The organism is Paenibacillus solani (assembly GCF_050475945.1).
GTDB lineage: Bacteria > Bacillota > Bacilli > Paenibacillales > Paenibacillaceae > Paenibacillus_AQ > Paenibacillus_AQ solani_A.
The window spans coordinates 109,750-155,316 of sequence record NZ_JBCMXJ010000001.1 but is presented as its reverse complement, the minus strand read 5'-3'; the positions used below and the strand labels follow the sequence as shown (position 1 = coordinate 155,316).

45 protein-coding genes and 9 tRNA genes (1 of these 54 only partly in view) are annotated in these 45,567 nt (G+C 47.7%); 45 read left to right on the top strand and 9 right to left on the bottom strand.

Annotated elements, in window-relative coordinates; genetic code table 11:
• The first annotated feature begins 39 nt into the window (after positions 1-39).
• From ABEQ74_RS00975 to yajC, 17 genes are all read left to right on the top strand, one after another.
• Positions 40-114 (top strand) — tRNA-Glu (locus tag ABEQ74_RS00975).
• Positions 115-252: 138 nt separating this feature from the next.
• A tRNA-Val gene (locus tag ABEQ74_RS00970) sits at positions 253-328 on the top strand.
• 87 nt (positions 329-415) lie between these two features.
• Positions 416-492 (top strand) — tRNA-Met (locus ABEQ74_RS00965).
• Between the two features lie 30 nt (positions 493-522).
• A tRNA-Asp gene (locus ABEQ74_RS00960) sits at positions 523-599 on the top strand.
• An 18-nt stretch (positions 600-617) separates the two neighbouring features.
• A tRNA-Lys gene (locus tag ABEQ74_RS00955) sits at positions 618-693 on the top strand.
• A 41-nt stretch (positions 694-734) separates the two neighbouring features.
• Positions 735-809: transfer RNA gene (locus tag ABEQ74_RS00950), tRNA-Gly, on the top strand.
• A 4-nt stretch (positions 810-813) separates the two neighbouring features.
• A tRNA-Arg gene (locus ABEQ74_RS00945) sits at positions 814-890 on the top strand.
• A 44-nt stretch (positions 891-934) separates the two neighbouring features.
• Positions 935-1,014: transfer RNA gene (locus ABEQ74_RS00940), tRNA-Leu, on the top strand.
• An 8-nt stretch (positions 1,015-1,022) separates the two neighbouring features.
• A tRNA-Pro gene (locus ABEQ74_RS00935) sits at positions 1,023-1,096 on the top strand.
• Positions 1,097-1,245: 149 nt separating this feature from the next.
• Positions 1,246-1,959: a BofC C-terminal domain-containing protein gene (locus ABEQ74_RS00930; protein WP_430118513.1), complete on the top strand. Its 714-nt coding sequence runs from the start codon at positions 1,246-1,248 to the stop codon at positions 1,957-1,959.
• 198 nt (positions 1,960-2,157) lie between these two features.
• Positions 2,158-2,661, top strand: a complete 504-nt coding sequence (gene ruvC, locus ABEQ74_RS00925) for a crossover junction endodeoxyribonuclease RuvC (protein WP_430118511.1) — start codon at positions 2,158-2,160, stop codon at positions 2,659-2,661.
• Positions 2,658-3,275 (top strand): Holliday junction branch migration protein RuvA, encoded by a 618-nt coding sequence (ruvA, locus tag ABEQ74_RS00920; RefSeq protein ID WP_053489363.1) that lies wholly within the window; start codon positions 2,658-2,660, stop codon positions 3,273-3,275. The genes ruvC and ruvA overlap by 4 nt, the downstream gene beginning before the upstream one ends.
• Before the next feature lie 27 nt (positions 3,276-3,302).
• Complete coding sequence (gene ruvB / locus ABEQ74_RS00915; protein WP_430118508.1) at positions 3,303-4,310, top strand: Holliday junction branch migration DNA helicase RuvB; 1,008 nt, start codon at positions 3,303-3,305, stop codon at positions 4,308-4,310.
• A gap of 53 nt (positions 4,311-4,363) precedes the next feature.
• The gene (locus ABEQ74_RS00910; protein WP_430118506.1) at positions 4,364-6,454 is read left to right on the top strand and encodes a SpoIID/LytB domain-containing protein; all 2,091 of its coding nucleotides are present in this window, start codon (positions 4,364-4,366) and stop codon (positions 6,452-6,454) included.
• Positions 6,455-6,459: 5 nt separating this feature from the next.
• Positions 6,460-7,491, top strand: coding sequence for a tRNA preQ1(34) S-adenosylmethionine ribosyltransferase-isomerase QueA (gene queA, locus ABEQ74_RS00905; protein ID WP_430118504.1), 1,032 nt, complete (start codon positions 6,460-6,462; stop codon positions 7,489-7,491).
• Positions 7,492-7,513: 22 nt separating this feature from the next.
• Entirely contained in the window at positions 7,514-8,653 is a 1,140-nt protein-coding gene (tgt, locus tag ABEQ74_RS00900; RefSeq protein WP_430118502.1) for a tRNA guanosine(34) transglycosylase Tgt, read from the top strand.
• A 47-nt stretch (positions 8,654-8,700) separates the two neighbouring features.
• Complete coding sequence (gene yajC, locus ABEQ74_RS00895; RefSeq protein WP_430118500.1) at positions 8,701-9,015, top strand: preprotein translocase subunit YajC; 315 nt, start codon at positions 8,701-8,703, stop codon at positions 9,013-9,015.
• A gap of 103 nt (positions 9,016-9,118) precedes the next feature.
• Here the strand turns inward: yajC and ABEQ74_RS00890 are convergent, their stop codons facing one another.
• Positions 9,119-9,508 (bottom strand): TIGR04086 family membrane protein, encoded by a 390-nt coding sequence (locus tag ABEQ74_RS00890; protein ID WP_430118498.1) that lies wholly within the window; start codon positions 9,506-9,508, stop codon positions 9,119-9,121.
• Positions 9,509-9,701: 193 nt separating this feature from the next.
• Here ABEQ74_RS00890 and ABEQ74_RS00885 point away from each other — a divergent pair, with 193 nt between their 5' ends.
• Positions 9,702-10,487: a YetF domain-containing protein gene (locus tag ABEQ74_RS00885; RefSeq protein ID WP_430118496.1), complete on the top strand. Its 786-nt coding sequence runs from the start codon at positions 9,702-9,704 to the stop codon at positions 10,485-10,487.
• On the opposite strand, the gene spoVB is transcribed toward ABEQ74_RS00885, so the two are convergent.
• Positions 10,484-12,085, bottom strand: a complete 1,602-nt coding sequence (gene spoVB / locus ABEQ74_RS00880; protein WP_430118494.1) for a stage V sporulation protein B — start codon at positions 12,083-12,085, stop codon at positions 10,484-10,486. The genes ABEQ74_RS00885 and spoVB overlap by 4 nt on opposite strands.
• A 193-nt stretch (positions 12,086-12,278) precedes the next feature.
• Between spoVB and ABEQ74_RS00875 the strand changes: the two genes are divergently transcribed.
• The 6 genes from ABEQ74_RS00875 to ABEQ74_RS00850 all read left to right on the top strand — a co-directional run bounded on the left by ABEQ74_RS00875 (position 12,279) and on the right by ABEQ74_RS00850 (position 18,938).
• Complete coding sequence (locus tag ABEQ74_RS00875) at positions 12,279-12,536, top strand: post-transcriptional regulator (protein WP_430118492.1); 258 nt, start codon at positions 12,279-12,281, stop codon at positions 12,534-12,536.
• 131 nt (positions 12,537-12,667) lie between these two features.
• Positions 12,668-13,918 (top strand): protein translocase subunit SecD, encoded by a 1,251-nt coding sequence (gene secD, locus ABEQ74_RS00870; protein ID WP_430118490.1) that lies wholly within the window; start codon positions 12,668-12,670, stop codon positions 13,916-13,918.
• Positions 13,908-14,825 carry a protein translocase subunit SecF gene (gene secF / locus ABEQ74_RS00865; protein ID WP_430118488.1) on the top strand — a complete coding sequence of 306 codons (918 nt, stop codon included), beginning with the start codon at positions 13,908-13,910 and terminating at the stop codon, positions 14,823-14,825. The genes secD and secF overlap by 11 nt, the downstream gene beginning before the upstream one ends.
• A gap of 140 nt (positions 14,826-14,965) precedes the next feature.
• Positions 14,966-15,934 carry a cation diffusion facilitator family transporter gene (locus ABEQ74_RS00860; RefSeq protein ID WP_430118486.1) on the top strand — a complete coding sequence of 323 codons (969 nt, stop codon included), beginning with the start codon at positions 14,966-14,968 and terminating at the stop codon, positions 15,932-15,934.
• A 62-nt stretch (positions 15,935-15,996) separates the two neighbouring features.
• A complete protein-coding gene (gene recJ / locus ABEQ74_RS00855) occupies positions 15,997-18,396 on the top strand; it encodes a single-stranded-DNA-specific exonuclease RecJ (protein WP_430118484.1) in 2,400 nt (799 codons plus the stop codon).
• A gap of 26 nt (positions 18,397-18,422) precedes the next feature.
• Complete coding sequence (locus ABEQ74_RS00850) at positions 18,423-18,938, top strand: adenine phosphoribosyltransferase (protein WP_053489349.1); 516 nt, start codon at positions 18,423-18,425, stop codon at positions 18,936-18,938.
• Between the two features lie 92 nt (positions 18,939-19,030).
• Here ABEQ74_RS00850 and uraA read toward each other — a convergent pair whose 3' ends face one another.
• On the bottom strand, positions 19,031-20,329 hold the full coding sequence (gene uraA, locus ABEQ74_RS00845; protein ID WP_430118481.1) for a uracil permease: 1,299 nt from the start codon (positions 20,327-20,329) through the stop codon (positions 19,031-19,033).
• Between the two features lie 299 nt (positions 20,330-20,628).
• On the opposite strand from uraA, the gene ABEQ74_RS00840 reads away from it, so the two are divergent.
• The 8 genes from ABEQ74_RS00840 to ABEQ74_RS00805 all read left to right on the top strand — a co-directional run bounded on the left by ABEQ74_RS00840 (position 20,629) and on the right by ABEQ74_RS00805 (position 31,990).
• Entirely contained in the window at positions 20,629-22,806 is a 2,178-nt protein-coding gene (locus tag ABEQ74_RS00840) for a RelA/SpoT family protein (RefSeq protein ID WP_430118479.1), read from the top strand.
• Between the two features lie 135 nt (positions 22,807-22,941).
• Positions 22,942-23,385 carry a D-aminoacyl-tRNA deacylase gene (dtd, locus tag ABEQ74_RS00835; RefSeq protein WP_430118477.1) on the top strand — a complete coding sequence of 148 codons (444 nt, stop codon included), beginning with the start codon at positions 22,942-22,944 and terminating at the stop codon, positions 23,383-23,385.
• A 468-nt stretch (positions 23,386-23,853) separates the two neighbouring features.
• On the top strand, positions 23,854-24,360 hold the full coding sequence (locus ABEQ74_RS00830; RefSeq protein ID WP_430118475.1) for a type 1 glutamine amidotransferase domain-containing protein: 507 nt from the start codon (positions 23,854-23,856) through the stop codon (positions 24,358-24,360).
• A 78-nt stretch (positions 24,361-24,438) separates the two neighbouring features.
• Positions 24,439-24,888 carry a hypothetical protein gene (locus tag ABEQ74_RS00825; protein ID WP_430118473.1) on the top strand — a complete coding sequence of 150 codons (450 nt, stop codon included), beginning with the start codon at positions 24,439-24,441 and terminating at the stop codon, positions 24,886-24,888.
• Between the two features lie 757 nt (positions 24,889-25,645).
• Positions 25,646-26,911, top strand: a complete 1,266-nt coding sequence (gene hisS / locus ABEQ74_RS00820; RefSeq protein WP_430118471.1) for a histidine--tRNA ligase — start codon at positions 25,646-25,648, stop codon at positions 26,909-26,911.
• Between the two features lie 34 nt (positions 26,912-26,945).
• A complete protein-coding gene (aspS, locus tag ABEQ74_RS00815) occupies positions 26,946-28,721 on the top strand; it encodes an aspartate--tRNA ligase (protein WP_430118469.1) in 1,776 nt (591 codons plus the stop codon).
• Positions 28,722-28,756: 35 nt separating this feature from the next.
• Complete coding sequence (locus ABEQ74_RS00810) at positions 28,757-29,512, top strand: tRNA threonylcarbamoyladenosine dehydratase (protein WP_430118467.1); 756 nt, start codon at positions 28,757-28,759, stop codon at positions 29,510-29,512.
• 300 nt (positions 29,513-29,812) lie between these two features.
• Positions 29,813-31,990: a HelD family protein gene (locus ABEQ74_RS00805; protein ID WP_430118465.1), complete on the top strand. Its 2,178-nt coding sequence runs from the start codon at positions 29,813-29,815 to the stop codon at positions 31,988-31,990.
• Positions 31,991-32,107: 117 nt separating this feature from the next.
• On the opposite strand, the gene ABEQ74_RS00800 is transcribed toward ABEQ74_RS00805, so the two are convergent.
• Positions 32,108-32,236, bottom strand: a complete 129-nt coding sequence (locus tag ABEQ74_RS00800; protein WP_430118463.1) for a hypothetical protein — start codon at positions 32,234-32,236, stop codon at positions 32,108-32,110.
• Positions 32,237-32,279: 43 nt separating this feature from the next.
• A complete protein-coding gene (locus ABEQ74_RS00795; RefSeq protein WP_430118461.1) occupies positions 32,280-32,564 on the bottom strand; it encodes a hypothetical protein in 285 nt (94 codons plus the stop codon).
• A gap of 197 nt (positions 32,565-32,761) precedes the next feature.
• On the opposite strand from ABEQ74_RS00795, the gene ABEQ74_RS00790 reads away from it, so the two are divergent.
• The 4 genes from ABEQ74_RS00790 to nrdG all read left to right on the top strand — a co-directional run bounded on the left by ABEQ74_RS00790 (position 32,762) and on the right by nrdG (position 37,656).
• Positions 32,762-34,069, top strand: a complete 1,308-nt coding sequence (locus ABEQ74_RS00790) for a replication-associated recombination protein A (RefSeq protein ID WP_430118459.1) — start codon at positions 32,762-32,764, stop codon at positions 34,067-34,069.
• Between the two features lie 59 nt (positions 34,070-34,128).
• Positions 34,129-34,665, top strand: coding sequence for a PCYCGC motif-containing (lipo)protein (locus ABEQ74_RS00785; RefSeq protein WP_430118457.1), 537 nt, complete (start codon positions 34,129-34,131; stop codon positions 34,663-34,665).
• Between the two features lie 265 nt (positions 34,666-34,930).
• Positions 34,931-37,156 carry an anaerobic ribonucleoside triphosphate reductase gene (locus tag ABEQ74_RS00780; protein WP_430118455.1) on the top strand — a complete coding sequence of 742 codons (2,226 nt, stop codon included), beginning with the start codon at positions 34,931-34,933 and terminating at the stop codon, positions 37,154-37,156.
• Positions 37,153-37,656 carry an anaerobic ribonucleoside-triphosphate reductase activating protein gene (gene nrdG, locus ABEQ74_RS00775; protein ID WP_430118453.1) on the top strand — a complete coding sequence of 168 codons (504 nt, stop codon included), beginning with the start codon at positions 37,153-37,155 and terminating at the stop codon, positions 37,654-37,656. The genes ABEQ74_RS00780 and nrdG overlap by 4 nt, the downstream gene beginning before the upstream one ends.
• Positions 37,657-37,729: 73 nt before the next feature.
• Here nrdG and mnmA read toward each other — a convergent pair whose 3' ends face one another.
• Positions 37,730-38,839 (bottom strand): tRNA 2-thiouridine(34) synthase MnmA, encoded by a 1,110-nt coding sequence (gene mnmA, locus ABEQ74_RS00770; protein ID WP_430118450.1) that lies wholly within the window; start codon positions 38,837-38,839, stop codon positions 37,730-37,732.
• A 301-nt stretch (positions 38,840-39,140) separates the two neighbouring features.
• Here mnmA and cymR point away from each other — a divergent pair, with 301 nt between their 5' ends.
• A complete protein-coding gene (gene cymR, locus ABEQ74_RS00765; RefSeq protein ID WP_053489334.1) occupies positions 39,141-39,560 on the top strand; it encodes a cysteine metabolism transcriptional regulator CymR in 420 nt (139 codons plus the stop codon).
• Positions 39,561-39,649: 89 nt separating this feature from the next.
• Here cymR and ABEQ74_RS00760 read toward each other — a convergent pair whose 3' ends face one another.
• From ABEQ74_RS00760 to ABEQ74_RS00750, 3 genes are all read right to left on the bottom strand, one after another.
• Positions 39,650-40,867, bottom strand: coding sequence for a tyrosine-type recombinase/integrase (locus tag ABEQ74_RS00760; RefSeq protein ID WP_430118447.1), 1,218 nt, complete (start codon positions 40,865-40,867; stop codon positions 39,650-39,652).
• An 83-nt stretch (positions 40,868-40,950) separates the two neighbouring features.
• Positions 40,951-41,412, bottom strand: coding sequence for an ImmA/IrrE family metallo-endopeptidase (locus tag ABEQ74_RS00755; protein ID WP_430118445.1), 462 nt, complete (start codon positions 41,410-41,412; stop codon positions 40,951-40,953).
• 7 nt (positions 41,413-41,419) lie between these two features.
• Positions 41,420-41,986, bottom strand: a complete 567-nt coding sequence (locus tag ABEQ74_RS00750; protein ID WP_430118443.1) for a helix-turn-helix domain-containing protein — start codon at positions 41,984-41,986, stop codon at positions 41,420-41,422.
• Positions 41,987-42,254: 268 nt separating this feature from the next.
• On the opposite strand from ABEQ74_RS00750, the gene ABEQ74_RS00745 reads away from it, so the two are divergent.
• From ABEQ74_RS00745 to ABEQ74_RS00710, 8 genes are all read left to right on the top strand, one after another.
• Positions 42,255-42,449, top strand: a complete 195-nt coding sequence (locus ABEQ74_RS00745; protein ID WP_430118441.1) for a helix-turn-helix domain-containing protein — start codon at positions 42,255-42,257, stop codon at positions 42,447-42,449.
• A 26-nt stretch (positions 42,450-42,475) separates the two neighbouring features.
• Entirely contained in the window at positions 42,476-42,721 is a 246-nt protein-coding gene (locus tag ABEQ74_RS00740; RefSeq protein ID WP_430118439.1) for a helix-turn-helix domain-containing protein, read from the top strand.
• On the top strand, positions 42,718-42,903 hold the full coding sequence (locus ABEQ74_RS00735; protein ID WP_430118437.1) for a hypothetical protein: 186 nt from the start codon (positions 42,718-42,720) through the stop codon (positions 42,901-42,903). Before ABEQ74_RS00740 ends, ABEQ74_RS00735 begins: the two co-directional genes overlap by 4 nt.
• Complete coding sequence (locus ABEQ74_RS00730) at positions 42,900-43,673, top strand: phosphoadenosine phosphosulfate reductase family protein (protein ID WP_430118435.1); 774 nt, start codon at positions 42,900-42,902, stop codon at positions 43,671-43,673. Before ABEQ74_RS00735 ends, ABEQ74_RS00730 begins: the two co-directional genes overlap by 4 nt.
• 9 nt (positions 43,674-43,682) lie before the next feature.
• On the top strand, positions 43,683-43,823 hold the full coding sequence (locus tag ABEQ74_RS00725; protein ID WP_430118433.1) for a hypothetical protein: 141 nt from the start codon (positions 43,683-43,685) through the stop codon (positions 43,821-43,823).
• 75 nt (positions 43,824-43,898) lie between these two features.
• Complete coding sequence (locus ABEQ74_RS00720) at positions 43,899-44,162, top strand: AbrB/MazE/SpoVT family DNA-binding domain-containing protein (RefSeq protein ID WP_430118431.1); 264 nt, start codon at positions 43,899-43,901, stop codon at positions 44,160-44,162.
• Between the two features lie 34 nt (positions 44,163-44,196).
• The gene (locus ABEQ74_RS00715) at positions 44,197-44,598 is read left to right on the top strand and encodes a hypothetical protein (RefSeq protein WP_430118429.1); all 402 of its coding nucleotides are present in this window, start codon (positions 44,197-44,199) and stop codon (positions 44,596-44,598) included.
• Positions 44,595-45,567, top strand: partial view of a DUF2800 domain-containing protein gene (locus ABEQ74_RS00710; protein WP_430118427.1) — the 5' portion only. The gene runs 227 nt beyond the window's last position; only the first 973 of its 1,200 coding nucleotides appear in the window; the start codon lies at positions 44,595-44,597; its stop codon lies beyond the right edge, outside the window. The genes ABEQ74_RS00715 and ABEQ74_RS00710 overlap by 4 nt, the downstream gene beginning before the upstream one ends.

The following is a 45,567-nucleotide window of genomic DNA, read 5'->3' as shown; positions in this document are numbered from 1 at the left end:
TCGAATCCCTCTCTCTCCGCCAGCAAGGACTTTATATACGGCCCGTTGGTCAAGGGGTTAAGACACCTCCCTTTCACGGAGGTAACAGGGGTTCGAATCCCCTACGGGTCACCACTATTATTACTTGCATCAGGGGATGAGAATCCCGTCGGTTCGTCGGAGGATAACTTCGTAAGCGTAGGCTTCACAGTCTCGAACGAAGTGAGAGTACCCCCTACGGGTCACCACTTATTTTATCTTTAAACCAGATATGGAGGCTTAGCTCAGCTGGGAGAGCATCTGCCTTACAAGCAGAGGGTCAGCGGTTCGATCCCGTTAGCCTCCACCATAATTCATCCCCAAAAAGTGAAGCTCATGCTTCGCACAAAATTCCGATTACTTTTAGGGGACCCCATACAAGCAACCCTTTTAATGACGCGGGGTGGAGCAGTTCGGTAGCTCGTCGGGCTCATAACCCGAAGGTCGTAGGTTCAAATCCTGCCCCCGCAACCAATTACTATCGCTCAGGCGATAATGCCTCGTGGAACTGTGGTGTAGAGGCCTAACATGCCTGCCTGTCACGCAGGAGATCGCGGGTTCGAATCCCGTCAGTTCCGCCATTCTTATTATTTAAGTAAGAGCCATTAGCTCAGTTGGTAGAGCACCTGACTTTTAATCAGGGTGTCGAAGGTTCGAGTCCTTCATGGCTCACCATCTTTACCAATAGATTTTAAAAACGGTATATGTATTGTTTTGCGGACGTGGCTCAGCGGTAGAGCATCGCCTTGCCAAGGCGAGGGTCGCGGGTTCGATTCCCGTCGTCCGCTCCATTATGCGCCCTTAGCTCAGCTGGATAGAGCGTTTGACTACGAATCAAAAGGCCGGGAGTTCGAATCTCTCAGGGCGTGCCATTTTTTTAAAAATGTATACTTGTTTATAAATGTAATTTTACTGTGCCGGTGTGGCGGAATTGGCAGACGCGCGCGACTCAAAATCGTGAGGGAAACCGTGGGGGTTCGAGTCCCTTCACCGGCATTTATTAACGGGATGTAGCTCAGCTTGGTAGAGCACCTGGTTTGGGACCAGGGGGTCGCATGTTCAAATCGTGTCATCCCGATTCACGAAAGACTGCTTTCATTCATTTGAAAGCAGTCTTTTTTTATTGATTCAATCTGGAGTGGATGTCATCTCTCAAAATCAAATGGCTGAATAATTTGGCAGTGTCTCGGTCACAATATGAAAAACATTGAATAGAAGGGGATTGCCTTGAGTGTTTTTCATTTCTTTAAGAAACTGTTCAGAAAACGTTGGAGACGCTGGAGACGTGCGATTTGGTCTTGTGCTATTGTATTGATTGTGTGCGCCTCGTTGTGGTCCGTTCAGAATATTAAAGAGCAGACCAAGAAGCTGCTCACAGCCGCATCCGATGAAACACCTTTGGCTTTAGAGACGATGCATTATTTGCAAATCGAGGATCATAAACAAAAAGAGCGAATGCAGGATCAAAGAGCATTCATGCAGAAGCTGAATGCCTCAAGAGGAAAGAAACGTGTTCATGTCCGGATCACTTACGTATGTGGCATTGAAGAGCAGGATTTAGGTAAGCTTACTGCGGATGGTATTTATGAAATGATGAATAAAAATCCTTTATGGCAGGGTCGCTTGGATAAAAAAGGTGAGGTCTGGCTAGAGCAAAATGTTTCTGACCTTTCGCCGACTTGTAAGAGACAAGCCTATATCAGCATGGATGCCAATGGTAACTTAACACTATTTGATGGCCCGCCGGAAGAAGAGAAAGTGATGAAGACATTTTTCCAACTGGATATTGGTTCGATGGAGTCCTCATTGCCTAAAGATGTACTCAAACAGCTTGAGGAAGGCATTCGTGTCCAGGATATGGACGAATTTAACAGTGTTTTATCAACTTTTAGTGACTATGCACGAGATATGGCTGAAAATGTCATGAACCCCAATCCATAAAAACATTGGAGACAGGAGTAGAGCTGCCCGGAATCATTCGGGCAGTTTTTTTGTGCTCGTACAAGTTACTTAAGGTGGCTCAAGGTAAGGGATATACAACTGTCCGTAAAGGATCAAAGTTTTTCCTCATTTAAGGTCGATCTTTTGTTATAATGAGAGAACGATACATATGTTCGCTTCATCAGAGGAGAGATTGGTTTGCGCATTTTAGGAATCGACCCGGGCATCGCGATTGTGGGATTCGGGTTTATAGATAAGATTGGAAGTAAAGTCACACCGGTGCAGTATGGGTGTATCCAGACGGAAGCACATACGCCGGATGAAGAGAGGCTTCATCATGTGTATGAAGGTATGACGCAGCTTATTGATAAGTATAAACCTGACGCTGTCGCTTTCGAGAAATTATTCTTTAATCGCAACGTGACCACGGCAATGTCCGTTTCTCAGGCGAGAGGAGTTCTTATCCTTGCAGCAGTCCAGCAGGGGCTTCCTATTGCGGAATACACGCCAATGCAGGTGAAGCAAGCCATTGTCGGCTATGGTAAGGCGGAGAAGAAGCAGGTACAGGAAATGGTCAGGATGTTCTTGAAGCTGCAGAGCATTCCCAAACCTGACGATGTGGCGGATGCACTGGCCGTGGCAATCTGCCACGCACATTCCTATACACTTAATTCCAAGTTAAATGAGGTATTGCGAAAATGATCGATTTTTTACGGGGACAGGTTGTCCACTTAGAGAGTGAATATATTGTACTGGATGTTCAAGGGGTAGGATATCGGGTATTCTGCCCGAATCCGTATGCCTTTGCCAAAACTGAGGGAACCATTACGGTGTTTACCCATCATCATGTTCGTGAGGATGCTATCCTGCTGTTTGGTTTTCCAACGCGGGAAGAGCAGAAATTGTTTCGCAAACTGATTGAAGTTTCGGGAATCGGTCCGCGAGTAGCTTTAGGCATATTGGGCGGAGGATCACCAGAGCATGTGGTTTCTGCAATTTATCAGGAGAATGTATCCTTCTTGATTAAGCTTCCGGGCATCGGTAAAAAGACAGCGCAGCGCATGATCCTGGACCTTAAGGATAAGCTGGAGGGATTTGGCGATGCAGCGATGATGACAGGGCTTTTTGCTGTTCAGGAACCTGAAGCGGAGGATGGCGGCTCAGCGTGGTCCGAGGCACGTGAAGGATTGAAGGCACTTGGTTATACGGACAGTGAGCTGGATAAGGTGTGGCTTAAGATTAAGAATTCGACGGCAAGCGGTGAATCCGTCGATGTACTGATGAAACGGGCACTGCAGCAGCTGTTTGTCGGCTAGAGGACGCTGCAGAGAGGAGATTTATAGATGGACGATCGAATTATTTCTGCTAACCTGATGATGGATGAACAGGCGGTCGAGCTTAGCCTGCGTCCACGTTATTTGGCTGAATATATAGGACAGAATCAAGTTAAGGAAAATCTTAAGGTATATATAGAAGCAGCAAAAATGCGCAGTGAGGCGCTCGATCACGTGTTGCTTTACGGTCCTCCGGGACTCGGCAAAACGACGCTGGCCAATATTATCGCCAATGAGCTTGGCGTTAATTTGAGGACGACGTCCGGTCCGGCAATCGAACGTCCGGGAGATTTAGCGGCGCTTCTGACCAATCTGCAGGAAGGAGACGTCCTGTTTATAGACGAGATCCATCGACTGCATCGAACGGTTGAGGAAGTGATGTATCCGGCGATGGAGGATTTTGCGCTGGATATAATGATCGGCAAAGGGCCGAGCGCACGCTCGGTTCGTCTGGATCTGCCGCCGTTTACTTTAATTGGTGCCACTACACGGGCTGGCTTGCTCTCAGCGCCGCTGAGGGATCGTTTTGGTGTCGTAAGCCGTCTGGAATTTTATACGGTGGACGAGCTGAGTTACATTGTGTCACGCAATGCCGATCTGTTGGGGATCGAAATTTTGGGAGAGGCTGCAGAAGAAATTGCTCTAAGATCACGGGGGACTCCTCGTATTGCCAATCGTCTCTTAAAACGGGTGCGTGATTATGCCCAGGTACGAGGCGATGGTATGATCACGCCTACCATCGCTCAGGAAGCGCTGAAGATGCTGCAAATCGATCCGATGGGTCTGGATTTTATTGATCACAAAATGTTGAACGCCATGATAAGCAGCTTCCGCGGAGGTCCCGTGGGACTTGATACGATAGCTGCAACCATTGGAGAAGAAAGTCAGACGATTGAAGATGTTTATGAGCCCTATCTTCTACAAATCGGTTTCTTGCAACGTACACCGAGAGGACGGGTTGTAACGCCAACAGCCTATCAGCATCTGGGCATTCCTTTTCCGGAGGACCGTCGATAGTTCGTTATGATTACCCATTCATACTTTTAAACCCGTAGGAGGAACGACGTAAAATGGACAGAAACTGGACAAAATCATTATTCTGCTGGACGACCAAGGGGCTTCTGTCGTTGGCGATCGCCGGTAGCTTATGGAGTGCACCGACCGTGCATGCGGCTGCTCCTGCATTAGATAGCATTCGAGTTGCGATGTTTTTGGACTTGGGCAGCCAGTATAAATCAACAACCAATGCAGTTACGCTAAAATCCGGGGAGGAGTTGGCAGTGTCGATATCTGCCCCGGGTGCGCAGCAATCACTTGTGAGCATTCCTGCAAACCAGCAGGCCCGCATGAGCGTGGATTCATTCCGTGTCAAGGTTCTGGAGACCACAGATTGGAAAACGGCTTCCGATGCAGCTAATAAACTGCAAGCGACGAGTGACAAGCCGATGCTGTTTGCAGACGGCAAGGTGTATAAACTTTATGTCGGTATATACGGTTCTGAGAAAGCGGCTAGGGATGCTGCTGCCAGGGCATCGAAAACAGCAGCTGCTTATCTGAATGGTCAAACTCCTTCCGTAAAAGGAGGGCTTCATCTATCAGCCGGATCGTACGGATCTGAGGTTGAGGCGGAAACTGTGCGGAAGTCGTATGCAGATGCTGGCTTGGACGCATTCACTGTCATAGTGCCGAATGGTGGGACTAACGCTTATGAGGTGTGGGTAGGCGAAGCTGCGAACACAGCTGATTTGGCTGTCCTCAAGAGCGAAGCAGCCCAGGTATCCGGTGCTCTGATTGAATTGAGTACGAATACACCGGGTTTAATCCTAAGAAACGATGTAAGTTTGAACCTGGCCAATCCTCAGAGTGCAGCGCATTATATGCTGTCAGGTGATCAATCCATCCTGCGGATTGAAGGGAGAAACGGTGCTGCAACGAATGTTAAGGAACGTTCTGATCGAACCTATCGGGGTGTTCTGGAAATCGGTCAGAAGAATGGTCAACTGTATCTTATTAATGAACTGCCGTTTCAGGAGTATCTTTACTCCGTCGTCGGAGCGGAGATGTCGGCATCATGGGGAGCCGAAGCTTTGAAGGCTCAGGCCGTAGCAGCACGCAGTTATGCATTGTTCCAAGGTAATAAGTTCGAAGTAGCTCATGTTGTGGATACCACACTAAGTCAGGCCTACTATGGGACAGCCTATGAGTATCCGAGCATTATTCAGGCAGTGGATGCAACCGAGGGCGAAGTGGTCACGAAAAATGGCCAAATCGTGGAAACCGTGTTTGCTTCCAACAGCGGAGGGATGACGGCGGACTCCACAGAGGTGTGGGGGAACCGCAACGATCTGTTTGCTGCGGTGGAGAGCCCTGGGGATTCTTCATCTCAGGCAGCGCTTAAATCCTGGTATCATGTGCTTCTGTCGAATGGCAATACAGGTTATGTGCGTGAGGACAATGTGAAAGAAACCGGCAACAAAACATCGGCTGGGCTTCCTTATATGACGGTAACAGCGAAGGATACCAACGTACGCCCACTGCCGCTGATCCAATCGAATGTTGAGCCCGTAGGCAAAATGAATCCGGGAGATACGGCTGTTGTCCTTGAGAAAGTGGCGGAATCCAACAGCTATGACTGGGTTCGCGGGCCCTATACTTCGGAACAATTGCTGGCATCCCTCAAAGGGAAAACCACGAATAGCCTGCCCGCTTCCATAACTACGCTGGATGTTACGGAGCGTGGTCCGTCTGGACGTGTGCTAACCGTTAAAGCCAACGGCCAAGGGCTTGACGTAAAATATCCCGATATGTTCCGCTCTGCTTTTAACGGTCTTCCGAGTACATTGTTTGATATTGAATCGACCGGAAGTTATACTGTATTGAGCGCGAATGGTGCGGTATCAACGGTTACAAGCGGACAAACGGTATCCGTCATCTCAGGCAGCGGAAATGGGAGCGTTAAAGGTTCCGGTACCGTTGTGATGAATGGAACGGGGAAAGCTCGTGTCGTTGAAAACTCACCCGGTTTTAAATTTACCGGCAGAGGTTTCGGCCATGGACTGGGCATGTCACAATGGGGTGCCAAAGGGATGGCAGACGAAGGGTATGATTACAAGCAGATACTCCAACACTATTACCGCGACACGATTATAACGAAGGACTGACCGATATGAATGTGGATTTGTATGATTTTGAATTACCTGAACGATTAATTGCGCAGACGCCACTGCTGGATCGAAGTTCTTCAAGACTTCTCACGCTTAACAAAGAGAACGGACACTTAAGCCATCAGACGTTTGCAGATATCATAGACTGCTTGAATCCGGGAGATACGCTCGTATTGAATGATACGAAAGTCATTCCAGCTCGATTATTCGGTGAGAAGGAAGATACCGGTGCTAAGGCAGAGGTTCTATTGCTGAAGAGTATAGGACAGGACCGCTGGGAAGCACTTGTGAAGCCCGGCAAGAAGTTAAAGAAAGGAAATGTAATTTCCTTTGGAGATGGGAAGCTAAAAGCGGTCATTGAGGAAGAAGGAGAAATGGGCGCTCGGACCTTGTCCTTCTCGTATAAAGGGATTTTTCAAGAAATCTTGGATGAGCTCGGCCAGATGCCCCTTCCGCCATACATTAAGGAAAAGCTGGATGATCGTGATCGCTATCAGACCGTATATGCGAAGCATGAAGGATCTGCAGCAGCGCCGACGGCAGGTCTTCACTTTACGGAGACTCTCCTGGAACAGATCCGTGCCAAGGGAGTGGACATTGCCTTTATAACCCTGCATGTGGGACTGGGAACTTTCCGTCCGATGTCTGTGGACCAGGTTGAGGACCATGTCATGCATGAAGAGTATTACTCTCTTTCTCAAGAGACGGCAGAGCTGCTGAATGAAACCAAGCGGCGTGGGGGTCGGGTGATCGCCGTAGGAACTACTTCCTGCAGAACGCTGGAGACGGTTGGGTCGGAGCGAAATGGCGAGCCTCTGCGTGAGAGCAGCGGTTGGACAGGCATCTTTATATATCCCGGATATAAGTTTACCGTGGTAGATGCACTGATCACGAATTTCCATTTACCAAAGTCCACGCTGGTTATGTTAGTCAGTGCGCTGGCTGGACGTGAACACATTATGAAGGCGTACGCGGAAGCTGTTGAGAAGGAGTACAGATTCTTCAGCTTTGGCGACGCGATGTTTATCTACTAAACCTCGGGGGTTGGATATCACAATGGCAGCAGCTGTTACTTATGAACATATTAAAACATGCAAACAATCGGGTGCGAGGCTCGGTAGAGTGCATACACCTCATGGCGTAATCGAAACGCCGACATTTATGCCTGTAGGAACTTTGGCCACTGTAAAAACCATGAGCCCGGAAGAACTTAAAGCGATGGATGCCCAGATTATATTGAGCAACACGTATCATCTGTTCCTTCGTCCGGGACATGACATCGTCAAGGAAGCGGGCGGACTGCATAAATTCATGAACTGGGACCGTCCAATCTTGACTGACAGCGGCGGCTTTCAGGTGTTCAGCTTGGCAGAAATGAGAAAAATATCGGAGGAAGGCGTACATTTCCGTTCCCATCTGAACGGCGATAAACTGTTTATTTCCCCTGAAGTTGCGATGGAGATCCAAAACGCCCTCGGGTCCGATATTATGATGGCATTTGATGAATGTCCGCCTTATCCGGCGGAGTATGAATACGTCAAACAATCCACCGAGCGAACCTCTCGCTGGGCTGAACGCTGCCTTAAGAGTCACGCTAGACCGGAAGATCAAGCCTTGTTTGCCATCGTGCAGGGCGGTATGCATGAAGATTTACGCCGTCAGAGCGCTCGTGATTTGACTTCCATGGATTTCCCGGGTTATGCTATTGGTGGACTTAGTGTGGGAGAATCGAAGCAGCTTATGTATGAAGTGCTGGATTACACGGTGCCCTTGCTGCCGAACAACAAGCCTCGCTATTTGATGGGAGTCGGATCACCCGATGCTTTGATTGAAGGCTCGATTCGTGGTGTGGATATGTTCGATTGCGTGCTTCCGACGCGGATTGCCCGCAACGGGACGACGATGACAAGTCAGGGCCGTCTTGTCGTTCGAAATGCTCAATACGCCAGGGATTATGGACCGCTGGATCCGGAATGTGACTGCTATACCTGCCGTAACTACTCACGCGCGTACCTGCGCCATTTGATCAAGAGTGACGAAACATTTGGCCTTCGATTGACAACATACCATAATCTTCATTTCTTGTTAAATTTGATGCGGAATGTGCGCCAAAGTATTATGGAAGACCGTCTGCTTGATTTCCGCGATGAGTTTTTTGATAAGTACGGCCTTCATGATAATGAAAAAGGGTTCTAAAACAAAGTTGTAACCATCATGATAAGATTGTGAAAGGGGGGAAAGATATGTTTGGAACTTCATTTGATTTAGCAGCTGGCACAGGTCAAGGCGGAGGCGGCATTTTGGGATTGATTCTGCCTTTCGTTCTGATGTTTGTTATCTTTTATTTTCTGCTTATCCGTCCACAGCAGAAGAAACAGAAGACCAGAAACGCCATGCTTAGCGCTTTGACAAAGGGCGACAAAGTGGTTACCATTGGAGGTCTTCACGGCACGATCGTAGAGATTACCGACGACATCGTGGTTCTGAAAGTTAACGACGTAACGAAGTTGACATTCGACCGCAATTCTATAAGCCACAGCGTAAATGCAGATGCATAATTACGTTTCACCTACATATGGAATGTAATCGCGAACACAAAGGCTGATTCCCTAAGGGAGTCAGCCTTTGTGTTTAGCATGAGAGGGAGCATTCCCCTAAAGATTATTTTTTTAAGTTAACCCCGAACATTCCCCCAATGGCCCCAGCTCCGAAAACCGTAGCCATGAGAGTCATATCCCCAAGAGCCAAGGAGCTGTCCAAGGCAAGAAAACCAATAACGAGCAGCGTAATGCCATATATCAGGCCGGTGAGGCAGCCGTAATACCAGCCCTTGTTTCCGGCGCGTTTCCCGCTTACACAGCCACCGAAAAAGGCTGAGACGGCATGTACAAGAAACGTATAGAACGATAAATCATCCTCTGCCAGCCCGCTGCCCCATAGAAGCAGGGACAACACCAATGCGCCGAGAAACATCCAAAAGAAAGAATACAAAAGTCCTGAAAGAATTGGATTGGTGATCCTGAAAGTGAATGCTTGTCGGATCGGTTCCATAAATCATCCTCCTTAACGAATCTTGATTATTAAATTGTATGGCCAAGCCTGTGCATATAGTACAAGCGGAACATTTTGCAGTGAACTTTGCAGGATTACCATTAATTAATTAAATGTAATCGAATGGGAAGAGGAGCAGCGGGCCAGAATAGCTGTACATGAGAATGTCAGGCAAGCTAGGGAGGGATTGTTTATGTCTCATATGACTATTCTGATTCTGCGGACCATTCTGATGTATGTGGTCATCTTTGTTACCATGAGAATCATGGGCAAACGGGAAATCGGGAAGCTGTCCGTCTTCGATTTGGTCATATCCATCATGATTGCAGAGATCGCCGTATTTGTCCTTGAGGATGTGAAAAAACCTATTTTAGAGGGGCTTGCTCCTATCGCTATTTTGGTTGCCATTCAGGTAGGGCTTGCTTACATCGGTTTAAAAAATCGAAATATTCGACAGTTTGCAGACGGAAAGCCAAGCGTATTGGTGTCCCGGGGCAAGCTGCACCGTAAAGAGATGGCGAAGCTTCGTTACAATCTGGATGATTTGATGCAGCAGCTTCGGGGTAAAGACATCGACAGTTTGGCAGACGTGGAATTTGCCATTCTCGAAACATCCGGCCAGCTCACCGTGATTCCAAAGGAAGGGGACCATGATTCCGAGCATTCGACTAGTTCTTCAAGCTCTTCCAATGCTCCAAGTTCCAAACAATCTTCGGGTGGTTCATATCAATCGAAGTCCGAAAAAGGAAATTCTACGGTTGTTGATATTCCTTACGATAAAATTACGTACGAAGGACTGCCCATTCCGCTTATTTTGGATGGAAAGGTACAGGATGAGAATCTTGAACTCATTGAGAAAACCCGTTTCTGGCTTAAAAACGAGATTCAAAATTACGGGGCGAAGGATTTTAAGGATATCTTCTTATGTTCGATCGACCACAAAGGACGTATTTACATTGACCGTAAAGACAGAGATTAATGGCGGTTAAATCGATTGAACCAGGAGCCGACGACAGGAACACGCTCTAAATCCCGGGCCGATACGAGCTTTGTCATGAAGATCATGATGAAATAGATCAAGATGCCGGCTGCGATGGAAATCCAAAATTGGAGCCACGGTATGGATGAGAATGGAAAATGTTTGTACCCATATAGGACACAAGCTCCCATAATGATCATTACCGCAGCGATTTTGACATATTCCAGCAGAGGAAAGCGGAAGCCGATGAGTTTGGACAAGCTGAATCCATGTAGCAATGTCACCGTAATGCTGTTGACGATGATAGCGATAACGGCTCCTTTTATGCCAAAGGCAGGATTTGATGCCAGATAAACGATGAGACTCATTTTGATGATGGCTCCAAATAGCGTATTTAATAAAGCCCGGCCTGGGCGGTCAAGTGCTTGCAAAGCGGCTTGAAGCGGCGACTGTACGTATAAAAACAGAGCAAAAGGTGCCATGATTTTGAGCATACTGCTAATTTCTGCATTATCGTAGAGCAGCAGGCAAAGCGGCTCGGCCAAAACAAACATAATAATGGCGAACGGAGCACCGGAAACAAGGGCTAGCCTAAGGGACTGGTTCATTCTTTTGTGAATGGTAGTCCTGTCCTTGCGTGCGGCTGCTTCCGAGAGTGAAGGTACAAGAGATATGGCCAGAGAAACTGTCAATGCTCCGGGCAGGAGCAGGAGAGGGATAATCATACCCTGCAGCGCTCCGTACTGGGCGGTGGCTACGGATGTTGCTATGCCCGCAAGGGCCAGGCTCCGATTGGTCAGAATAGTCTCCAGCAGATAGGAGAAGGAACCTACCATCCTGCCCCCGGTAACAGGCAAGGCTATGCCGAATAAGCGTTTCAGAATGCTTTTGTTCGAGGTGGTTGGTTCTTCCTTGGAATTGTCCGACTTCACAGGTTGTTGTTTAGGTGAAAGCTTACCTCCTTTATTTCCCTCACCCGAATATTGCAGCAAGAGCGTTATCATACCAATCAATTCTCCTACGGCCGTCCCAAGCATCGCTCCTGCAGCTCCGTATGCGATTCCTTTAGGCATTAAGAGATGTGCGAACCAGAGCATGCATACAATTCGGACAATTGTTTCGATAACGGAAGAACTGGCAGAAGGGATCATATTTTGTTTCCCTTGAAAATATCCCCGGTAGACAGAAGAAACGGCAATAATGATGATCATGGGCGTCATGCTGATAAAGGTTTGGTAGACACGCTCGTCCGGCAACAGGACCTTGGTTACCCAGGGGGCGAGCAATAGGCTCAGTCCTGTAAAAAGGGCTCCTGCCGTTACTGTAAGTAACAGGCTGACCTGCAATATTTTCTTGGATGCATCAGGTTTTCCGGCCCCCTCAGCTTCTGCGACCATTTTGGCGATAGCAAGCGGAATTCCTCCGGTAATGATAGTCACAAGAACGATAAAAAACGGGTATCCCAGTTGGTAAATTCCAACACCCTCCGGTCCGATAATCCGGGGCAGGGCGATTCGCGGAATAAAACCGAGTAGGCGGTTTAATATGCCGGCTGCAAGTAAGATCAGCGTTCCTTTGATAAATGATTGCTTGTTCACTCTCCATCCCACTCCCTGGTTAAGACTGAATGCGCTTGACACGACATGGCTTCTCTTATGGATATGCCCTACCTGTCCCATCTGATGACTTTACTTTTTTTTGTGGACGTGTTAGGAATAGAAGGAAAGAGAAGCAGGACGTCGAATGTTTCTTTTTAGGACAACAGGGAGCCAAGTAGAGGAGGCCACAAGCATGGAACTCGAGCAAATGAGTGAAGAAGAATTGATGAACACCATCGAAATGGTATGCTTGAGCAAAGTGGAGGAGATGAAATTAATCGGGTACGAACATGTAACAAGTGACGATATTTGGAACTGTGTCAGCAGCAAGTATGAGAAGGAAGGCGTCCCCTCTCTCCACAAACTGGTCAATGACATTCTATCACTGAAAGCAACGGCTCTGATGAACTATATGACAATATCAGCATATAAGGGATCTTCTTTCGAATAAATCGAAGAGGTCCCTTTTGCCTTGCGGAAGAAGAGATTTTTCATAAGACCGACAAATTTTGATAAATTGACTGGATTTTATGACATCGCTATAATAGGAATATTGAGTAAAAAGGGGGAACAAGGGACGGCATGAAAAGAATTATCAGTTTCGTAGGAACCGTGCTCGTGATCACTATTATAATGGCCGTTACAACTCCAGGCTTGCTGAAAGACGTTCGTCTAGGTTTGGATCTTAAGGGTGGATTTGAAATCCTTTATGAAGCCTCACCTATAATGGAAGGACAGCAAGTGACGAAAGAAGCACTTCAGGAAACCGCAAAAAGCTTGCAAAAGCGGGCAGATGCGATGGGAACATCAGAACCTGAAGTTACACCGGAAGGTACGAACCGGATTCGCTTGAAAGTAGCAGGCGTGACGGATGAGGCTGAAGTTCGCAAAACGATGAAAGAACCTGCGAACCTCACGTTCCGAAGCAATGACGGTTGTAAAGAAGGCGAGGAGTTTTGTAAAATCGAGCTCCGCGGCGATGATTTTGTCGAGAATGGAGCTTCTGTAGCGTACGACGAGCTTCGCCGGCCTATGATAGATATTAAAGTGAAGGACAAAACGAAGTTTGCTGAAATTACAAAGCGTCTTCTCGGTCAACAGCTGGCAATCTTCATGGATGATCAACTGCTGTCAGCTCCAACGGTACAAGGCGTGCTGACGGACGGCAGCGCACAAATTACGGGTAGCTATTCGCTTGATGAAGCGAAGCAGATCCGGGATACGATTAATCTCGGTGCCTTGCCGTTGAAATTGGTAGAGAAATACTCACAGAGCGTAGGCGCTACGCTTGGTATGAAATCTCTGACGAAAACGGTAGAAGCAGGTCTAATCGCATCCGTTGCGATCCTATTGTTTATGATTATTCGATATCGCGTACCAGGCTTGCTGGCAAGCTTTGCACTTATATTGCACACTTGGCTGCTAATTCTAATATTCGTATGGGCTGACTTTACGCTGACACTTCCAGGTATTGCGGCGCTTATATTGGGTATTGGTATGGCTGTTGATGCCAACATCATCACTTATGAACGCATTCGGGAAGAGATCAAGACAGGCAAGAGCGTTCCATCAGCGGTGAAATCAGGCGGTAAATCATCCTTGCGAGCCATTATGGACTCCAACTTGACGACGATACTCGTTGCCGCTGTTATGTTCGGATTCGGTACTGGCGCGGTTAAAGGTTTTGCGCTTGTATTGATCTTGGAGATCATCTTGAGTATTGCCACGAACGTTTATTTCTCCCGTTTCTTGCTCAATCAACTTGTGAATATTGGTTGGGCCCGTAAACCGAGCCAATATGGCGTAAAGGAGCGTGACATTCGTGAGCTTTAAGAACTTTGATTACGTAGGCAAAAGCAAAATTTTCTATATTTTCTCTATTGCCATCACGATATTGGGCCTGGTATTTCTATTGACTCGCGGACTTAACTACGGCGTTGATTTCCAGTCTGGATCGAACGTGGATATTTCACTTTCCAAAACACTGACAAGTGAACAAATCAATACGGTATTAAAAGACGCAGGAATCGATGAGCATGCGGGGATTACTCCCGGTATTGACCGAGTGAACATCAGATTCAGCGATGTGCTAACAGAGGAACAGGATTTAAAGCTCCGTTCCGGCATTGAGAAGCTGGATGATACGGCAACATTTGAGGTCAATACGGTTGATCCTGAGATGGCAAAAGAGCTGGGAAGAAACGCGATATATGCCGTGTTAATTTCCTGTATCGGGATTATTATTTATGTCAGCATCCGTTTTGAATGGCGGTTTGCGATCGCAGCGACGATAGCTCTCCTGCATGATGCGTTCGTTGTGGTCAGCGTATTCTCCATCCTGGATCTGGAAGTTGACCTGACCTTTATTATCGCTGTTCTGACGGTTATCGGATATTCGATTAACGATACCATAGTTATCTTTGACCGAATTCGGGAGAACTTAAGGTTCGCTAAGATCAAGAAATTCTCTGATCTGAAGGATCTGGTCAACAAAAGTTTATCCCAGACAATTGGCCGTTCGATTTATACGGCACTATCTGTATTTATTGCAGCGCTGTTCCTGTTACTGCTTGGCGGGGAATCGATTCAAATGTTCTCGCTCGCAATTTGTATCGGGCTGGTCATTGGTGCATATTCTTCGATCTTTATCGCGAGTCCATTGTGGCTCCTACTTAAAGGTCGCAATACCAACAATAAACCGAATGCACCAAAGCCGAACAAGGACAAGATTGAGATTTAAATTAATCGCAGTCACCGCTGCAGTTTAGAAATCGGACAGATCCTATACAAGAAGAAAGCCGCGTCCAGGCGACGCGGCTTTCTAAAGTTAGGCAGCATGATACGATGCAGGTTCGATAGTGACATTGAGGGGGGCCTCAAGTGAACAATGAACGATTGAATCATACGGAGTCTGTTCTCTGGACAGGCATTGTAACTGATTTTGCACTAGCGTTATGTAAAGGGGGCGTGGGTTACTTATCAGGCAGTAAGGCTCTCATAGGGGATGCTCTGCATTCGGCAGCAAATGCGGTAACTTTGTTGGTGGATCGGCTGCCAAGTCTGGGTAATACTGGCAATAAAACTTTCATTCGAGACAAGCGAGGCGCGTCAGAGACGGCAGAACCGATAATCTCGATATTGTTTGCCGTTTTATTTCTAATGGGCGGCATTCAGATTGCAGTGTCTGCGATACAGAACATGGCCTCAGGTAATGTGGTAGCGCCTACCAAATCCGCACTGGTAGCAGTTTTCATTTCGCTTGCGGTCAATGAAGCGGTGTTTCAGTACCAAATCTGGCATATAAAACGAAACAACGACCCCCGGTATGAGGCTTTGTCCGCGGATCATCGATTTGCTTTATATTGTTCGCTTACGGTGTTGATCGGTGTCTCATTATCTATGGGAGGTCCTTATTGGGATTGGCCGCCACTGCTCTATATGGATCCAATTGCGGCTCTCATTGTTGCATGTCTTGTGATTCGAAAGGGGTATATCTTAATCCTTCATGCGGTGTATGGAACGGTCGCCGAAGAGAAGAAGCAGCATGAGCATGAAGCTGAATTTATGGATACGATACAACGGGTGCATGGTGTAATTACGGTTGAGGAATTGAAAGCTCAGGAATACGGACAGCTCCGTCAGTTGAACCTGGAAGTAAAAGTCACTGTGAATCCTCGTACTTCCGTATTGGAGGCTCAAGAAATTGCCGATCGAATCCGAAAATTGTTGATTCATCGTTTTAATCAGGTTGCAGATGCCAAGGTGACGGTTGTCCCCTATGAACCGGGTTACCCGTATAAATCAAACTACGATTTGCTGGATAACGATGTACCTACGCTCCGGCAGTAAATGTAAACCAGTCAAAATGTAATGACAGCAGGTAATAGGCAGGAAAAGGAAGGTGAATCCCTGTGCTGTATTCCAAATATAAATGGAGAATACGCTCGGCAGAATCATCAATCACCGGACAGCTGGCCGAGGAACTATCTTTGCCGCCCATTGTGGCTTCACTTATGGCATCACGGGGGATACAATCAGCCGAGGATGGACGCGAGTTTCTATATGGAACGCTTGAATTGACGCATGACCCTTATCTCATGCAAGGGATGCAAGAGGCTGTGCCGCGGATCCGGAAAGCGCTAGAGGATCGGGAGCATATTCTGATCTATGGGGATTACGATGCGGACGGTGTTTCCAGTACATCGTTAATGATTCATCTGATGCGTTATTTGGGTGCATCTTATGACATATATATCCCTCACCGATCCAATGAAGGTTATGGTCTACATAATCACGCGCTGGATTGGGCCCATCAACAAGGGGTCAGTCTGGTGATCACCGTAGATACGGGGATTAGCGCAGTTGAACAAATAGCATATGCCAACAGCCTTGGCATTGACGTCATCGTTACGGATCACCACGAGCCGCCTGAGGTGCTGCCAGAGGCCTATGCGCTGATCAACCCCAAAATCCCCACTTGTCCGTATCCCTTTAAAGGATTGGCAGGTGTAGGCGTCGCTTACAAGTTGGCACAGGCGCTCGTAGAAGAACCGCCAGAAGAATGGCTTCAGATTGTTTCGATTGGAACCATCGCAGACTTGATGCCGCTCACGGGAGAGAACCGGGTGCTTGTGAAGCACGGCATCGAGTCGATGCGAAATACCCGTTATGAGGGCATTCGATGCTTGCTCGAGGTGTCAGGAATCCATGTGGAACAGGTCACTGCCGTTAATGTAGCATTCTCCATGGCACCGAGGATTAACGCCAGTGGGCGGCTGGATCATGCTGGCCGCGCCGTTACACTTCTTACAACAGAACACAGGGAAGAAGCAGAGCGCCTTGCATGGGAATTGGACGGACTGAACAAGGAGCGGCAGCAAGTCGTTGAAACGATCGTTCAGGAAGCGCTTGGGATGGTTCAAAATCGATGGAGGGGACAGGAAATCCCGCCTGTCATTGTTCTGGCTGGTGAAGGCTGGAATGTCGGTGTGGTCGGCATCGTGGCTTCCAAAATACTGGAGCGATTCTATAGACCCGTCGTGATCCTCGGAATAGATCCTGAGAGCGGAAATTGCAAAGGCTCGGCCCGGTCGATTCCCGGATTTGATATTTATGCGGCTTTGCTCTCCTGCAAAGAGTCCATGGAACACTTTGGCGGTCATCCCTCAGCAGCGGGCATGAGCCTCCATCGGGATCATCTAGAAGATTTTGAGTGTGGACTTATTCGCTATGCTGAGAAAGCACTTAAAGAAGAACATTTGATTGCCATCTGTGAAGCCGATTTGGAAGCCAGTATTTCAGATGTATCGTTATCGATTATTGATCAGATTGAGCAATTGAGCCCGTTCGGCATGGAGAATGCCGTGCCAAAGATTATCTTCCGGAATGCTGTCATTAAGGACGTGCGCAAAATCGGCAAAGAGGGGAAGCATCTAAAGCTTCGCTTGCAGCAGAAGCGGGAGGTTATCGATGCGATATCGTTTGGGTGCGGACATCTGGCTGATATTTTGCCTGCAGGCACGGCGGTAGATGTTCTGGGAGAGCTTTCTGTTAATGAGTGGAACGGGAGTCGTAAAGCGCAGCTCATGATTCAGGACATTTCTGCCCCCTATCAACAGGTGTTTGATTACCGCGGAATCAAAGAGCCGGTTCAGGAGATCCGGAGGTGGGTAGCGGATCTGGAGCCCCATCTGCGTTGTCCGGCTGCCCGAACAGCTGTGATATACGCAAAAGATTCACATCCGGACATAAAAAGTCAATTGTATGATATGTGCCTTTGGGTATATGATAGGAATGCTGGCATCTTGCCGGATAATGAAGCAGCAAAGAGCAGTCAACAAGACATTTCCGTTTTGTTCGTACTCGACGTACCGGAGACGGCTGAGCAATTGGAAGCCTTGATGTCAGCCTTTCATTCCGTTCCCAATATATTTATGCTGCATCCGACACGGAACCTTCGCGAACGACTGCAAATTCCTAACCGGGAACAGTTTAAAAAGCTGTATGTTTCACTCGCTCGATTGACTAACACTCCCATGTCTGAGAACGAGGTAATAACCCGTTTGCAGAAGCAGACCTCGTTGTCTTCACGCATGCTGTTCAAAGTGCTTGATGTGTTTGAAGAGCTGGCATTCATTCAGCGTGCCGATGGAATCATTACGTTTATATCGAATCCGGAGAAGAAACCGCTGGACGCTTCCCGTCATTTCAGAGAACTAAATGATTTAGCCGATATGGAGCAGCATTTACTGCATGCTGGTACGGAACAATTAACCGAGTGGTTGATGTCTCGAACAAAAGGCGTATCTTAGCCCCAACTATACAGGAGGAGATTATTTTGGATTTTAAAGAATATATTCGTGTCATTCCCGATTTTCCGCAGGAGGGGATCAGCTTCAAAGATATCACCACGCTGCTGAAGAATGGTGAGGTGTATCGCAAAGCCATCGAGGAACTGAAGACCTTGGTATCCGATCTCAAAATTGATGTGATAGCTGGTCCCGAAGCGCGTGGATTTGTCGTGGGTGCACCGCTGGCTTACGCCCTTGGGGTAGGATTTGCGCCTATTCGTAAAAGCGGTAAGCTCCCGTATGAAACGATTGAAGTGGGATATGATCTCGAATATGGAAAAGACCGCTTGGCGATGCATACGGACGCGATCGAGAAGGGGCAAAATGTTCTGATTGCAGATGATCTTCTTGCAACAGGCGGGACGATTGCGACTTCTGTTAATCTTATCCGTCAATTGGGCGGCAACGTGGTTGGAGCAGCTTTCATGATTGAGCTTGCAGACTTAAATGGGCGTTCCAAGCTGGATGGAATCGATGTATTCACGCTCATGCAGTACGAGTAAACAACATATTGATTTTCCCGGGAAATAATAGAACGCCCTGAGCTGCCTGCTCAGGGCGTTCTTCGATTAGTCATAGGTTGTTTGGATTAACATCAATCCGGGGTTTTCTCGACCAGTGGTTCATCGTTCTTTTCATTGGAAAGACCGGTAAGTTCAAAAACTTTAAAGAGAAGAGCCATCAGTACACCTACGATGGTAGCGAGGGCCATTCCCTTCAGCTCAACGGTACCAAATTTCAAAGTAACACCGCTGATTCCGGTTACAAGTACCAACGTAGCCAAAATCATGTTGCTTGCCTTGGAGAAGTCCACCTTCTGCTCAACAAAGATCCGAAGACCGGAAGCTGCGATTACCCCGAACAGTAAGAGAGACACACCGCCCATTACCGGTACGGGAATATTAGCAACGACTGCGGAGAATGTGCCCGAGAAGGAAAGGACTATCGCAATGACAGCCGCGCCTCCGATAACAAACACGGAATACACCTTCGTAAGCGCCATGACACCGATGTTCTCGCCATACGTAGTATTCGGCGTGGAGCCTACAAATCCGGACAGAATGGTGGAGATACCGTTACCAAGCAGGGAGCGGTGTAGTCCTGGATCTTTAGATAGGTCTTTGCCCACAATATTGCTTGTGACGAGCAAGTGACCGATATGCTCGACGATAACGACGATTGCAACCGGAATGATAGTCCAAATCGCTCCGCTATCGAAAACAGGGGTTGTCAGCTCCGGAGCCGATAGAAACTTCGCATTGGCGATTTTCTCAGTGTCTACCACGCCGAGAGCGAAGGAGAGAGCATAACCGACAGCGATCCCGATCAGGATGTGAATGATTTTGGCAAAGCCGCGGAACAGGACGGACCCTAATACCGTGACACCTAGCGTTACGAGTGAGATGGTAATGATTTTTGGATCAATAGATTGTCCTTCTTCCGGCAAAAATCCTGCCATGCCTGCCGCAACGGGTACCAGTTCTAGTCCGATCATGGCAATAATGGCACCCATCACCGCAGGAGGGAATACGAAATCGATCCATTTGGTACCTGCATACTTAACAATGAGACCAACCACACAGAAGATGACGCCTGTTACGATAAAAGCCCCCAGAGCCTTACTATAATTGGCATCCGGATCTTCGGCCAGCACGATCAGAACCGGCGCTATAAAGGCAAAGCTTGAACCGAGATATGCAGGAATCTTGCCTTTACATAATAGAATGTAAAGCAGTGTGCCAATACCGTTCATTAGCAGGATCATGCCAGGATCCACACCGAACATATTGGGTACAAGCACCGTGCTTCCGAACATGGCGAACAAATGCTGCAGGCTCAGCAGGAACCCGGGGCCCCACGGTAGTTTTTCATCAACTTGAATTTCACGTTGCAAACCAATTCACTCCTCTAAGGACTTTATATATAGGACCGTTCGCGTACGATCTTTAATAGATTAAATACAAATGTTCGTTTTTTCAACTATAATTTTAACAGTCCGTCGAAATATACAATTTGTGCCAAGTTTTAATGTCTCTGGGCTGTTAGCGGGCATACTATTAGTGTAAGAATGGTCATGTGTTGACGTATAACGTCACAAGCGTCATAATGATAGGAAAACATTCGTGAGGGAACCTGCACGTTTTGACAAGGGCGGGTTCCATTTTATATAGAAAGGGAAGAGAAGGACTCCAAATGGGCATAGAGCGATTACTCGAAAAGGCCAGCGCCTATATAAAAGAACCCGATCTTCTTCGTATTCAGGAAGCGTACGAATTTGCGGAGCAAGCCCACCATGGACAAGTGCGGAAATCGGGAGAACCTTATATCCTTCATCCACTTGCGGTTGCAGAGATCGTAGTGAACATGCAGATGGACACGTTGTCCATTATTGCTGCATTGCTTCATGATGTCGTAGAGGACACTACCGTGTCACTTGACGAAATACGTGATCGCTTCGGGGATACCTGCGCCATGCTGGTGGATGGTCTAACGAAATTGGAACGAATACAATTCCGGTCCAAAGAAGAACAACAAAACGAAAATTATCGGAAAATGTTTATCGCGATGGCCCGGGATATCCGTGTGATCGTGATTAAGCTGGCGGACCGACTCCATAATATGCGCACATTGAAGTACCAGTCGGAAGAAAGTCAGCGCCGTATTTCCTATGAAACGCTGGAGATATTCTGTCCTATTGCACACCGCCTAGGTATTTCCGCTATCAAATGGGAAATGGAGGACATTGCGCTTCGTTACTTGAACCCGCAGCAGTACTATCGTATTGCGAATCTGATGCACAAGAAGCGGGCTGAAAGGGAGCAGTATATCGATAATGTCATCGTCTGTATTCGCGAGAAACTTGACGAGATGGGGATTCAAGCCGACTTGTCGGGAAGGCCTAAGCATATTTACAGTGTGTTTAAAAAGATGACAGTCAAGAACAAGCAATTTAATGAAATATACGATCTTCTTGCAATCCGCATTATTGTCGACAATATCAAGGATTGTTATGCTACGCTGGGCATCATCCACACCCTGTGGAAGCCGATGCCTGGCCGTTTCAAAGATTATATCGCGATGCCGAAAACGAATATGTACCAGTCCCTTCATACGACAGTGGTTGGACCGAACGGTGAGCCGACTGAAGTACAGATTCGGACCTGGGAGATGCACCGAACGGCTGAATTCGGTATTGCTGCTCACTGGTCATATAAAGAAGGCTCGGCCGGGAACGGCGGCAGCTTCGACAACAAAATGACGTTTTTCCGAGAAATATTGGAACTTCAGCATGAAACGAAAGATGCCTCAGAATTTGTAGAATCGCTGAAGATGGACTTTTTTTCGGATTTAGTATTTGTATTTACACCTAAAGGTGAAGTGATTGAGCTTCCTTCGGGTTCTGTTCCGCTCGATTTTGCTTACCGAATTCATACTGAAGTTGGAAACCGCACGATTGGTGCCAAGGTCAACGGCAGAATTGTTCCGCTGGACCATCAGCTCAAGACTGGCGATATTGTGGAAATATTAACATCAAAACATTCATACGGTCCAAGTCAGGATTGGTTGAAGATTGCCCAGTCTTCACATGCCCGCAGTAAAATCAAGCAATGGTTCAAGAAAGAGAAGCGGGAAGAAAATGTGGAGAAGGGCCGCGAGATGCTGGAGCGCGAAATCAAGCGTCTCGGACTGGACGTTTCCGAGTGGACAACCGATGATAAATTAATGGAAGCAGCCAAGAAATTCGCATTCAATGATATCGAGGATATGTTATCCGCGGTTGGCTTTGGCGGAATCACTGCTGCGCAAATCTGCACCAAAGTAACCGAGAAACTCCGTAAAGAGCAGGAAGAAGCGAATCAGCTTGAATTGACTTCCGAGATGAAAGAGATCAAGCCAGCGGAGAAACGCAGCCGTCCGACCAACGGAGTTCGCGTAAAAGGGATTGATAATCTTCTTGTTCGTTTTGCAAGATGCTGTAACCCTGTACCTGGTGATGATATTGTCGGGTACGTGACCCGTGGTCGCGGCGTATCGGTGCATCGCTCCGACTGCGCGAATTTGCCGACTTCGGATGAAGGTGAGGATGCAGCACGTGTTATTGAGGTTGAATGGGAATCTGCCATCGAGGCTAACTACAGTGTCGATATTGAGGTAACAGGTCACGATCGTAACGGGCTATTAAACGAAGTCCTACAGGCCGTTTCGGAGAGCAAGACCAATATATCGGCTGTAACCGGTCGATCCGACAAGAACAAAATGGCGATGATCCACATGACAATCTTAATTCGCAATACGGATCACCTCCAATCTGTAGTAGAACGCATCAAGCGGGTGAAGGACGTATATACCGTTCACCGGATCATGCAGTGATAGTAGATAAGGGAGGTTCGTTTGAATCTCTGCTGCGGGACTTATTGCAGGTCCTTCCAAGATGTTATGAATGCGGTCTGTTATCCTGCGGGAAACAGGCCGTTTTATCTTTTTATATTAAAGGAGTTAAACCCAATGAGAGTGGTTATTCAAAGATGCAAGAGCGCGCAGGTTTCGGTCGATAATGAAATTGTCGGCAAGATTGAAGCAGGATTGATGGTGCTGGTGGGCGTAACACATGAAGACGAAGAGAAGGATGCCAAGTACCTGGCTGAGAAGGTGGCGGGGTTAAGGATCTTCGAGGATGAGGAAGGAAAGATGAATTTCAGTGTCCAGGATGTAGGCGGAGCCGTTCTGTCGGTATCCCAATTCACTCTTTATGGAGACACCCGCAAAGGAAAACGGCCAAACTTTATGGCTGCTGCAAAGCCTGATGAAGCGAATGCCCTGTATGAGTTGTTTAACCGCGAGCTATTGGCTAAAGGGCTGCAGGTTGAAACGGGTGTGTTTGGCGCCATGATGGATGTATCGTTAACCAATTGGGGGCCGGTAACACTCATAATAGACAGTAGATCATAAACGCTTGAACGAGGAATCGACAACATGCATCATACTGAGATAATGGGGCATCCTGTGTGAGTAATTACTGCTTGGTTTTGATCGTTTGTACTCACATGAAGCAAGGGAGTGTCCGTAATGCGTCAATCCCCCAAAAGCTCGCTATGGAGCAGTTTACCAGCGATGGTCGGATCCGGGGATATAAAGGAAACGGCTAGCATAGAGCGTATGGTAAGTGTCTTTGAGGATTCCGCGCAGTTTGTCTGCATTAAGGGAAATACGCGGAAACAGCTGCCGAGAACCTAACTCGCTTTTCCTGTCTCGCTTAAAAAGGTAACAGCATAAGCCGCACAAAGAGCCTGAGATCTTCGGGCTCTTTTGTCTGTTCTGGGGGTAATCCCTGCAGCTGTTCCTAAAGGCCACTGTTATAAAAGAGGGATTACCGGGTAATAACAACTCGAGGACAATCACGAAAGGAGACATGCCACTATGAGCAAGGTAGCATTTCTACTAGCTAATCAATTTGAAGATTCCGAAATGAAGACTCCTTATGATGCCGTGAAGGAAGCAGGGCATCAGGCTGATATTATTGGATTAAAACAAGGACAAGAGGTAAAAGGCAAGCAGGGCAAAGCTTCCTACACAACGGATAAAGCGATTGCCGATATCGATATAAACGACTATGATGCGGTGGTTATACCAGGCGGTTCTTCACCGGAAAACCTGCGTCTGGATTCCCATATTTTGCAGTTCGTAACATCAGCCGATAAGGCAGGCAAACCGGTTGCTGCTATATGTCACGGGCCGCAAATTCTTGCAAGTGCCAATCTGCTAAAAGGGCGTACGATCACCTCATATCCTCCACTTCAGGATGATATGGTAAATGCAGGCGCCACCTTCAAGGATGAGGAAGTGGTCGTTGATCGTAACTTTATCACTTCCCGTACTCCGAAAGATGAACCTGCGTTCGTCCGCGAGCTGTTGAAGGCTCTGTAACACAACGTTGCGTTATGGGTTGTCCATGTTAGTACTAGCTCTTTCAAACAAATGAGTTGAAGAATAGGAGGAATGGACATGTCTAGACAAATTCAAGCTTATTTCAGAACAGAAGATGAGGCGGAAGGCGCAAGGACAAAACTGCTAACCTACAACACTGAACAACTGGAGGTAGGAGAACTGCAGGATTCTGTACGAAACGGAGGACATATCCTTGTCCCGCTGGTGCCTTGGAGTAATTCAGGCACAGGTGGTGCAACATCAGGAGTTAATGGCATGGGAGCTCCAGGAGGAGTTGTAGGAGCCCCGGGAGTTATCGTAGGTGCCAGAGATACAAGCCTTGATGTAGACTCGGATCGCCCAGACGACAACGTCGCACATCGTGATGGATGGCGTGAAGCCGATGTTGCCGACGGAGACTATGATGACCTGAATTACACCCTGACCGTAAAGGTGAGAGATGAGGACTACGAGCAGATCGTGCATGATCTCCGAGCCAATAATGGATATGTGGAGCGCTTGGATTAAATCCATCGTCTCTGTGAATGAATTTTTTTAATAGATGATAGATGAAGAGGAAGCTTCAGGTGGGTGTTCTCTCAACATACGAAGGGACTGCTCCAATGAGGAGCAGTCCTTTATAATGTCTATAATAAAAGCGTTTTCTCGCTTGTAATATAACTGTAATGTTTGTTCAATCTTTCTTTAATATTTCCTGTTTATAATAACAGCATGACCCCCTTTTTTATATAATATATGTTTTGGACCTACAATCGTGATTGTAGGTTTTTTTCTTTTTCCGAGTAATTTCTACAAAGTTTCTTGACTTTAGTGCAGTAGTTCTTTAGAATCTAAAATTATAATGTTTTGGATATCCTAGTGGATAATATCAGATTTGAAGACGGGAACAAGTACTCCATCCCCACAAGACCAGAGAAGAATCCCTTGGCTGTAAGGATTCGCTTGATGAGTGGACGAATGACCTCCCCGAGAACAGACGGCGAAGCAAGCACCGGTAAATGGTGGGATAGACAGTAGCCGAACTGCGCGGCCGGGCGTTAAACGGATGAAGCGGATGATTGACGTACGATTTGGTGTGTCAACGCCGGAATGTGGGTGGTACCACGGGTGATAATTTGACATCTCTCGTCCCTGTTTGTCTTAGGACAGCAGGGCGGGAGATTTTTTGGTTTTTCAGCTTCTTGTGAAACGACTCTCAGGAGTTTTTCCATAATCATTTTAAACACAGCAAGGTGAAGATGTCTTAGAACGTGGAGGGATGAAGATGGCTAACGAGAAATTCGAGAAACCGACAGGCACGCAGGACATCCTGCCAGGAGCCGTCGAGAAATGGCAGTTTATCGAGGAAAAGGCACGAGATCTGTGCCGCAGATATAACTACCGTGAGATTCGCACACCGATTTTTGAACAGACCGAATTGTTCGAACGCGGGGTCGGCGAAACGACCGACATCGTAGAGAAGGAAATGTATACCTTTAAGGACAAAGGAGATCGCAGCATGACGCTTCGTCCTGAGGGGACGGCAGGTGTTGTACGGGCTTACGTGCAAAACAAGCTGTACGGAGAGCCTGATGTAACGAAGCTGTTCTATATGGGTCCCATGTTCCGTTATGAACGGCCGCAGGCAGGTCGTTACCGCCAGTTCCATCAGTTCGGTGTCGAGGTATTCGGAACTGCGGATCCGGCTATAGACGCCGAGGTCATTGCGCTTGGATACAGCTTCTACAAGGAGCTTGGGCTGAGTGGGGTAAAAGCTGAAATTAACTCTGTAGGAACACCAGAAGTACGTGCAACATACCGGAGTACATTGCTTGCCTTTCTCGAACCGATGAGGGACAGCCTTTGCTCGGATTGCCAGTCGCGTATGGAACGTAACCCGCTTAGAGTGCTGGATTGCAAGAAGGATCAAGAGAAGTTCGTAAATGCGCCTTCCATCCTGGACAGCCTGGATGAGGAGTGCAGCACGCATTTCGAGAAAGTCAAAGAGTATCTTGATGCCATGGGCATTGAGTATGAAATCAATCCGAGGCTGGTTCGGGGATTAGACTATTACACCCATACCGCATTTGAATTTAAAGCGCAAGGCATTGGCGCGATTGATACGGTAGGCGGAGGAGGACGGTTCAATGGACTGGTCGATCAGATTGGCGGACCGGATCAGCCTGGGATCGGATTCGGAATTGGTCTGGAGCGTATCCAACTGATTCTGGAACACCAAAGCATCAACCTGACTTCAGCGAAGCCGCTGGATGTGTATCTGGTGGCGCTGGGCGAAGCAGCAGAGAAAGAATTGACTAGATTGATCTACGAGCTGCGGAGTCATGGCGTGGCGGCGGAGCGTGATTATCTCGGCCGGAAAATGAAGGCCCAGATGAAATCCGCAGACCGCCTGCATGCTCGTTATACCGCCATCCTGGGTGATGACGAACTGGAGCGCGGCGAAATAGCGCTGAAATCGATGGAGACCGGCGAGCAGCACACGGTGAAATTGGATAGCCTGGTTCAGGAATTAGTTAAAGCGTCGCATTAAGCGGCTTAATTATATTAAAGGGGAATGATAACCGATGAAAAGGACGCATCATTGCGGTCATCTGACAACCGCGAATATTGGAGAAACTGTAACATTGAATGGATGGGTACAAACCCGCCGCGATTTGGGCGGCGTGCTGTTCATCGATCTTCGTGATCGCAGCGGCATCATGCAAATCGTATTTAACCCGGATTTCTCTGGCGAAGCATTAGCTGTTGCTGATAGAGTTCGAAGCGAATTCGTAATAGCCGTAACGGGTAAAATCGTCAAGCGCGACCCTGAAACATTCAACCCGAATCTGCCAACTGGTGAGATTGAAGTTCAAGCGACGAGCATCGAAGTGCTGAATGCAGCGAAAACACCTCCGTTCTTTATCGAAGACGGTGTCGAAGTGGATGAGCAGCTTCGTTTGAAATATCGATATTTGGACCTGCGTCGTCCAGAAATGCAAAAAACCTTGATGCTGCGTTCTAAAGCATCGAAAATTTTCCGTGACTTCCTCGATGACGAGGGTTTTGTAGATGTGGAAACGCCGATTCTGACCAAGAGCTCCCCGGAAGGTGCGCGCGATTATCTTGTACCTAGCCGTGTACACGCAGGCGAATTCTTTGCGCTTCCGCAATCTCCGCAAATCTACAAGCAGCTTCTTATGGTGAGCGGACTTGAACGTTACTACCAGATCGCTCGCTGCTTCCGTGACGAAGATCTGCGGGCTGACCGTCAGCCTGAGTTTACCCAGGTCGACATTGAGACGTCTTTCATGGAACGCGACGACCTGCTGAACATGATGGAGCAGCTGATGGTGAAGCTGTTCAAGGAAACGATTGGCGTTGAGCTTGCAACACCGTTCCAGCGGATCAGTTACGCGGATGCTATGGGCAAATACGGATCGGATAAGCCGGATCTCCGTTTCGGCATGGAGCTGATCGAGATGAACGATATCGTAGCGAGCAGCGGTGTCAAAGTATTCTCTTCCGTCATCGAAAAGGGCGGCGAAGTAAAGTGCTTGAATGCTAAAGGCTGCGGCACTTGGACACGTAAGGAAATTGACGATTTGGGACCATATGCAGCACGCTACGGAGCGAAAGGTCTTGCTTGGATTCAAGTGAAAGAAGGCGAATTCAAGGGACCTATCGTAAAATTCTTCAGCGAGCAGGAAATTGAAGCAGTTAGAGAACGTACAGGTGCCGAAGACGGTGACTTGCTGCTGTTCTCTGCGGACAACAAAAAAGTGGTTGCCGATGTACTGGGCGCACTTCGTTTGAAAATCGGACGCCAGCTAGGTCTGATCAACGATAACGAATACAAATTTGCATGGGTGCTGGACTTCCCGCTGCTCAGCTATGACGAAGAAGCCAAGCGTTATGTGGCCGAGCACCATCCGTTCACACGTCCAAGAGATGAGGATTTGGAATTGATGGATACTGACCCGCTTGCCGTGCGCGCTCAAGCCTATGACATTGTGCTGAACGGATATGAAGTGGGCGGCGGCTCCATGCGGATTTACAAACGCGATATTCAAGAGAAAATGTTTGCAGCACTCGGCCTGTCTCCTGAAGTGGCGCATGACAAGTTCGGTTATCTCATGGACGCCTTCGAATACGGAACGCCTCCGCACGGCGGAATCGCTTTCGGCTTGGACCGTTTGGTGATGCTGCTTGCGGGCCGCACCAACTTGCGTGAAACGATTGCGTTCCCGAAAACAGCAAGCGCTACGGATCTGTTAATGGACGCTCCTTCCCAGGTAGATGGCGGACAGCTGGAGCAGCTGCATATCAAACTCGCCAAGAAGCCGGGCGACGAGAAATAAGTCTCTTGCTCTTGATAAAGGAGGTTGCTTGAATTATGCTGCACCAATTCTCTCGAACAGAACTAGCGATTGGTCCTGAAGGACTTGATGTGTTGAAGAACAGCACAGTAGCCGTGCTGGGTATCGGCGGCGTAGGTGGCATTGCGGTGGAAGCCCTCGCCCGCTCGGGAGTAGGTCGTATCATTCTGATTGACAAAGACGTGGTGGATATCACGAATATCAATCGGCAGATCCACGCTTTAACGACAACGGTAGGTCAGAAGAAAGCAGACCTGATGGTTGAACGTGTCAAATTGATCAATCCGGAATGCGATGCGATTGCCCTGAACATGTTTTATACCGAAGAAACGTATGAAGAATTGTTTAAGTACGAGCTGGACTATGTCCTTGATGCATCGGATACGATTATTTACAAAGTGCATCTGATTAAGGAATGCTTCCGGCGCAAAATTCCCATCATCTCCAGCATGGGAGCGGCCAACAAAATGGATCCGACAAAGTTTCAGGTGGCCGACATTTCCAAAACCTCGATGGATCCGATTGCCCGTGTCGTGCGCACCAAACTGCGCAAAGACGGCATCAAGAAAGGGGTCAAGGTCGTGTTCTCTCTGGAAGAGCCGATGAAACCCCGCCAAGATGTTACAGAGAAGATCGTGCCTGAGAATGCTCCGGAAATCCGGAAAGCGAAGCAGCCGCCGGCAAGCAATGCGTTCGTTCCGCCTGTGGCCGGCCTGATTATGGTCAGTGTGGCGGTGAAAGAACTGCTCGAAAAAGGTGGCGTCACATTGTAAGGAGGCATCCAGCCATACTTATCAGTGTGATCGATAGACAATAAAACTAGGCAGGACTTACAAAACCTTCTGCAACATTTAGAAGTGTTATTCAACGCAGTGTCTCATGATGAATGGGATGCTGCGTTTTTTACTCCCTTCTGAAGTGAAAGATAGAAATTTAGGATGACAAATTCCTTGTAACAGAACTAAGCTAGTATATCCTTGCCGGTTGTGCTACAATGAATATCCTTTTTGTGTCACGGTCCTAAAGCCAGACTTTCGATGCGAAAAAATATGTTTCTTAGGAGGTAACTGAAATTGTCAGAATCTTTTCAAAGTGCCTATCAAGAAGAAGAGTTAAGATTAAACGAGGTTATCGTTGAAATTGACCGTCAGCTTGAACGTTTGCGCGGGATTCCAGTTTATACGGGTCATGATTTTACGGAGCAGGTGCTAGAAGCAGGGCGGGAAGAGAAACGCCAAGCCCTTGCCAAAAGTTTGCCGGAGCCTTACTTCGGAAGGCTGGATTTTCAGGAAAATGGAACGGGAGCGAAGAAACCGCTCTACATTGGAAAAATCGGCTTCGATAAGGAAGACGCTGGGGATCACCCGATGGTGATTGATTGGCGGGCTCCGGTCGCGAGCCTATTTTATTCGTTTACGGGTGGTACCGATCCTGCATCATTCGAAGCACCCGAAGGAATTATTGAAGGGCTCGTGTACTTAAAACGTAACGTCGTGATCCGCAAGCAAATCCTGGAGCGGGTATCGGACACATACAATCGCGAAAGCGGCGGACCTGCCGTATCCGACGAGTTTCTGGTATACCGACTCGGGGAGAACAAGGATAACCGCCTGCGGGATATTGTCTCAACGATTCAGGCGGAGCAGGATAAAATTATTCGGGCAGCGAAGAATACGGCGCTGATCATCCAGGGAGTTGCGGGAAGCGGGAAAACAACTGTAGCGCTTCATCGGCTGGCCTATTTGCTGTATCAGTACAAGGAGCAGGTTCATGCGGAGAAAATGATTATTTTTGCACCGAACCTGATGTTTCTGGATTACATATCCGATGTGCTGCCAGAGCTAGGAGTTGGCGATATCCAGCAGCGAACGTTTAGTGATTGGGCAGCGGAGCTGCTTGGCATCGAGCTGTACCGGGGAGATCATGCCGAGACACTTCACCGATGGTTTGAGACGGAACCAGGTCAGGGAACACCGGATATTGACGATAATGTTAGCGGACGATATAAAGGCTCCTTACATCTGATGAGGCTTGTCCGCCGTTTCGTTGAACGCATGGAAGGCAATGCCCTTCCGGATGAGGATTTTATGCCTTGGGACGGGGCAGTCCTCAAGCGGGAAACGATAGCCGAGTGGTTCGAACAGGAATACAAGCCGTATCCGCTTGCCAAACGGAGGGAGCGGCTGCTTGCCCGGCTTCATCGATGGATTGAAATGGAGCTGAAGAAAGTCTCAGCAGGGGCTGTGATGAAGGAACGGAAGAAGAAAGCGGCCCAGCGGGAAAAAGCGTACGGTAACCGTTGGCCAAAATTCGAGCCGCTCGCCCTGTATAAACAGCTGTTTGGAGCATCCAAAGCAGCCGGGGCTTGGGTAGAGGAGCTGTCTGCAGAAATTCCGGCTGATGTGCTCCACGCCACACAAAAGGATCTGAAGAAAAATATCGTTCGGGAAGAGGATCTGCCTGCACTGCTGTATTTCCACTGCCTGCTTAATGATATTACGGGCGAGCAGCGGTTTGACCATATCGTCATTGATGAGGCACAGGATTTCTCCCCGTTTCAAGTTGCGGTGCTGGATTTGTTCGTTAGAGGTCACTCCTTTACCATTCTTGGTGATCTGTCACAGGGTATTCATGCCTATCGAGGCGTTCATGCGTGGGAGGAAATGAGCTCCTTGTTCCAAGAAGGGGAGACCGCTTATTTTGCCCTAACGCGAAGCTATCGGTCTACTATGGAAATCATTGAATTTGCCAACGGTATTCTGGAAAAGGGTGTTAACAGCGATCTGCTTGCAGTTCCGGTATTCCGGAGCGGGGATGCGGTGCGTCTGATCCCTTACGGCTCCAGCGAATCAAGGGTGAAGGATTTAAAGCGGGCGATGGAGTCTCTGATGGCAAAGGATTATCGTACGGTTTCAATTCTAACGAGGACCCTGCGCGAGGCGGAGGAGCTGCACGGAGAACTGCGTGAAATTTGGCCAGATCTGAACCTGATTGACGGCAGTGAAGGGACATACCAGGGCGGATATTCGGTTCTGCCGGTCTATTTGTCCAAAGGCCTCGAATTCGATGCAGTGATTGTCGCGGATGCAGATACGGAACACTATGCGGAGAAAGCTTGGGATGCCAAACTCATGTACGTCGGCTGTACACGGGCACTGCATGAGCTGTGGCTGCTGCATGGTGAAGAGCGACCTGCTTACATCAAAGCGGAGAACTCAGAGATCACAGGAAGCGGTTGGCCTGCGGAGTAAGTGCAATTGCGTAGTAGCTTATGATTTCTTTATATATAAATAGGAAGAATGGATAATCCCGCAGTGGTTCACATGACAGCATGTGTTTGCCCCTGCGGGACTTTCTGTTGTGGGGGATTAACCAAGCATTTGGTAAGAGGAGCCCAGATTTTCGATGAATCGGATCAAGGTCCATACGGCGAGTATGGAAAATGCAGCTGCCAAGATGACGTAAAGGGTCATTTTCCGCTTAGATTTCCGTTTCAATTTAATAACCTTCCTTCGTGATGTAGTGGTTAAATGATACGAGTTATAACAACACCTCATCGTCTTCCTCATTTCGGATTCCCTGCTTATACTCATAGAGAATGATAGATGAACGTATGAAGGCGTACAGGCCGAGCAGGAACTGCAGGATAAGCATGGCATACAGAAGGTAAGCCGGTAGTTTCTCTTCATCGAGGAGGTAATCTGGCCCATAAATATCTTTAAAAAGTTTGTGTTGATTAACATAGGTAAAGAGTGTAAGTAAACTGATTCCCATATGGACAGCCCCGTTACATAATTTACGTCTGGACTTCTTGCGAGTTATCATAGTCACTCTCCTAAAGTAACGATGCTCTAAAATTCCTTATACTTTTAACGCTCCAGGATGATAAAAAGTTGGCTATCATAATAAACCAAGCAGAGAATAGAGCCCTTGCAGGCGCTGAGAAATCGAATATGATATGATAGAGAGTGGATTGGATTGTAACGGCTTATTTAAGATATCAGACAAGGAAGTGTAGCAATATGGACTTATTCAGTTACGGGCGGGAAGCCGACCGGGATTCAAGGCTGCTGGCCGACCGGATGCGGCCTTCCTCGCTGGATGAATATATAGGACAAGAACATATTATCGGACCGGGAAAGCTGCTTCGGCGAGCGATTGAAGCGGATCAGGTCTCCTCTATTCTGTTGTACGGGCCGCCTGGATGCGGCAAAACGACGCTTGCACATATTATCTCACAGCAAACGAAGGGGTACTTCGTTCGACTAAATGCAGTGGAAGCCTCGGTTAAGGACGTTCGTGAGGTCATTGAGCAGGCCCAGAGCAACCGCAGTCTGTACGGCACCAAAACGATCCTGTTTCTGGATGAGGTACACCGCTTTAATAGCTCAAGACAAGACGCGCTGCTGCCTGCGGTAGAGAATGGGACGATCATCTTTATCGGAGCTACAACGGAGAATCCCTTCCATTATGTGAATGGGGCCTTGATGAGCCGGTCGACGTTATTTCAATTACAGCCGCTGACCAAGGAACATTCACTAATCGCCATGCAGCGTGCATTGACCGACTCAGACAAGGGACTGGGTTATATGAACTTGAAAGCGGATCACGAAGCACTGGAGCATATTGCAACCATGGCGAACGGTGATATCCGCCGCGCTCTGAATGCCCTTGAATTAGCGGCCATGACCACACCACCGGATGAAAGCGGCGCGGTTCATATTACACTCGAAGTGGCTGAGGAATCGATCCGCAAGCCGCTCGTCAAGGCGGACGAATCCACGCAATATGACGTGCTGTCTGCCTTCCATAAGAGCATTCGAGGTTCCAGCGATGCGGCAGTGTTCTGGTTCCTGTATGCCGTCGAAAAACTCGGGATGGACCCGATGGTGTTCATTCGGCGGCTCATCGCCGCAAGCAGCGAGGATATCGGACTTGCCAACCCGCAGGCGATGGTTCAGGCAGTCAGCGCGCTTGATGCATACCGGAACAACGGCTGGCCGGAAGCGAAGCTGAACGTCGTACAAGCGATTTTGTTCGCGGTAGAAAGTCCGAAATCCAACGCGGTCGTGGAAGCGATATCCCGGGCGATGGCGGCGATGGATGAAGTGAAATCAGCGGAGGTTCCACTTCATCTGCGTGATGCGCATTATTCGGGGGCGGTGAAGCTCGGACATGTCGGCTATAAGTATCCGCACGATTATCCGGGCCATTATGTGAAACAGGAATATTTGCCGAAGGAGCTCTCCCGCCGGGTGTTTTATCAGGCGACGGAGCAGGGGAACGAGGCCAAGATCGCACACAATCAGCGTTTGCGACGTGAAGATTAGGGCAGTTCAGTAACGAGGGATGTATGACCGCAAATTTAGTTAAGTGGAGGAAACGAAAGATGAAAACAGGGAAGCAACCGTTTGCCATCCTGCTGCTGTCCGTCGGTCTTATGCTGAGCGGCTGTTCGGGAAAAAGCGCTCAAGAGCGGGTCTCAAATGGACAGGCAACCGAGGCAGCACATGAACACGGACATCAGACGCAGCTGTCCAATGGAGATATCCGGGAGGCCACAGCCTCAATTGATAAGCTGCCTGCCTTTTTGAAGAGCCAGACCAGCGAACTCCAAACCATTTACGCCCTGTCTGCCCAGGTGAGTGATGTCCTTAAATATATTCCTTGTTACTGCGGCTGCGGGGACAGCGCGGGTCATGAAAGCAACCTAAATTGCTTTATTGATGAGATCCAGGAAGGCGGCACCGTGGTATGGGATGATCATGGAACTCGCTGTGGGGTGTGCTTGGACATTGCTGTGGAATCGGCCAAAATGAGCAGTGAGGGCATGAAATTACCGGATATCCGAGCTGCGATTGACGAGAAATACAGCACCGGCTACGCAAAGCCGACACCAACTCCGATGCCGCCTGTAGAGAATTAATTCTAAATGGACTTACCAAACAATCAGGTGCCCACTATGATCGATGGATCGTAGTGGGCGTTTTTTTCATAGAGACAAAGATGCTCCACAAGCGCGCTCTGTATCGTATCATTCTCTTTTAATTCGGCTATTATATGTCTATTTCTGAGGAGTCTAAAATCTTGTTATGATTTTCCTCACAGCAGATTACTATATATAGATGTAAATTTGTGAAATGTAACTATATATAGTAATTAGAATTTGATAAGAGGAGAGGATCGAATTCATGAAAGTTATGAAAAGAGACGGATGCCTGGTGAGTTTTGAGATAAGCCGGATTGTGGAGGCTGTGGATAAAGCTTTTATTGCGGTTGAGGGTGTTTCCCGTCAGGAGGCTGCCTCGCAAATTGGAGATGAGGTTGCTCATGCAACCGAGGGTATGGAGCAGGTTAGTGTTGAGGAGATACAGGATATCGTTGTCGAGCATTTGCAAAGTACCGGTTATCCCGAGGTGGCGGCTGCTTATCAACATTACAGGGAGTCTCGTGACTTGGAGCGGATGAGGCGAGGAGAGCTATATAAGATCAGCAGAGATGTGATCGGCGTATCAAATTTGGACCTGCTGCGGGAGAATGCGAACTTGAATGGAGAATCTTTCAGTGGCAAAATGAGCCGGATCGGTTCAGAATACGCCAAGTGGATGGCAAGTAAATTCATCCTGCCAGCCGAGCTCATGAAATCGGTAAAGGATGGGTACGTGTACGTACATGACCTGGATCAATATGCGCTGGGAACTACGAACTGCATATTCATCCCATTCGATCGTTTGCTGGCCAAAGGATTTAACACAGGTAACGGGTCTGTAAGACCGCCCCAAAGTATCATGACGGCTATGGCGCTCGTGGCCATCATTTTTCAATCTCAACAGAACAGCCAATTCGGCGGTGTGTCCGGCAATAAAATCGATTGGGATCTGGCCCCGTATGTCGGCAAATCATTTCGGCGTCATTTTCGCAAAGGGTTAGCCTACTTCGGCCAGGGGGAGGACAAGCCTAATGTACGAGTTCTTACCGATGACGAATTATACATAGACAATGGGCAGCTGAAGGAAGTATATCCGCATATATATCAGTACGCCTATAACGAAACGGTAAACGAAGTGAAGCAAGCTGCGGAATCCCTGATCCATAATCTCAATACGATGAGCAGCCGGGCCGGAGGGCAGATTCCTTTCACTTCACTGAACTATGGCATGTGCACATCAACCGAGGGACGGATGGTATCCCATGCTCTGCTGGATGCAACAATGAAGGGGCTTGGAGGAGGAGAGACGCCGATATTCCCACAGCATATTTTTCAATGCAAGCAAGGGGTTAACCAGGCGGAAGGAGAGCCCAATTACGATCTGTTCCTGAAAGCCGTTGAGTGCTCCAGCCGCAGACTCTACCCGAATTTTGTCAATGTGGATGCATCGTTTAATCTGGTCTACTATAATCCGGACGATCCGAACACGATTATTGCCACCATGGGCTGCAGAACCCGGACAATTTCAGATCGGTTTGGGCGGAACCGCCTAAGCGGAAAAGGCAACCTGTCCTTTAATACGATCAATCTGGTTCGTCTTGGCATCGAGTATGGTATCATCCAAGGCCAAAGGAATTTGCCGGACCTGAGCCGCTTCTACGAGCAGCTGGACCATTATATGACCATTGCGGTTGAGGGTTTGATTCATCGCTATGAGCTGCAGGCTGATCAACCAGCCAAAGCATCCGATTTCATGATGCGGGAAGGCGTATGGGAAGGCGGTGAAGCCCTGGCCCCCGAAGACAAGGTACGCGGGCTGATCAAGCACGGTACGCTGGCGCTAGGATTTATCGGTCTGGGTGAATGTCTGAAAGCTTTAACCGGACTGCATCACGGGGAGGACGAGAACAGCCGCAGCCTGGGAATCGAGATCATTTCGCATATGCGACAATTTTGCAATGAAGCCAGTGAACGATACGACCTTAACATCTCATTATTTGCCACGCCAGCGGAAGGGTTGTCGGGGAAATTCACGAAGCTGGACCGTCATACCTTCGGGGTGATTGAAGGTGTGACAGATCGCGAGTATTACACAAATTCTTTTCATATTCCCGTTTACTATTCCATGCCCGCATACCGCAAAATTCAAGCAGAGGCTCCTTTCCATGAGCTGTGCAATGCAGGGGCGATATCTTATGTGGAGCTGGACGGCAATGCAAGACAGAATACCACTGCATTTCGGGACATCGTGCAGTTTGCCTTGCAGCAGAACATCGGTTATTTCTCTGTAAACCATCCCGTTGACCGGTGTCCGGCATGCAATTACGAAGGCATTATCGGCAGTGTATGCCCAGGATGCGGTGCCTTGGAGACGGCTGGGAACTTCCAGCGGCTGCGGAGGGTGACGGGATACTTAACGGGCAATTATACGGAGCGCTTCAATTCGGCCAAGCAGGCTGAGGTCAGAGATCGGGTGAAGCATCTGTGAATGTGTGCGGATATATCCCTGAAAGCATCAATGAAGGCCAAGGGCTTCGGGCAGTTCTATTCGTGAGCGGCTGTCGCCACGCCTGCGCTGGCTGTTTTAATGAGGCTTCCTGGGATTTCGAAGCGGGGGAGCTCTTTACCGAGGAAATGTCTGCGGCGATACTTCAGGATATCATCAACAACCCTTTGCTGGATGGCTTGACCTTATGCGGAGGAGACCCGTTCTTCTCTCCGGAGGAATGCACGGCATTTGTACGCAAGCTCAGGAACCTCTGTCCCGCGAAAAATATATGGGCCTACACGGGGTTTACCTTTGAAGCACTGATGAGGCAGCCGAGGTTGCGCGAATTGGCAGAACTGTGCGATGTCATCGTCGACGGCAAATTCGAGGAAGAACGAAAGGATGTTTCGCTGCCTTTTCGAGGCAGCTCGAATCAGCGTTTAGTAGACGTCCCTGCCAGCCTGAAGCGGGGAGTAACGGTGGAATATGTTTTACTCTAGCATGTGAAAAAAGAGCACACACTTTACGGAACTTCCGTGTTAAGTGTGTGCTCTTCTCGTTTCGTTTAGCAGATTAATAAGGAATTTTATCCGCTGTTTCGATTGTTCCTCCGCCAAGGCATTCGTCCCCTAGGTAGAAGACGACGGCTTGTCCAGGGGTGATTGCTTTCTGCGGTTTCGCAAAAGCAACATGAACGGTTCCATCTTCACGCGGAGTTATCGTTACTTCCTGGTCGGGCTGACGGTAGCGGAATTTCGCGGTGCAGGTGTAGGCGTCTTTGGGCATAGCGTCTTGTCCTGCGATCCAGTTGATTCCGGAGGCAATGAGTCCAGTTGAATACAAACTCGGATGATCGCCTTGAACAACGTACAGAATATTGTTAGTTAAATCCTTGTCGGCAACAAACCAAGGCTCTCCGGAGCCTGAGCCGCCAATTCCGAGACCTTGGCGCTGTCCGAGCGTGTAGTACATCAAGCCGTCATGGCGGCCTTTCACTTCACCGGAGACAATGTCCACCATATCGCCGGATTGGGCGGGGAGGTATTGTCCAAGAAATTCTTTGAAATTTCGCTCGCCGATGAAGCAAACACCAGTGCTGTCTTTTTTCTTGGCCGTATACAGTCCGGCTTCCTCAGCGATTCGGCGAACTTCCGGTTTCGGCAGATGTCCGATCGGGAACATGGCTTTGGATAGCTGCTCTTGATTCAAAGCATTGAGGAAGTAGGTTTGATCTTTGTTGTTATCCACACCACGCAGCAGCTGGTACTGTCCATCTTCCTCAATAACGCGGGCGTAATGGCCAGTAGCCACGTAGTCGGCTCCCAAGTCCAGGGCCTTGTTCAAAAATTCGCCGAATTTGATCTCGCGGTTGCACATGACATCGGGGTTCGGCGTTCTTCCGGCTTTATATTCATCGAGGAAATAGGAGAATACTTTATCAAAGTATTCCTTCTCGAAATTGACGGTATAGTAGGGAATGTCGAGCTGCTCGCACACGCGGCGCACGTCTTCAGCGTCCGCTTCAGCTGTACAGTAGCCAAGCTCATCGGTATCATCCCAGTTTTTCATAAAGATGCCGATCACTTCGTAGCCCTGCTGTTTAAGCAGGAGTGCTGTAACGGAGGAGTCGACTCCTCCCGACATGCCGACAACGATACGAGTGTTATGATTTGCTTTTGACATCGTCATCACCATTTTCATTTTGAATTATGCCCATGGTCGTATTTTAACATATCGGGACAAGGTTCACACGTTTCATTTTGTCCACTCAGGGTGAACATTTTTTTGGCTTTCCGCCTTGATTATTACCCATTGAGGTTCAGGATATGTTACCATAAGCAGAGGGTAATGATCGGAATACGGTGATAAGTGCAGGACGAGGTGTATAACCCGCGTTTTATGCCGTATTAACACTACCCGCCACCTACAAATCTTTATGTAACGGATGGACACAATATACAAATTACCGAAAGAGGTGTCACCTTTGAAAATATCAACAAAAGGAAGATACGGATTAACAATTATGATGGAGCTGGCTGCCAAATTTGGCGAAGGTCCGACCTCGCTCAAGAGCATTGCCGAGAAGAACCAACTGTCTGAACACTATCTTGAGCAGCTGATCGCGCCTCTGCGGAATGCAGGTCTGGTTAAAAGTATCCGCGGTGCGTATGGGGGTTATATCCTATCCCGGGACCCTGCGTCCATTACGGCAGGCGATGTGATCCGTGTATTGGAAGGACCGATATCACCTGTTGATTTCACCGAGGAAGACGACCCGGCGAAGCGGGATCTGTGGCTCCGTATCCGTGATAGCATTGCTGAAGTGCTTGATTCCACGACGCTGGACTATTTGATCAACTTCCATGAACAGTCTGCTGCAGACAACTATATGTTCTATATTTGACAGGGATTAGAAATCCCGAGTATTCAAAGGGATTGAGCTTTGTTGAGGGTAATCGTTACCCACAAGTTACCCACAAACAACCACGTATCTTAATTGTTGATAGCCCATTCAAAATCGTCTGCAATTTTTAACTGTCGATTTTGGGTGACGTGCAAGTAGATGAGTTCTGTAGTTCTGGAGTTTCCTTTATGCCCAATTCGCGCTTGGATCTCCGGAAGGCTAACTCTAGGATTGGACGCAAGTAAAGAGACATGGGTATGTCTAAGGCTATGAGGTGTGAGGCTGGTCGGTAGATCAGCTTCCTTTAATACACGACGCATTATTTTTGGTATGGTGGTGATTGGGATCGGATATCCTGGGAACTCAGTACTCCAGAAAACAAAGTTGTCATTCGGATTGAAATCTTTCGATGACAATTTCTCCGTTCGTTGCCAGATGCGCAAAGTCTCCAATGTCTTTGCGACTGTATCCCCGTAACTTACAATTCGCTCACTTTGATCATTCTTGGGTGGACCGAATGAATAGTTACGAACGTTGTCTCCTTCAAGTTGCTTATTAATATCGATTGTACGGTTGTTAGGATCGATGTCCTCCCACTGTAACCCCGCTGCTTCGCTTATACGAAGTCCAGTATAAGCTAACACCAGGAATAAAGCCCATAAATTCGGAGTAAGCATAAAACGGGCTACCTCTAGGAATCGTTTTAACTGGTTCTTCTCTAGGAATTTGGGAAGGACCTGTTTTTTTTCTCCTATTTTCCGAGGAACCTGCTTTTCCTTTGGAATAACTGCGCCTACGGTAGGATCCTCTGTGATCAGGTTAGTGCGCTTTGCGTGGGCGAACATCAGACTGGCAACAGAATTAACGGTGATAATAGTATTTCTTTTCCTCCCATCTTCCTTGAGCTTGTACAAAAAATCTTGGTATTCGCTCATAGTGACATTCCGAAGCATGAAAGCCCCAAATTTTTCGAGAATAACGTTTAAGGCAAACACCCTATTTTTAATAGTTTTTTTTCTTGGCTCTCTCTCGATGGTGTATTCCCTCAACCACACTTTACTCCAGGCATTTACCGTCAAGGTTGTTTCGTACTTCAGCGTTTTCTGTATTTTTCGAGCTTGGATGAGTATTCCAAAATCAACAGCTTCTTGAACAGTCCCAAACCGAGGAGACTCCATTTGTTTGGTTGTTTTTTTCTCTTTACCATCTACAACTTTAGTGGTTGGGACCCGATACCGGTAAGTATACTTTCCATCTTTTTCTCGGACGTTTTTTGGTAAGCTGGCGTCTTTTTTCTTCTTAGACACTTTGCGTGCCCCTCCTTTCTTAGGAACGTTTGTTCTGTTTTTGGGTATATTGAAACGGCCTTGCGGCCGGAAAGCGCAAAGTCTTATGCTGAGACTCTAATAACATGGAGATGGTCCAGGAGTATTATGTAGTTTTCGGTACTCACTAAGATGCCGAACCTATCCCGATATCGATCAATAGATGCTTGTAAAAACTCTTCTGTTACATTAAGATACTCTGCTATTTCATATCTGCCCTTAACTTTAGCCTCGTAGGCTTGTACAATTGCGGACAAGGGGATAATCCTTTCATAGGCCCATTGCCTGGCACGAAGCTCCTGTTTTCTTTTGCGGATATCTCTTTGGTCAAGGATGTTCCCTACAGTAGTATGAAAATGACCAAGTTCTTCAGCTAAGATACATGCTTTTTCTGCCTGATCCTTGAGATCTATACGTATTGCAATTGAGTTATCTTTGTACATCCCCTTCAAATTCCCACGAAAGACCATCTCAAAAACATCAACCCCATAAGATTCTGCCTCTGCTTGAAGCTCCTCATATAGCATGCAGCCGTCACCCCTTGTTGCGTTTTTCTCTCCGCATTCTAATGAATTCCTTGAATTGCTCTATATCTTCCAATTCCTCTTCAGTCCAATCGTCACCGTCGTGATGGGCTGCAATTGTTTCGACTTCATTATTTTTAATAGGCGTTATGGATGCCTTCACCTCATTAAGAATATTAAGTAACTCTTTTTTGAAATCTGTCGATAAAGGAAAATTGCCAAGAAGGCCTATTAACTCAAGTGGTTCTAAATCCAAAGGAACATCGTAATACTCTTTTTTTAATGGTTCGATTTTGTCTGTTATTCTTTTAGCCACTTCTTCTGGAAAATAGAGTTTTCCATTGTTGACTTCTGATAATTCTCTTATTAATCGTTCTAACTCCTTGTCGAATCCAAAAATTATAAAATCGGTAGTCTCACCAAAGTAATCTGCTATCTTTTGAACTTTATCTATAGAAGGAGAGCTTTTGTCCCAGTTGTAAATTGCTCCGTTCCCAAAACCCAATTCCGTTCCCAATTTAGGGATAGATACAGAATGTTGATTACAAAGAAACTTTATATTTTCGACTATTCCCACTTTCTTTGACTCCCCCCAATAGATTAAAAAATCTAAATATTAGTTTTATAGTGTTGACCGAATCTAAATATTCGGTTATTATGGTTTCAACAGCTTAGTTATTGGCAAAAAAGGCAACAAAAAACCGAAGGTCAAGTGACCCATTTGTAAAATCGTTCCCCAACGATGTTTATTTAGTTATGCCTTCTTTCCGATAGTAGAATATTTTCGGTTGGTTGTCAATAACTTAGCTCAGTTTTTTACAAACTTTAGGAGGTGAGCTTGAAAAGTGACTTATTACACTGAATTTGGAGCAGAGGCACGAAAGATCATGCTTCAGAAAAAAATTAGAATGGTCGATGTGGCAAAGGAACTGGGAGTGTCCCCGACGTATGTTTCCGAGATTTTTAAAGGAACACGTGAAGGAAGAAAACAAAAACCCAAAATAGCTGAAATGCTCGGCATGAAAAGTGGATGTAGATGATTAGAAACATAAAGAGGTGAATTCAGATGAGACCTGAGACAGAAAACTCACACCTACACAGATTGGAATTAGGCCCCACTATCAACGTTGTAGTCGCCGGTCAGTACTTAAATGTTAGTAAGTATACAGTCATTAACCGGATTAAGCAGGGGAAGTTGAAGGCATACAAACAAGGGATCCACTGGAAAATCAAAAAAGAATGGCTACTTGAGTACGAGGCAAGCTTGATCCCTAAACAGGATCAAATACTTGAGATGGAGGTCTCAAAATGAGTAAGGTTCTAAACTTGGAAGCGGAAGATGAAGTTATCGACTATTGCGCTAACGAGACATGTGGCAAGGAGATCTACTTCGGACAAAAAGTAACAAAGATCGGCCATGAACTGGTTTGTTCAGGGAAATGCTTGGTGGAGAAGATCGGGGCCATAACGATTATTGCTGGAACTAGTGAATGATGGAGAGCAAGATTCAGCAGTTGATTGATGATGGTGCAATCTTTTACGTCTCGCATTCGGGTGGCAAGGATTCACAAGCTATGTATGCCTTACTGAAAGAAGTCTTACCCACTAACCAGCTCTGTGTGGTGCATTCCGATCTTGGAGAGGTTGAATGGGTCGGCGTTCATAACCACATCATTGAAAATACAGCTCATCAAGTAAATGTTGTAAAAGCATCAAAACGAGACGGTAGCGAAAAGACATTGCTCGGTATGGTTGAGGAACGAGGGAAATGGCCTTCTTCTTCCTGTAGGCAGTGTACGAGTGATTTAAAACGAGGGCCAATCTTTAAATTTATCCGGAACGATCTAAAAGCTCGTGGAGGCAAGATAGCGGTCAATTGTATGGGCATCAGAGCGGAAGAATCAAGCGCTCGGGCTAAGAAACAATCTTTTCGCTACAACGTTTCAGAAAGTTGTGGACACAGAGACGTTTATGATTGGATGCCGATTTTTGATTTAACAACGGAGCAAGTGTTCCAGGTGATCGCAAACGCAGGGCAAAAACCATTCTGGGCCTACGAGAATAACGAAAGACTGAGCTGTGTGTTTTGTATCATGGGCAGCCTGAACGACTTGCGACATGGAGCCATCCAGAATCCAAATCTGTACCGGAAATATGTTGAGCTAGAAAAAAGGATTGGACACACGATGTTTATGAAAGGCAAAGAACCAGTCTATCTGGAAGAACACACTGGAATCAGGCTGGAAGATCTTGAAAGGAGGTGAAACAGGAAGGTGAACAAGAGGTTAAGGGTCTGGACTTGTGGGAATCTGCAGCAGCTGATCGAGATGACCAAGTCAAAAGAGCTTCGCGAGATTTACCGCAAGCAATATATCAGCTTGGCATCAAGGATGAAAAAGAAAAATGCAGCTTGAACGGGGTAGGAGCCGTCAAACTGCACATCACAATTAGTTAAGGTCAGTTTATCACTGGCCGGGAGGAGATGCAATATGAAAGCAACTGGAATTGTTCGTCGTATCGATGATCTGGGGCGCGTTGTGATCCCTAAAGAGCTGCGCCGTACGTTTGGAATCGCAGAAGGGGATCCAGTCGAGTTTTATATTGAGGATGACAAGATCATCATCAATAAATATGCGCCTGGCTGCTTTATCTGTGGGGAGATTGAACCTGAAAAATTAAAGCCTTTTCAATCAAAATTGATCTGCACAGGTTGCATTAAATCGGTTGTTGATTACTACGGTCAACAGCACTAGCAATTAATAAATCATTAATCAGGAGGACTTATACATGCCAGTACAAATCACGATCAACGGCGATAACGCCGCTCAAGCTATAGAAGAATTTGCTACACTGTCAGCCGCATTCGGTGGTACTGCAGCTCCGGCTGCACCTGTTAAGGAAGAAGTTAAGCCACGTCAGCGGAAGGCTCACGAAACTAAAAAAGAAGAAAAGAAGGTTGAAGCAGACCAAGATTCTGCAACAGATGAGGGAGCTACGGATACCCAATCGAATGAAGATGAGGAAATTCCAACTGTCGTTGAGCTTCGTGCTAAGGCTCAGGAAGTTGGCAAAGATCCGAAGAAGAAGCCGGAAATCAAGAGACTGCTGGGCAAGTTTGAAAGCGCGTCGATCTCGGATGTCCCAGAGGAGAGTCGCGCAGCGTTTATGGCTGAATTGGAGGCGCTATGACGCAGCCAGCACATGCCGAAAGGGCTCATGCCTTGCTCGGAGCTTCGGGCGCGGATCGGTGGATTAACTGTCCACCGAGTGCCCGGCTCCAGGAACACATTCCAGATAAAATTTCTGAATACGCCGATGAGGGCACGGCGGCGCATGAGCTGTCCGAGTTGATCCTTCGGCGCAGGCTAACGCCTTGTAATGCGGCTGAACGTAAACGGCTTGATAAGGCAATCGCAGATTTCAAGAAAACCAATTCTTATTACGGACCAGAAATGGAAGACGCTGTGGCTGCCTATGTCGATGTGGTAGAAGAACGCTTCATGGCTGCCAAGGCTCGATCAAAAGATGCCGTGATACTTTTCGAAGAGCGTGTGGATTTCTCAGAATGGGTCCCAGATGGTTACGGGACCGGAGACGTTGTAATCATCTCGGACTGGATGCTTGATGTCATTGATCTAAAGTACGGCAAGGGTGTGTCGGTCAGCGCGATCGGTAACCCTCAGCTTCGGTTGTATGGCCTGGGCGCCTGGTCGAACTGGAATTATCTTTATTCGATTAACGAGGTCAGCATGACGATCGTCCAGCCACGCCTCGATAGCGTCAGTACTGATACACTCCCACTTGGAGAGCTGATCGAATGGGCGGAGGTTGTTGTTAACCCTGCAGCTGCCCTGGCAGACGCTGGTGAAGGTGAATTTAAACCTGGCGGCCATTGCCGATGGTGCAAAGTGAAAGGGAACTGCCGTGCTCGGGCTGATGAGAATATGAAGGCCCTGGCGTATGAGTTTCAAGATCCGGCTCTTCTATCCATGGATGAGATTGGTTCAGTTCTGTTCGTAGCTGAGCAATTGAAAGTCTGGGCCAAGGACGTTGAGGAATACGCCTTCGACCAAGCCAAATCTGGTGCAATAATCCCATCGTGGAAACTTGTGGAGGGTCGAAGCAATCGGGTTATTACCGATAAGGCTGCCGCTCGTA

Coding starts and splice junctions, on each gene's coding strand:
- ruvA (WP_053489363.1), top strand. CDS start 2,658: ATGATCGATTTTTTACGGGGACAGGTTGTCCACTTAGAGAGTGAATAT.
- ruvB (WP_430118508.1), top strand. CDS start 3,303: ATGGACGATCGAATTATTTCTGCTAACCTGATGATGGATGAACAGGCG.
- ABEQ74_RS00910 (WP_430118506.1), top strand. CDS start 4,364: ATGGACAGAAACTGGACAAAATCATTATTCTGCTGGACGACCAAGGGG.
- queA (WP_430118504.1), top strand. CDS start 6,460: ATGAATGTGGATTTGTATGATTTTGAATTACCTGAACGATTAATTGCG.
- tgt (WP_430118502.1), top strand. CDS start 7,514: ATGGCAGCAGCTGTTACTTATGAACATATTAAAACATGCAAACAATCG.
- yajC (WP_430118500.1), top strand. CDS start 8,701: ATGTTTGGAACTTCATTTGATTTAGCAGCTGGCACAGGTCAAGGCGGA.
- ABEQ74_RS00890 (WP_430118498.1), bottom strand. CDS start 9,508: ATGGAACCGATCCGACAAGCATTCACTTTCAGGATCACCAATCCAATT.
- ABEQ74_RS00885 (WP_430118496.1), top strand. CDS start 9,702: ATGTCTCATATGACTATTCTGATTCTGCGGACCATTCTGATGTATGTG.
- ABEQ74_RS00875 (WP_430118492.1), top strand. CDS start 12,279: ATGGAACTCGAGCAAATGAGTGAAGAAGAATTGATGAACACCATCGAA.
- secD (WP_430118490.1), top strand. CDS start 12,668: ATGAAAAGAATTATCAGTTTCGTAGGAACCGTGCTCGTGATCACTATT.
- ABEQ74_RS00840 (WP_430118479.1), top strand. CDS start 20,629: ATGGGCATAGAGCGATTACTCGAAAAGGCCAGCGCCTATATAAAAGAA.
- dtd (WP_430118477.1), top strand. CDS start 22,942: ATGAGAGTGGTTATTCAAAGATGCAAGAGCGCGCAGGTTTCGGTCGAT.
- ABEQ74_RS00830 (WP_430118475.1), top strand. CDS start 23,854: ATGAGCAAGGTAGCATTTCTACTAGCTAATCAATTTGAAGATTCCGAA.
- ABEQ74_RS00825 (WP_430118473.1), top strand. CDS start 24,439: ATGTCTAGACAAATTCAAGCTTATTTCAGAACAGAAGATGAGGCGGAA.
- hisS (WP_430118471.1), top strand. CDS start 25,646: ATGGCTAACGAGAAATTCGAGAAACCGACAGGCACGCAGGACATCCTG.
- aspS (WP_430118469.1), top strand. CDS start 26,946: ATGAAAAGGACGCATCATTGCGGTCATCTGACAACCGCGAATATTGGA.
- ABEQ74_RS00810 (WP_430118467.1), top strand. CDS start 28,757: ATGCTGCACCAATTCTCTCGAACAGAACTAGCGATTGGTCCTGAAGGA.
- ABEQ74_RS00795 (WP_430118461.1), bottom strand. CDS start 32,564: ATGATAACTCGCAAGAAGTCCAGACGTAAATTATGTAACGGGGCTGTC.
- ABEQ74_RS00790 (WP_430118459.1), top strand. CDS start 32,762: ATGGACTTATTCAGTTACGGGCGGGAAGCCGACCGGGATTCAAGGCTG.
- ABEQ74_RS00785 (WP_430118457.1), top strand. CDS start 34,129: ATGAAAACAGGGAAGCAACCGTTTGCCATCCTGCTGCTGTCCGTCGGT.
- ABEQ74_RS00780 (WP_430118455.1), top strand. CDS start 34,931: ATGAAAGTTATGAAAAGAGACGGATGCCTGGTGAGTTTTGAGATAAGC.
- mnmA (WP_430118450.1), bottom strand. CDS start 38,839: ATGTCAAAAGCAAATCATAACACTCGTATCGTTGTCGGCATGTCGGGA.
- ABEQ74_RS00755 (WP_430118445.1), bottom strand. CDS start 41,412: ATGCTATATGAGGAGCTTCAAGCAGAGGCAGAATCTTATGGGGTTGAT.
- ABEQ74_RS00740 (WP_430118439.1), top strand. CDS start 42,476: ATGAGACCTGAGACAGAAAACTCACACCTACACAGATTGGAATTAGGC.
- ABEQ74_RS00735 (WP_430118437.1), top strand. CDS start 42,718: ATGAGTAAGGTTCTAAACTTGGAAGCGGAAGATGAAGTTATCGACTAT.
- ABEQ74_RS00730 (WP_430118435.1), top strand. CDS start 42,900: ATGATGGAGAGCAAGATTCAGCAGTTGATTGATGATGGTGCAATCTTT.
- ABEQ74_RS00720 (WP_430118431.1), top strand. CDS start 43,899: ATGAAAGCAACTGGAATTGTTCGTCGTATCGATGATCTGGGGCGCGTT.
- ABEQ74_RS00715 (WP_430118429.1), top strand. CDS start 44,197: ATGCCAGTACAAATCACGATCAACGGCGATAACGCCGCTCAAGCTATA.